The sequence below is a fragment of the Bordetella hinzii LMG 13501 genome, assembly GCF_001548475.1.
Classification (GTDB): Bacteria; Pseudomonadota; Gammaproteobacteria; order Burkholderiales; family Burkholderiaceae_B; genus Bordetella; species Bordetella hinzii.
In genome coordinates this window covers 1-42,546 of sequence record NZ_LRUJ01000041.1, presented here as the reverse complement: position 1 = coordinate 42,546, position 42,546 = coordinate 1, and the positions used below count along the sequence as shown (strand labels likewise).

59 protein-coding genes are annotated in these 42,546 nt (G+C 67.4%); 56 read left to right on the top strand and 3 right to left on the bottom strand.

Annotated features, from left to right (window positions below; translation table 11 throughout):
- The first annotated feature begins 44 nt into the window (after positions 1 to 44).
- The 11 genes from AXA74_RS20520 to AXA74_RS20475 all read left to right on the top strand — a co-directional run bounded on the left by AXA74_RS20520 (position 45) and on the right by AXA74_RS20475 (position 7,162).
- Entirely contained in the window at positions 45 to 428 is a 384-nt protein-coding gene (locus AXA74_RS20520) for a hypothetical protein (RefSeq protein ID WP_060833306.1), read from the top strand.
- 14 nt (positions 429 to 442) lie between these two features.
- A complete protein-coding gene (locus tag AXA74_RS20515) occupies positions 443 to 1,414 on the top strand; it encodes a hypothetical protein (protein WP_060833305.1) in 972 nt (323 codons plus the stop codon).
- Between the two features lie 78 nt (positions 1,415 to 1,492).
- Positions 1,493 to 1,624, top strand: coding sequence for a hypothetical protein (locus AXA74_RS24815; RefSeq protein ID WP_269471913.1), 132 nt, complete (start codon positions 1,493 to 1,495; stop codon positions 1,622 to 1,624).
- Positions 1,625 to 1,718: 94 nt separating this feature from the next.
- The gene (locus tag AXA74_RS20510) at positions 1,719 to 1,976 is read left to right on the top strand and encodes a hypothetical protein (protein WP_060833304.1); all 258 of its coding nucleotides are present in this window, start codon (positions 1,719 to 1,721) and stop codon (positions 1,974 to 1,976) included.
- Positions 1,973 to 2,386 (top strand): hypothetical protein, encoded by a 414-nt coding sequence (locus AXA74_RS20505; protein ID WP_060833303.1) that lies wholly within the window; start codon positions 1,973 to 1,975, stop codon positions 2,384 to 2,386. Before AXA74_RS20510 ends, AXA74_RS20505 begins: the two co-directional genes overlap by 4 nt.
- Positions 2,383 to 2,889, top strand: coding sequence for a hypothetical protein (locus AXA74_RS20500; RefSeq protein ID WP_060833302.1), 507 nt, complete (start codon positions 2,383 to 2,385; stop codon positions 2,887 to 2,889). The genes AXA74_RS20505 and AXA74_RS20500 overlap by 4 nt, the downstream gene beginning before the upstream one ends.
- Positions 2,886 to 5,012, top strand: a complete 2,127-nt coding sequence (locus tag AXA74_RS20495; protein WP_060833301.1) for a DNA cytosine methyltransferase — start codon at positions 2,886 to 2,888, stop codon at positions 5,010 to 5,012. The genes AXA74_RS20500 and AXA74_RS20495 overlap by 4 nt, the downstream gene beginning before the upstream one ends.
- 12 nt (positions 5,013 to 5,024) lie before the next feature.
- On the top strand, positions 5,025 to 5,534 hold the full coding sequence (locus AXA74_RS24010; RefSeq protein ID WP_081093947.1) for a DUF4406 domain-containing protein: 510 nt from the start codon (positions 5,025 to 5,027) through the stop codon (positions 5,532 to 5,534).
- Between the two features lie 2 nt (positions 5,535 to 5,536).
- On the top strand, positions 5,537 to 5,833 hold the full coding sequence (locus tag AXA74_RS24410) for a hypothetical protein (RefSeq protein ID WP_060833300.1): 297 nt from the start codon (positions 5,537 to 5,539) through the stop codon (positions 5,831 to 5,833).
- Positions 5,826 to 6,059, top strand: a complete 234-nt coding sequence (locus tag AXA74_RS20480) for a DUF4224 domain-containing protein (protein WP_060833299.1) — start codon at positions 5,826 to 5,828, stop codon at positions 6,057 to 6,059. Before AXA74_RS24410 ends, AXA74_RS20480 begins: the two co-directional genes overlap by 8 nt.
- The gene (locus tag AXA74_RS20475; protein WP_060833298.1) at positions 6,056 to 7,162 is read left to right on the top strand and encodes a site-specific integrase; all 1,107 of its coding nucleotides are present in this window, start codon (positions 6,056 to 6,058) and stop codon (positions 7,160 to 7,162) included. The genes AXA74_RS20480 and AXA74_RS20475 overlap by 4 nt, the downstream gene beginning before the upstream one ends.
- A 4-nt stretch (positions 7,163 to 7,166) precedes the next feature.
- Here AXA74_RS20475 and AXA74_RS24305 read toward each other — a convergent pair whose 3' ends face one another.
- Positions 7,167 to 7,547 carry a helix-turn-helix domain-containing protein gene (locus AXA74_RS24305; protein ID WP_126623558.1) on the bottom strand — a complete coding sequence of 127 codons (381 nt, stop codon included), beginning with the start codon at positions 7,545 to 7,547 and terminating at the stop codon, positions 7,167 to 7,169.
- Positions 7,548 to 7,655: 108 nt separating this feature from the next.
- Between AXA74_RS24305 and AXA74_RS24005 the strand changes: the two genes are divergently transcribed.
- Together AXA74_RS24005 and AXA74_RS20470 are read left to right on the top strand one after the other, a co-directional pair.
- Positions 7,656 to 7,955, top strand: a complete 300-nt coding sequence (locus AXA74_RS24005; protein WP_197723100.1) for a hypothetical protein — start codon at positions 7,656 to 7,658, stop codon at positions 7,953 to 7,955.
- Positions 7,952 to 8,146, top strand: a complete 195-nt coding sequence (locus AXA74_RS20470; protein WP_060833297.1) for a hypothetical protein — start codon at positions 7,952 to 7,954, stop codon at positions 8,144 to 8,146. The genes AXA74_RS24005 and AXA74_RS20470 overlap by 4 nt, the downstream gene beginning before the upstream one ends.
- Before the next feature lie 4 nt (positions 8,147 to 8,150).
- Here the strand turns inward: AXA74_RS20470 and AXA74_RS24300 are convergent, their stop codons facing one another.
- On the bottom strand, positions 8,151 to 8,324 hold the full coding sequence (locus AXA74_RS24300; RefSeq protein WP_155680899.1) for a hypothetical protein: 174 nt from the start codon (positions 8,322 to 8,324) through the stop codon (positions 8,151 to 8,153).
- Between the two features lie 179 nt (positions 8,325 to 8,503).
- Between AXA74_RS24300 and AXA74_RS20465 the strand changes: the two genes are divergently transcribed.
- The 30 genes from AXA74_RS20465 to AXA74_RS20320 all read left to right on the top strand — a co-directional run bounded on the left by AXA74_RS20465 (position 8,504) and on the right by AXA74_RS20320 (position 29,443).
- The gene (locus AXA74_RS20465; RefSeq protein WP_060833296.1) at positions 8,504 to 8,893 is read left to right on the top strand and encodes a hypothetical protein; all 390 of its coding nucleotides are present in this window, start codon (positions 8,504 to 8,506) and stop codon (positions 8,891 to 8,893) included.
- Positions 8,890 to 9,081: a hypothetical protein gene (locus tag AXA74_RS20460; RefSeq protein ID WP_060833295.1), complete on the top strand. Its 192-nt coding sequence runs from the start codon at positions 8,890 to 8,892 to the stop codon at positions 9,079 to 9,081. Before AXA74_RS20465 ends, AXA74_RS20460 begins: the two co-directional genes overlap by 4 nt.
- The gene (locus AXA74_RS20455; RefSeq protein WP_060833294.1) at positions 9,078 to 9,902 is read left to right on the top strand and encodes a DNA adenine methylase; all 825 of its coding nucleotides are present in this window, start codon (positions 9,078 to 9,080) and stop codon (positions 9,900 to 9,902) included. The genes AXA74_RS20460 and AXA74_RS20455 overlap by 4 nt, the downstream gene beginning before the upstream one ends.
- Positions 9,903 to 10,138: 236 nt before the next feature.
- Positions 10,139 to 12,604 carry a DUF5906 domain-containing protein gene (locus AXA74_RS20450; RefSeq protein ID WP_060833293.1) on the top strand — a complete coding sequence of 822 codons (2,466 nt, stop codon included), beginning with the start codon at positions 10,139 to 10,141 and terminating at the stop codon, positions 12,602 to 12,604.
- Between the two features lie 250 nt (positions 12,605 to 12,854).
- A complete protein-coding gene (locus AXA74_RS20445; RefSeq protein ID WP_060833292.1) occupies positions 12,855 to 13,505 on the top strand; it encodes a hypothetical protein in 651 nt (216 codons plus the stop codon).
- On the top strand, positions 13,505 to 15,643 hold the full coding sequence (locus tag AXA74_RS20440; protein WP_060833291.1) for a phage terminase large subunit family protein: 2,139 nt from the start codon (positions 13,505 to 13,507) through the stop codon (positions 15,641 to 15,643). The genes AXA74_RS20445 and AXA74_RS20440 overlap by 1 nt, the downstream gene beginning before the upstream one ends.
- Before the next feature lie 26 nt (positions 15,644 to 15,669).
- The gene (locus tag AXA74_RS20435) at positions 15,670 to 16,179 is read left to right on the top strand and encodes a hypothetical protein (RefSeq protein WP_060833290.1); all 510 of its coding nucleotides are present in this window, start codon (positions 15,670 to 15,672) and stop codon (positions 16,177 to 16,179) included.
- 1 nt (position 16,180) lies between these two features.
- Complete coding sequence (locus tag AXA74_RS20430; RefSeq protein ID WP_060833289.1) at positions 16,181 to 16,462, top strand: hypothetical protein; 282 nt, start codon at positions 16,181 to 16,183, stop codon at positions 16,460 to 16,462.
- The gene (locus AXA74_RS20425) at positions 16,459 to 16,785 is read left to right on the top strand and encodes a hypothetical protein (protein ID WP_060833288.1); all 327 of its coding nucleotides are present in this window, start codon (positions 16,459 to 16,461) and stop codon (positions 16,783 to 16,785) included. Before AXA74_RS20430 ends, AXA74_RS20425 begins: the two co-directional genes overlap by 4 nt.
- Complete coding sequence (locus AXA74_RS20420) at positions 16,782 to 17,063, top strand: hypothetical protein (protein ID WP_126623557.1); 282 nt, start codon at positions 16,782 to 16,784, stop codon at positions 17,061 to 17,063. Before AXA74_RS20425 ends, AXA74_RS20420 begins: the two co-directional genes overlap by 4 nt.
- Complete coding sequence (locus AXA74_RS20415) at positions 17,060 to 17,701, top strand: ASCH domain-containing protein (protein ID WP_060833286.1); 642 nt, start codon at positions 17,060 to 17,062, stop codon at positions 17,699 to 17,701. The genes AXA74_RS20420 and AXA74_RS20415 overlap by 4 nt, the downstream gene beginning before the upstream one ends.
- A 74-nt stretch (positions 17,702 to 17,775) precedes the next feature.
- Positions 17,776 to 18,003, top strand: coding sequence for a hypothetical protein (locus AXA74_RS20410; protein WP_126623556.1), 228 nt, complete (start codon positions 17,776 to 17,778; stop codon positions 18,001 to 18,003).
- 24 nt (positions 18,004 to 18,027) lie between these two features.
- Positions 18,028 to 18,288 carry a DUF3077 domain-containing protein gene (locus tag AXA74_RS20405; protein WP_060833284.1) on the top strand — a complete coding sequence of 87 codons (261 nt, stop codon included), beginning with the start codon at positions 18,028 to 18,030 and terminating at the stop codon, positions 18,286 to 18,288.
- Positions 18,289 to 18,378: 90 nt separating this feature from the next.
- A complete protein-coding gene (locus AXA74_RS20400) occupies positions 18,379 to 18,978 on the top strand; it encodes a hypothetical protein (protein WP_060833283.1) in 600 nt (199 codons plus the stop codon).
- Between the two features lie 6 nt (positions 18,979 to 18,984).
- Complete coding sequence (locus tag AXA74_RS20395) at positions 18,985 to 19,449, top strand: thermonuclease family protein (RefSeq protein WP_060833282.1); 465 nt, start codon at positions 18,985 to 18,987, stop codon at positions 19,447 to 19,449.
- Between the two features lie 40 nt (positions 19,450 to 19,489).
- Positions 19,490 to 19,720, top strand: coding sequence for a hypothetical protein (locus AXA74_RS20390; protein ID WP_060833281.1), 231 nt, complete (start codon positions 19,490 to 19,492; stop codon positions 19,718 to 19,720).
- Positions 19,717 to 21,204, top strand: coding sequence for a phage portal protein (locus tag AXA74_RS20385; protein WP_060833280.1), 1,488 nt, complete (start codon positions 19,717 to 19,719; stop codon positions 21,202 to 21,204). Before AXA74_RS20390 ends, AXA74_RS20385 begins: the two co-directional genes overlap by 4 nt.
- A 47-nt stretch (positions 21,205 to 21,251) precedes the next feature.
- Positions 21,252 to 22,388 (top strand): head maturation protease, ClpP-related, encoded by a 1,137-nt coding sequence (locus AXA74_RS20380; RefSeq protein WP_060833279.1) that lies wholly within the window; start codon positions 21,252 to 21,254, stop codon positions 22,386 to 22,388.
- 13 nt (positions 22,389 to 22,401) lie between these two features.
- Positions 22,402 to 23,412 (top strand): major capsid protein, encoded by a 1,011-nt coding sequence (locus tag AXA74_RS20375; protein ID WP_060833278.1) that lies wholly within the window; start codon positions 22,402 to 22,404, stop codon positions 23,410 to 23,412.
- 9 nt (positions 23,413 to 23,421) lie between these two features.
- A complete protein-coding gene (locus AXA74_RS20370; RefSeq protein WP_060833277.1) occupies positions 23,422 to 23,760 on the top strand; it encodes a phage holin family protein in 339 nt (112 codons plus the stop codon).
- The gene (locus AXA74_RS20365) at positions 23,757 to 24,209 is read left to right on the top strand and encodes a D-Ala-D-Ala carboxypeptidase family metallohydrolase (RefSeq protein WP_060833276.1); all 453 of its coding nucleotides are present in this window, start codon (positions 23,757 to 23,759) and stop codon (positions 24,207 to 24,209) included. The genes AXA74_RS20370 and AXA74_RS20365 overlap by 4 nt, the downstream gene beginning before the upstream one ends.
- The gene (locus AXA74_RS20360) at positions 24,209 to 24,754 is read left to right on the top strand and encodes a hypothetical protein (RefSeq protein ID WP_060833275.1); all 546 of its coding nucleotides are present in this window, start codon (positions 24,209 to 24,211) and stop codon (positions 24,752 to 24,754) included. The genes AXA74_RS20365 and AXA74_RS20360 overlap by 1 nt, the downstream gene beginning before the upstream one ends.
- 4 nt (positions 24,755 to 24,758) lie before the next feature.
- Entirely contained in the window at positions 24,759 to 25,061 is a 303-nt protein-coding gene (locus tag AXA74_RS20355) for a head-tail joining protein (RefSeq protein WP_060833274.1), read from the top strand.
- Positions 25,058 to 25,594, top strand: coding sequence for a phage tail protein (locus AXA74_RS20350; RefSeq protein WP_060833273.1), 537 nt, complete (start codon positions 25,058 to 25,060; stop codon positions 25,592 to 25,594). The genes AXA74_RS20355 and AXA74_RS20350 overlap by 4 nt, the downstream gene beginning before the upstream one ends.
- Positions 25,591 to 26,124 (top strand): hypothetical protein, encoded by a 534-nt coding sequence (locus AXA74_RS20345; RefSeq protein ID WP_060833272.1) that lies wholly within the window; start codon positions 25,591 to 25,593, stop codon positions 26,122 to 26,124. The genes AXA74_RS20350 and AXA74_RS20345 overlap by 4 nt, the downstream gene beginning before the upstream one ends.
- Complete coding sequence (locus AXA74_RS20340; protein WP_060833271.1) at positions 26,121 to 26,777, top strand: phage baseplate assembly protein V; 657 nt, start codon at positions 26,121 to 26,123, stop codon at positions 26,775 to 26,777. Before AXA74_RS20345 ends, AXA74_RS20340 begins: the two co-directional genes overlap by 4 nt.
- A gap of 68 nt (positions 26,778 to 26,845) precedes the next feature.
- Positions 26,846 to 28,360 carry a phage tail sheath subtilisin-like domain-containing protein gene (locus tag AXA74_RS20335; protein ID WP_060833270.1) on the top strand — a complete coding sequence of 505 codons (1,515 nt, stop codon included), beginning with the start codon at positions 26,846 to 26,848 and terminating at the stop codon, positions 28,358 to 28,360.
- A 35-nt stretch (positions 28,361 to 28,395) separates the two neighbouring features.
- Positions 28,396 to 28,902: a phage major tail tube protein gene (locus AXA74_RS20330; protein ID WP_060833269.1), complete on the top strand. Its 507-nt coding sequence runs from the start codon at positions 28,396 to 28,398 to the stop codon at positions 28,900 to 28,902.
- A gap of 11 nt (positions 28,903 to 28,913) precedes the next feature.
- A complete protein-coding gene (locus AXA74_RS20325) occupies positions 28,914 to 29,141 on the top strand; it encodes a hypothetical protein (protein ID WP_060833268.1) in 228 nt (75 codons plus the stop codon).
- Positions 29,138 to 29,443, top strand: coding sequence for a phage tail assembly protein (locus AXA74_RS20320; protein ID WP_060833267.1), 306 nt, complete (start codon positions 29,138 to 29,140; stop codon positions 29,441 to 29,443). The genes AXA74_RS20325 and AXA74_RS20320 overlap by 4 nt, the downstream gene beginning before the upstream one ends.
- A gap of 27 nt (positions 29,444 to 29,470) precedes the next feature.
- Here AXA74_RS20320 and AXA74_RS20315 read toward each other — a convergent pair whose 3' ends face one another.
- Positions 29,471 to 29,770, bottom strand: coding sequence for a hypothetical protein (locus AXA74_RS20315; protein WP_060833266.1), 300 nt, complete (start codon positions 29,768 to 29,770; stop codon positions 29,471 to 29,473).
- On the opposite strand from AXA74_RS20315, the gene AXA74_RS20310 reads away from it, so the two are divergent.
- The 13 genes from AXA74_RS20310 to AXA74_RS20250 all read left to right on the top strand — a co-directional run bounded on the left by AXA74_RS20310 (position 29,748) and on the right by AXA74_RS20250 (position 42,506).
- Positions 29,748 to 32,240 carry a phage tail tape measure protein gene (locus AXA74_RS20310; protein WP_126623555.1) on the top strand — a complete coding sequence of 831 codons (2,493 nt, stop codon included), beginning with the start codon at positions 29,748 to 29,750 and terminating at the stop codon, positions 32,238 to 32,240. The two genes, AXA74_RS20315 and AXA74_RS20310, sit on opposite strands and share 23 nt — an antisense overlap.
- On the top strand, positions 32,237 to 33,058 hold the full coding sequence (locus AXA74_RS20305; protein ID WP_060833264.1) for a phage tail protein: 822 nt from the start codon (positions 32,237 to 32,239) through the stop codon (positions 33,056 to 33,058). Before AXA74_RS20310 ends, AXA74_RS20305 begins: the two co-directional genes overlap by 4 nt.
- Entirely contained in the window at positions 33,058 to 33,267 is a 210-nt protein-coding gene (locus AXA74_RS20300; protein ID WP_081093949.1) for a tail protein X, read from the top strand. Before AXA74_RS20305 ends, AXA74_RS20300 begins: the two co-directional genes overlap by 1 nt.
- A 4-nt stretch (positions 33,268 to 33,271) precedes the next feature.
- Entirely contained in the window at positions 33,272 to 34,324 is a 1,053-nt protein-coding gene (locus tag AXA74_RS20295) for a contractile injection system protein, VgrG/Pvc8 family (protein WP_060833262.1), read from the top strand.
- 45 nt (positions 34,325 to 34,369) lie between these two features.
- Complete coding sequence (locus tag AXA74_RS20290; protein ID WP_060833309.1) at positions 34,370 to 34,714, top strand: GPW/gp25 family protein; 345 nt, start codon at positions 34,370 to 34,372, stop codon at positions 34,712 to 34,714.
- Entirely contained in the window at positions 34,711 to 35,607 is an 897-nt protein-coding gene (locus tag AXA74_RS20285) for a baseplate assembly protein (protein WP_060833261.1), read from the top strand. Before AXA74_RS20290 ends, AXA74_RS20285 begins: the two co-directional genes overlap by 4 nt.
- Complete coding sequence (locus AXA74_RS20280; RefSeq protein WP_060833260.1) at positions 35,604 to 36,758, top strand: phage tail protein I; 1,155 nt, start codon at positions 35,604 to 35,606, stop codon at positions 36,756 to 36,758. The genes AXA74_RS20285 and AXA74_RS20280 overlap by 4 nt, the downstream gene beginning before the upstream one ends.
- Positions 36,736 to 37,116 (top strand): phage tail-collar fiber domain-containing protein, encoded by a 381-nt coding sequence (locus AXA74_RS20275; protein ID WP_060833259.1) that lies wholly within the window; start codon positions 36,736 to 36,738, stop codon positions 37,114 to 37,116. The genes AXA74_RS20280 and AXA74_RS20275 overlap by 23 nt, the downstream gene beginning before the upstream one ends.
- A 15-nt stretch (positions 37,117 to 37,131) precedes the next feature.
- A complete protein-coding gene (locus AXA74_RS20270; RefSeq protein WP_060833258.1) occupies positions 37,132 to 39,723 on the top strand; it encodes a hypothetical protein in 2,592 nt (863 codons plus the stop codon).
- 77 nt (positions 39,724 to 39,800) lie between these two features.
- Complete coding sequence (locus AXA74_RS20265; protein ID WP_060833257.1) at positions 39,801 to 40,382, top strand: hypothetical protein; 582 nt, start codon at positions 39,801 to 39,803, stop codon at positions 40,380 to 40,382.
- Between the two features lie 8 nt (positions 40,383 to 40,390).
- Entirely contained in the window at positions 40,391 to 40,705 is a 315-nt protein-coding gene (locus tag AXA74_RS20260) for a hypothetical protein (RefSeq protein WP_232019800.1), read from the top strand.
- 5 nt (positions 40,706 to 40,710) lie between these two features.
- On the top strand, positions 40,711 to 41,040 hold the full coding sequence (avd, locus tag AXA74_RS20255) for a diversity-generating retroelement protein Avd (protein WP_232019801.1): 330 nt from the start codon (positions 40,711 to 40,713) through the stop codon (positions 41,038 to 41,040).
- 290 nt (positions 41,041 to 41,330) lie between these two features.
- Positions 41,331 to 42,506, top strand: a complete 1,176-nt coding sequence (locus AXA74_RS20250; protein ID WP_081093944.1) for a reverse transcriptase/maturase family protein — start codon at positions 41,331 to 41,333, stop codon at positions 42,504 to 42,506.
- The last annotated feature ends 40 nt before the right edge of the window (positions 42,507 to 42,546 follow it).

Sequence of the window (42,546 nt, the reverse complement as noted above, 5' to 3'; positions counted from 1 at the left end):
TACACCATCAGCGACGCCGGCATCGACACCGTCGAGGTGCCCGCATGAGCGCCGACCTGCTGGCCGAACTGCGCGCCGCCCACCAAATCATCCGCAACGCCCTGAGCCTCATGACGGCGGCGCAGAAGCACGCCTGGGGCGTGAAGAACGCCGCCGACAGCGTGGACGGCGAGGGCATCACCCGCGCCAATGAGCGCGCCGCGGCCATCGCCCGCGCCGAGGGGTCGCTGCCGCTGCCTCGCGCCTTCCCGGCGCCGCTGCTCTACCAGCACGACGACGGCCGCTACGGCCTGTCGTTCGGCCCGGCCCGCTTCGCCGTCGCCGCGCCCGCCTGGCATCGCGTGCCCCTCGACCTCATCGAATTCCCGCCGCGGGCCTGCCTGGCCCCGGCTTCCCCCTCGCCGGCCAGCCCGGCAACCCACCCCTGAAAGGAACCTTCGCCATGTCCATCATCGGCATCATCATCGGCAAGCAGAACTCCATCTGGCATCGCATCGACGCCGGTGGCGACGACCTCGTTATGTCGCCCGCCGACTTCGACGCCCACCCGATTTACGCCGGCATCGCCGACGACGAAATCGACGGGCAGCACATGGTGCGCGTGCCCGCGTTCTACTACCGCGCCGGCCCCGTGCGCAGCGGCCCGTATGCCGGCCGCCTCGCGCTGTGGGTGAGTCCCGAACCCGCCGAGGGCTTCGACCTGCACCCCGCGTTTCGCCACATGGGCGAACCGCTGCCGCAGTTCTGGATCGGCAAGTACCAGGGCACGCCCGACGGCGACTTCCTCGGCTCGAAGCCGGGCAGCGCGCCGCTCACCGCCGTCGACTTCCCGACCATGCAGCAGGCTGCCGGCCGCGATGGCCGCGGCTGGATGCTGTGGAGTATCTACCAGCTCGCCGCCGTGCAGATGCTGGCCCTGATCGAACACGCCACGGCCGACATGCAGGCGGTGATCGGCACGGGCTACGTCGACGGCGACGGCGTGCGCAGCGTCGACGATCCGCAGGTGGTGCAAGCCGCCTGGCGCGGCATCACGGGCCTGTGGGGCAACGTGTGGCAGATGGTCGACGGCTTGCGCACGTCGTCCGAGCGCGAGTACCGCATCTGGACGACCGACGGCTACCGCCAGTTCGTCGACACCGAGATCGAGGCCCCGAGCATCGGCTGGTTCCATCGCCGCAGCACCGAGCGCGACGAGGGCTTCGACCTCGGCGCGGTGTTCCTGCCCACCAGCGTGCGCAGCGAGCGGGACGAGTCGACCTACGGGGACTACTTCTGGGCGTCCAGCGACGCCGTCGCCTACCACGGCGGCAATTGGGCGTTCGGCGCGCACGCCGGCCTGTTCTCCCTGAACGTCGGCAACGCCGCGTCGAACTCGTACACGGCTGTCGGCGGCCGCCTCGCAAAGGTGTGACGGGTCATGCCCTCATGGGTCATGTGAGTTTGGGCGCGCCCGCCGAGCGGGCCGCCCTGTACTGAACAGGGAGCCGCCATGTCCGCCACACCCATCATCCCCGGCCGCGCGTATCGCGTGCGCGGCGCGGGCCTGGACGTCGCCGTGATCGCCGGCAACGGCTGCGACGCCATCGGAATCGCCTTGGAGATGCTGCCATGCTGGCCTTGATGCAGCGCTTCCGCGTGGCCTTCCACCTGCGCCGCGACCGCGCGCTGCGCCTGACGTGGCGCGCAAGCTGGCGCATTGCCGGGGAAATGCAGTAATGGCCGCCCAGCCCGCCGAGCCGACGCGGGAGCAGCTTCTGCACGCGCTGCGCGTGTCGGGCTGCACCCTCGACCTGGACGATGCCCTGTCGCGGCCGGCGCTGGCCGTCGCGCTGAAAAACACCGCGCGCGCCCTGGCGAAGCCGCGCCCGACCCGGCCCGCGCCATCGCTGGCCGACAAGCTGCGCAATCCGCCCAGGCCCGGCGGCGATTTCCGTATGCGCGCGGCGAACGACCGCGACGAGGGCGACACATGAAGAAGCGCCGCACGCCTCGCGCCATCCGCATCCCCGTCACGCGCGGCCTGCGCGACGAGTTTGCGATGGTGCTGCACACCTCGCTGTGGTGTCTCGACCGCGCGCCCACCGTCGGCGTGTTCGACAACCTCGCGGGCGTCTTCAACGTGGTGCAGCTTGCGCTCGAACACGACGCCCAGCACCAGCACGAAGCCCGGCTCATCACCGGCGGCGCTGCTGCGCTCAATCAGGTGATGCCGAAGGTGGCCGCCGGCCGCGCGCTGGCCGCCCACGAAACCGCGCCCATTCGCGTGGGCGTGAACACCATCGAGGCCCTGCTGGGCCGCCTCGACGCCACCGCCCTGTATCTCGCCATGCAGCGCCTGCGCGCCATGCGCCCGGCGGGCAACCAACAAGGAAAGGAACTATGACGAACGCCACCCCGACGCCGGCGGCGCAGGCGCCTGCCGCCTCGACGCCCTGGAACACCGGCCTGGTGCCGCTTTCTCGCGCGGCCTTCGACGTGCTGGCCGAGCGCCAGCGCCAGATCGAAACGGAAGGCTGGACGCCCGAGCATGACGACCGCCACGGCCCAGCCACCCTGGCCGTGGCCGCGGGCTACTACGCCCTGTGTACCGACGCCTTCCCGAACGCCGGCCAGCCGCCCCTCGGCTGGCCGTGGGATGCCTCATGGTGGAAGCCGAAAGACTTCCGCCGCGACCTGCAACGCGCCGGCGCGCTGATCCTGGCCGCGATGGAGTGCCACGACAGGCAGCACGGCGAGGCGCCCGTGGAGCGCCCGGTGCCGCACATGATCGACGCGGTGCGCGCCGTGCTGGCGCGCCACCTCGACCCGGTCGGTATCAGCAAGGCCGAAGCCATCGCCGAGATCATCGCCATCGTGGGCGACCCGCGCGAAGGAGGCGCCGCATGAAGGCCCGCGCCCCGCAACTTGCCTTGCCATTCCCTGGCGAACTCATCATCGACAACTTCGCCGGCGGTGGCGGCACCAGCACCGGACTAGAAGCAGCCTTCGGGCGCCCCGTGGACATTGCCATCAACCACGACCCCGAGGCGCTGGCGATGCACGCCCTGAACCATCCGTACACCAAACACCTGTGTGAAAGCGTGTGGGACGTTGACCCGATCGAGGTAACGGGCAATCAGCCCGTCGGCCTGGTGTGGCTGTCCCCGGATTGCAAGCATTTTTCCAAGGCCAAGGGCGGCACGCCGGTTTCCAAGGAAATTCGCGGCCTGGCCTGGGTGACGATGCGCTGGGCCGCGCTGTGCCGTCCGCGCGTCATCATGCTGGAAAACGTCGAGGAATTCCAAACGTGGGGGCCGCTCATTGTCGACCCCGACGGCACGATGTACCCCGACCCGCGCCGCAAGGGTAAAACCTTCGAGTCGTTCGTGCGACAACTGCGCCAGCATGGCTACACGGTAGATTGGCGCGAATTGCGGGCGTGCGACAACGGCGCGCCGACCATCCGCAAGAGGCTGTTCCTGGTCGCGCGCCGCGACGGCTTGCCGATCGTGTGGCCCGAGCAGACGCACGGCGAACCCGCCTCGCGCGAGGTGCTGGCCGGCACGCTGGCGCCATACCGTACCGCCGCCGAGTGCATCGACTTCGACCTGCCGGCGGCCAGCATTTTCGACCGCTCCAAGCCGCTGGCGGCGAATACCCAGCGGCGGGTCGCCAAAGGGCTATGGCGGCATGTTCTCGCCAGCCCCAAGCCCTTCATCGTGACGAACACGACCGGCCACGCCGCGCGCGCTGCCGACGAACCGCTGCCGACTGTCACTACGGGCGGGCATCACATGCTCGGCCAGCCGGTACTCGCGCCGTTCGTGGCCGGCGCCGGCGGCCCCGCGTACTCGGGCAAGCCCACGGCAGCTAACCAGCCGATGGGCACGCTCACCGCCGAGAACCACCGCGCCGTCGTGATGCCTGCGCTGATGCCGTTCATCACCGAACACGCGAACGCCAGCAATCAGCGCACCATGCCGGCCGACGATCCGCTGCGCACCATCTGCGCCCAGGTCAAGGGCGGTCATTTTTCGGTGGTCGGCGCCCACCTCATCACCATCGGATACGGCGAACGCGAGGGCCAGCAGCCCCGCGCGCAGGACATTGAGCAGCCCCTGGGAACCGTCGTCACCGCCAACAAGCACGCGGTGGTTGCCGCGCACCTGGCCCACCTGACGCACCACGGCGACCGCAGCGGCTCGACGCCGGCCGAGCCGCTGCCCACGGTGACGGGCGCGCACCGCGGCGAACAGGCGCTGATCGTTGCCAACCTGATCGACATGGGGCACGGCGAGACGTGCAGCACGGGCGCAAAGCGGTGGAGCAGCGGCGTGCGGTCGCTGGAAACGCCGCTCAATTCCGTGACGGCCAGCAGTTCGCCCAGTGCCTTGACCGCTGCTTTTTTCGAGCAGGCGAACGGCGGTTTCTACGATGGCGACGGCCGCGCCGCCGACGCGCCGCTGTCCACCATCACGGCCTCGGGCAGCAATCAGCGGATGGCGACGGCCTACTTGGTCAAGTATTACAGCAGCGGTGGGCAATGGCAGGACGCCAGAGAACCAATGCACACCCTGCCGACGAAGGGCCGCATGGGCCTGGTGCAGGCCGTGCAGGTTCCCGCCAATTGCCTGTCGCCGGAACACCGCGAGAAGGCGCGCAAGTGCGCTGCGCTGCTGCACGAACACCTCGCCGAGCAGTTCCCCGAGCCGGCCGACTTGGTGCTGATGGCCTACGGCGGAACATGGTGGGTGCTGGTCGACGTCACCCTGCGGATGCTGAAAGCGCGGGAACTCTATCGCGCCCAGTCCTTCCCGGACAGCTACATCACCCACGAAATCCCTGACCCGAAGTTGCTGTTCAGGAACGGCGTGCAGGTGCCGGGCGATCCGCGCCTGCTGCCCCGCGTCCCGCTGTCCATCACCGCGCAGATTCGCATGTGCGGCAACAGCGTCGCACCTGTCCAGGCCGAGGCCCTGGCGCTGGCGAACTTCCGGCATGAGGCTGCCTACATGGACAAGGTCGCATAGCGAGGGGGAACCATGAGAAAAATCTACATCAGCGGCCCCATGACGGGCCTGCCGAAGCTCAATTTCCCGGCGTTCAACGCCGAGGCCATGCGCCTGCGCGAATTGGGCTACGACGTCATCAATCCGGCCGAGATCAATCCCGACCCTAGCGCGCCCTGGCAGGACTGCCTACGTGCCGACCTGCGCGCGATGCTCGACTGCGACACCCTCGCGCTGCTGCCCGGCTGGGCGAAGTCGCAGGGCGCCCACCTGGAAGTGCATGTGGCGCACCGCGTCGGCATCGACATTGTCGAGGCGGCCGCCATCACCGCCGGCCCGGCGGATGACGACGAACAGCTTATTGCCCGCGCCCGCGAAGTCATCGTCGCCCAGGGGCGCGTCTCGACCAGCCTGCTACAGGCCCGCCTGCGCATCGGCTTTCTGCACGCCGAGGCGCTGCTGGGCGCGCTCGAACGGCGCGGCATCATCAGCCCGGCCGACAAGCACCTGCGCCGCACGGTGCCGGCCAGCGCGGGGGAATGACCATGTCCCTGGAAGACCTCGCTTTCCCCCGCGACCCGCGCTACGTGCCGCCAGCGCGGCCTGCCCCGCAATCGTCGGAAGCCGTGCTGCGGCTGCGTGCGTGCGCCAAGACCCAGGTGGCCGCCACGCGCGCGTGCCTGTCGCTGGTCGACGCGCTGATCGCCAAGCATGGCGACCAGCCGGTTTCCGGCGCCGACGCCGTGCGCTTGGCCGAAGCCCTGCAACGCCTGGAAGACAGCACCGCCGCGCTGGTGGCGGCCGCCCATGCAGGCCCATCAGCGAGGGCCGGGCATGATTGACGCGGATTCCCTGCTGCTCACGCGCACGCAGCTCGAAGAACTGACCGGCACTGTGCAGCCGGCGCGCATGATGGCCTGGCTGGATGCCCGGCATTGGGTCTACGAACCGCCGCCGCGCCGCGGCGAGATTCCGCGCGTGTCGCGCGCCTACTTCGAGGCCCGCATGTCGGGCCGCTCGACTATAGGCCGCCGTGTCGGCCCACGCCTGGATTTCATGACGCCATGAATCGAAAGCGCGACAGGCGCGACGGCCTGCCGTATCGGGTGTACGAACGGAAGGGCACGCGCACATACTCCATCGGCTACAAGCTGCCCGACAACACTTGGGCCTTCCGCCTTCGGTGCCCCGTTACCGACCGCGCCAAAATGTCCGAACTGCGGGCCGAGGCGATTCGCCGCGCCGGCGAGATCGGCCTGGGCCGGCCCGCCGAAGGCTCGGTGGACGCGCTGATCGACGCCTGGCTGGCCTGGCAGGAGAGCCTGCCCCTGGATAGCCCCGAACGCCGCGCCGACTCGACGATGGACGAGAACAAGCGCGAGATCAAGCGCCTGCGCGCCGCGTTCGGGCACATGGCCGTGGCCGACCTCATCAAGAAGGACGCCTACGACTACCTGGACGCCTGCGTGAAGGCGCGCCGGCCGGCCAAGGGCAACAAGGAAATTTCGCTCATGCGCCGCATCCTGGAACGCGGCGTGCGCATGGGCATGATCGTCACCAATCCGTTCGACGACGTCGAGCGCAACGCGACGACGACCTATGAACGCTTGGTGACGGATGCCGAGATCGACCTGGCCGTGCGCGTCGGCCGGAAACTGGGCGGCGCGGGCCTGATCGTGGCCCTGGCGCTGAAAACGGCCTGGCTATGCCTGCGCCGCTCGGTCGAGGTTCGCGCCTTCACGCGCGACCAGATTACCGACGAGGGCATCCAGTGGGTGGCGGCAAAGCGCCGGCGCGGCGCCGCGCCGCGCATCGGCATCATCGAGTGGAGCCCCGAACTGCGCGCCACGATCGACGAAGCCCTTGCCATCGAACGCTACAAGATGGCCGGAGACCTGTACGTGTTCGGGAACCTGCACGGCCAGCGATACACGAAGGGCGGCTGGAAGATCACCCTTTCCAGGCTGATGAAGGCGTGCGTCGAGCGCGCTGCCGCCGAGGGCATCCCCTTCAAGCCGTTCAGCTTGCAAGACTGCCGGCCCAAGGGCGTCACCGACAAGATGGAGCGCGGCGACGAGGATGTAGTGGACGCCACCCTGCACACGTCGGAACGGATGGTGCGGCAGACCTACGACCGCCGGCGCGTGCGGCGCGCGAAGCCGGCGCAGTAGGGCATCAGGATTCTTTCGTGACGCCTTCGATGAAGCCCGAAACCACCCTGTTCAGTGCCTTTTTGTCGCCTGCCGGCAACCGCTCATATTCAACCATGCGCGCGGAAAACGGCCAGTCGCCTTTCTCTGACGCAGGTTCGCGGTGCCTATCAACTTCTCCAGGCTTTAGGTATTTCGGCCCCTCTCCGGTGGCAAGCCACCACGTATGCACGCCAAAGAATGCCGCCGCCCTGATGGCATTCGACGCTTCAAGTTGTTTTGTCTTGCCGGTGAGCCAGGCGCTTACCGAGGGCTGCTTTATTCCGCAGGCCCGCGCGAGGTCTACCAGCTTGACCTCTGGCCTTTCGGCAAGCAATTCCGCGAATCGTTCGGCAAGGGTTGACATAGTTAGACAAGGCTAATTGAAAAGACTATAGACATGGCTTTGTTTTGGGGTATAGTTATGTCTTGATAGCTATGTCATGAACGAACCATCCATTCGGACTTCATCAGCATGAGCATGAACACCACCAATCCCGACCCGGCCGGCCGACAAGGTGCGCACGTCCCACGTCGCCGCGCTCTTAGCAAGCCGCCGCATCCCGATTCGGCGCTGATCGACCGACTGGGCGGCACGCAAGCCGCCGCTGCCTTCTTCGAGGTGAAAGGCGGGTCGGTTTCTGTATGGCGATACAAGGGGCTTCCCCGCGCCCGGATGATGTACCTGCGGGTTGTCCGGCCCGACCTGTTCGAGCCTGCCGAGCAGCAGGCAGCGGCACCGACTAGCGTCACGACGCAAGCGGCGGCGGCATGACGACGGCCGACCGGAACGCCGCGCCGCTGGTGCCCGACCTCGTCGAGCAATCCATACGCGACCAGGATGCCTTCGCCCAGGGCCTCGGCTTCCTGGTCGGCACGCTTCGGCACCTGCTGGCCGACCAGCTCGGCGATGAAGCCGAGACGGCCGCGGGGCCGCGCATCCAGATTGGGCCGCTCGATGTGTAAGGCATCAGTGCGCCATTCCACCGGCCGCCGCGCGTTCCTCGCGGCTGGTGTCGGCTTCCCGGCACAAGCGCCGGAACACCTCGGCCACCAGCACCTCGCTGGCGTCGGGCACCTGTCGGCACGCAATCAGGCGCGCTTCGTGGAGCAGGAATTCGGTTTCAGTCATCAGCGTGTCCATGTGGTTCCTCGTCGTGGCAAAGCCGGCATCGTCGCCGGCCACGCCCGGCCCGTCTATTCGTACATCCCGAGATGTGAACCCGCCCGAGGCCCGCGCCCCGGCCGGTATGGACAGTCTCTTTTTTTTGCCCAGCGGAAGCCATCCGAAGGCTTCCGAACTTTTCGGAAGGGGGTGACGCCGTGACGCCGCAGGCCCTGTTTTACGAATCGCTGACCGACGCGCTGCGCGCCATCATCGCCGCCGCCGGCGGCACCAAGGCCGTGGCCGGCCAGCTTTGGCCCGAGAAGACGCCCGACGCGGCGCACCGCTACCTGCTCGACTGCCTGAACGAGGCCCGTTCCGAAAAGCTGTCGCCCGAGCAAGTGCTGTGGCTGTTGACCCTGGGCCGCAAGGTCGGGTGCCACGCAGGGATGAACTTCTTGGCGCGCGAGGCCGGCTACGCCGATCCGGCGCCGATCGAGCCGGAAGACGAACGGGCGCGCCTGCAACGCGAGTATGTCGAGGCCGTGAAGGGCCTGAACCGCCTGGCCGACCGCATGGAGCGCCTGGGCCTGGGGGATGCGCGATGACCGATGAATTCGATCGCGCCAGCGAACGCGAACAGGCCGACCGCGAAGCTGCGCTGGCGAATGCCCGCGCCGCCGCGGGCGCGATGCCCAAGGGTGAACCCGGCGAGTGCGACGGCTGCGGTGAACACTTCGCCCGGCTGGTCGGTGGCCTGTGCGGCTTCTGCCGCGATGGAAGGAAGCGCGCATGACGCCGTCCCGCCCCATCGTCCGCTACCACGGCGGGAAATGGCGCCTCGCGCCTTGGATCGTCGGGCACCTGCCCGAGCATCGCGTGTACGTCGAGCCGTTCGGGGGGGGGGCATCGGTGCTGCTGCGTAAGCCCCGCTCATACGCCGAGGTCTACAACGACCTGGATGGCGAGATCGTCAACCTGTTCCAGGTCGCGCGCGACGCCGGCGAGCGCCTGGCCCGGGCGTGCGAACTGACGCCCTACGCGCGGGAAGAATTCGAGCGCAGCTACGAACCGTCCACCGACGCGCTGGAACAGGCCCGCCGCACGCTGGTGCGCAGCTACATGGGCTTCGGCCCGGCCGGCACCAGCGGGCAGGGTACGGGCTTCCGCTCCAACACCTCGCGTGCGTACAGCACGCCGGCGCATGACTGGCTGACCTATCCCGAGGGCCTGCGCGCCGCCATCCAGCGGCTGCGCGGCGTGGTGATCGAGAACCGCGAGGCGGCCGCGTGCATGGCCTCGCACGATTCCCCGCAGACCCTGCACTACGTCGACCCGCCCTATGTCCATGCCACGCGCGGCCTGCGCCGGCGGTCGCCTGCATACCGGCACGAAATGACGGACGACCAGCACGCGGCCCTGGCCGAGGTGCTGCATGGACTGCGCGGCATGGTGGTGGTGAGCGGCTACCGCTGCGACCTCTACGACCGGCTGTATGCCGACTGGTTGCGCATCGACAGGCCGGCCCATGCCGATGGCGCGCGCCCGCGCGTCGAATCCCTTTGGCTGTCGCCCAGCGCGGCCGCCGCTGGCCAGCGCGAGCAGGTGGCCGCATGACGCGCCGCGCCCACGCCCGCCTTTCTTTTTTCGCGTCCGCGCCGAGGGCGGAAATCCCCGCACCCCCGGAAGGGTGGCGGCCTGCGGCGAGGGTTGCACGGTCGGGGACGCAACGGCCTGCAAATGTTGTTTTTTTGCAACCAGGCGGGGCCCCTGGCGGATTTTCGGCCTCACGGGCCGCCAGACCCGCCGAATTCCGCTAGGCGACAGGGCAACGATATAGGCAACCACACACGATGAGTTGGAAGAATTACGACGATGTGCTTTCCCAGCTTCGGGCCGCCGGCCTGGACGTGGACACGTCGCGCTTCGAGGTCGGCACGACGCGGCCCATCCGCTGCCGCACCACCGACCAGCACGACAAGGAACGCCGGGGCTGGTACTGGTTGAACGAAATCTGGCTGGATGAGGCGGCGCCGGACGGCACGCCCATGCGTGAGTGCTACATCGTCGGCAGCTACGGCATCTATCGCGGCAACGACTCGGGCAAGCAGAAGATCAAGCTGTCGCGTCGCGGCCCGGCCATGTCGGCCGAGCAGGCCGCAGCCATGAAGGCCCGGCACGCCGAGAACGTGCGCCGCGCCAAGGCCATCCGAGAGGCCGAGCAGGAAGCCGCCGCCCAGGTCGCGGCGCGGGCCTGGGCCAAGTACCTGCCCGTCAGCCCGAAACCATCCGACTACCTGGCGCGCAAGGGCGTCGGCGGCTATGGCATCCGGTACTCGCCCTCGGGCAATGGCACGGTGGCCGTGCCCATGTGCGACGCCACGGGGAAGGTGTGGGGCCTGCAAATCATCCGCGGCCGCGATCGTGGGCGCGGGCGGATGGAGAAGGAATACTGGCCGCGCGGCTTGAGCAAGACCGGCCACTACCACATGATCGGGTCGCCGCGCGACGTCATCCTGCTGGGCGAGGGCTACGCGACCTGCGCGACGCTTCATGAAGACACGGGCTACCCGGTGGCGGTGGCCTTCGACGCCGGCAACCTGATGCCGGTGGCGCTGGCGCTGCACAAGGCGTATCCGCGCGCGTACATCCTGGCGTGCGCCGACGATGACTACCTGACCGAGGGCAATCCCGGTGTCGCGGCGGCCATGAACGCGGCCACCGCCGTGGGCGGCGGATGGGTACAGCCCGAATTCCCGGCTGACCGCGAGGGCAAGAAGCTCACCGACTTCAACGACCTGCACCATTTCCCCGCCGGCGGGGCGCATGTGGTGCGCGCGCAGATCGAGGCCGCACTGGAAGCCGCTGGCCGCCTCGCCGGGCCTACCAGCCGCCCCGCTTTGCGCCTGGTGCCCGGCACCGGCCCGGAACCCAACAAGGGGGAAGGGGAGCGGCAAGCCGAAGCCATCATGCTGCTGGACGACCTGGTGGAGCGGTTCATTCCGATCGACGACGGCACGGGCGACTACGTCTTCGACACCTGGACGAACAAGATTGCCAAGCGCACGCAGATGGTGACGTTGCTGCCCGCCGGCGTGCGCGCCGACGACATAAAGCGGCATCCGCTATGGATCGAGCGCGGCGCCTACTTCATCGACGAAATCGGCTTCGACCCTTCCGGGCAGGACGCCAGTGTGAAGCTGAACACCTGGCGCGGCTGGCCTCGCCAGCCGAAGGCAGGTAGCTGCGAATTGCTGCTCGAACTGCTGGCGTACCTGTGCAGCGGCGAGCCGAACCAGGACGAGGTCTACAACTGGCTGCTGCGCTGGATGGCCTACCCGCTCCAGAATCCGGGCGCGAAGATGTCGTCGGCCGTCATCATGCACGGCCCGCAAGGCACCGGGAAGTCGACCGTGTTCCAGGCCCTGGCCTGGATATACGGCGCGGGCACCACGCGCGACTATTCCACGGTGCTGAACCAGCGCGGCCTCGAAGACAAGTTCAATGCCGACTGGGCGGCCGATAGGCTCTACATCCTCGCCGAGGAAGTGGTGACGCGCGCGGAAATGTGGCACATCAAGAACGAGTTGAAGGAACTCGTCACGGGCGCGCGCATCCGGGTGAACCCGAAGCACACCGCCGCCTACACGCAGCGCAACCACATCAACATCGTGTACCTCTCGAACGAGGGCCAGCCGCTGCCGCTCGACAACGACGACCGCCGGCACCTGGTGGTCTACACGCCGCCGGCCCAGCCCGAGGCGTTCTACGACCAGGTGCAGCGTGAATTGCTGAACGGCGGGTACGAGGCGTTCTATGACCATCTGCTGAATCTCGACCTGTCGGACTTTCACCCGGCCAAGCGGCCGCCGATGACGCTGGCGAAGCAAAAGCTGATCGACCTGTCGCTGCCGTCGGAGGCCATCTTCGTGCGCGAATGGCAGGCCGGCCAGCTCGAAATCGACGAAGGCCGCGGGCCGCTGCCATTCTGCCCGTGTAGCGGGCGGCACCTCTACACCGCCTACAAAAAATGGTGCGCCCTGACGGGCGTATCGCGGCCACGCGATGAAACGCAGTTCATCGGCTACGTGGGTCGCCTGCCCGACTGGCAATCCGGCAAGGCCGTCGCCACCCTGGAAAACCTCAACAGCACCACCTACAAGAACCGCAAGATGGTCATCCCCAGCCCGCAGGCCATCGCCGAGGCCGAGGCGGCGGGCGCCGCCACCATCGACGACCTGGGCGGCACGAAGCCGCGCGGCAGGTGGCTGACCGAGTCTTTTTTCGCGTTCAGCAATGCGCTAGGGGGTGGCCTGTGACCTCACGCATATCACGCCGCTATCTCACGGCTAGATCGCTGCAAGGCCGCTATCTAACTAGTCTCACGCCTATCACGCCCTGCGCGCACACGCATGACGAAAACAGAATCCCCATTCGTGCGCATTCCTCGCGTGATGTACGTAACCCCGTTATAGGCGTGAGATTAGTTATATGGCCCATTTCAAAAGATTTTGAAGTGAGAAAGGGCGTTATATGGCGTGAGAAAGCCGCGTTCGAGGGGGATTTCGCATGACCCTGGAATCGAAAGCGGCCTTCGCGCGCCGCATCGGCGTCAACAAGTCCACCATCACCCGCGCCGCGCAGGCCGGCCGGCTGGTGCTGGACGGCGAAATGGTTGACGTCGAGCAAAGTCTGGCCCGCTGGCACGCCACCCAAGGCGGCCGCACCGACGTCGCCGCGCGGCACGCCGCCCAGCGCGGGCAGGCTATCCCTGCGCTGCCGACCCCCTGCGCTGCCCAGGAAAACGCTGTGGCGGGCCTGTACGGCCCCGGCGCAGGCATGGTTGCGGGCATGGTTGCAGCGCAACCCGACGCGCAACCCGAGGGTGCCGATACCGACGGCGGCATCGACCGCACCGCCTTCAAGGCAATGGCCCTGCGGTACGAAAACGAGGCCATCAAGCTGGAAATGGCGCTGCGCCGCCATCTGCGCTATCCCCTGGAAGACGTGCGCCGCGAGGCGCAGGCGCTGGGCATGACGCTGCGCGCCGGCGTGGAACGCCTGATAGACCAGACCGCACCGCGGCTGGCCGCCATGACCGGCACGGCCGAGCGGGAAGCCCTGCTGCGCGCCGAGGTCGCCGCACTGGGCAGGGCCTTCCGCGCCGAGTTCAAGCAGTCGCTGCGCCGCCTGCGCCAGCAGCGCAAGGGGACGAACTGATGGCGACCCTTGCCGACCTGCAAACCGAGCGCGAAAAGCTGCGCGCGCTCGCCGCGAAGTCCGAATACGAGGCGGCCTACGCCGAAACGGCTGGTCGCCGCGAGGTAATGCTGGCCGCCGCAGCCGTGCGCCGCACCGTCGACGCCGCCCTGGTCGACCTGCCGCGCCTGATGGCCCAGGCCATCGAGGGCGAGGCCGACGAGACGCGCACGCACTACCTGCTGGCCGACACCGCGCACATGGTGATGACGGACGTGGGCGACCGCGCGGCGCGGGCCTGCGAAGCATTGCCGCCCGCCGGCGACCGATTCCGCCGCGGCGCGCAGCCGCGCGACCTGCTCACCGTCAGCGAATGGGCGGACAGGCACCGCTGGCTGCGCTCGGGGACGAACGCGCCCGGCCGCTGGAACACCGCGCTGACGCCGTACCTGCGCGAGATCATGGACGCGCTGTCGGAACATAGCCCAGTGCGCACCGTGTCCTTTGCGAAGTCGTCGGGCGTGGGCGGTTCCGAGGTGCTGATGAACTGGATCGGCTACATCATGCACCACCTGCAAAACAAGGACATGCTGGTGGTGCTGCCGACGCTGGAACTGCGCGACCGCAGCTTCAACCCGCGCATGTCCAAGATGCTGGCCGAAACCGACGTGCTGGCCGGCATCACGTCGCGCGCCAGCCGCGACAAGGCGAACCGCGGGGACGTGGTCGAGTACGGCGCCCACGCCCGCATCATCCGCTCGGGCGCGAACAGCCCCGACTCGCTGCGCTCCGACCATATCCCCTACGTCGGTTGCGACGAGGTGAGCGCCTTCCCGTGGGACGTGGGCGGCGAGGGCGACCCCATGACGCTGATCGACAACCGGCAGCGCACGTACAGCCGCGCGAAGTCGTATTTCATCAGCACGCCCACGGTGGCCGGCCGCTGCCGCATCACGCTGCTGTTCTCGCGCGGCGACCAGCGCCGCTACCACGTCCCATGTCCGCATTGCGGCCAGCACCAGCACCTCGAATTCGACCGCACCGGCACCGCCGCGCACGGCCTGAAATGGCGCCTCGCGCCATCCGTCGACGAGGAAACCGGCGAGGTGCTGCGCCCGCGCGTGCTGTCGGCCTGGTACGTGTGCAAGCACTGCAAGAACGAAATCAGCGAGACGCACAAGACGGCCATGCTGGCCGGCGGGAAGTGGATCGCCGCGCGCCCGTCCATCAAGCGCCATCGCAGCTACCACATCAACGTTCTGTACGCGCCCGTGGGCCTGGGCGTGTCGTGGAAAGACGTGGCGCAGAAGTGGCTGGATTGCCAGGGCGACACGGCCGAAATGAAGGCGTTCGTGAACACCTACCTGGGCGAAGCCTGGGCCGAGCAGGGCGACAGCATCGAGGATATTTCGCTGATTTCCCGACTGGAAGACTACGACCCCGACACCATCCCCTTCCGCCTGCGCACCGCCGGCGTGGACGTGCAGAAAAACCGGCTGGAAGCCAGCTATGTGGGCTGGGGCGAGAAGGAAGAAGCCTGGCTCATCGACCACGTCATCATTCCTGGCGACACGGCGCAACCCGAGGTGTGGCAGGCGCTCGCGGAGTCCATGCGCGAACACCGTATCCAGCACGCCATCGTCGACGCCGGCTACAACACCAGCATGGTGCATAGCTTCTGCGCCGCGAACCGCTACGCCGTGGCCGGCAAGGGTATCGCCGGCCCGGCTCGGCCACTGGTCGAAGATGAGGTCAAGCGCCGCCAGCGGATGCGCAAGCGCCTGAAAAAGCAGCACGCCGTCGAACCTATCGGCGTTGACCAGGGCAAGGCGCTGGTGTACGCGCGCCTGAAACTGGACAAGAGTGGCCCCGGCTACATCCATTTCCCCGGCGAACCGGCCTTCGACGACGAGTATTTCGCGCAGCTTGCCGCCGAAAAACTGGTCACGAAAGTGCGCGGCACCCGCCCGTTCTCGGAATGGGTGCAGATCCGCGCGCGCAACGAGGCGCTGGACTGCCTTGTGTACGCCACCGCCGCCATGCGCCTGTCGCGCGTGAACCTGTCGGCGCCGCCACCGCCACCCCCCGACCCCAACACCACGCCCGCACCGCGGCGCCCGGCCCGCCGCCGTGTCGTCAGCAGCGCCCTATCCCGATGAATACCCGCCCAAGAAAGGACACCGCCATGTCAAATAACAAACTCGCCGCGAGCCAGCGCAACACCGTGCTGGACGACATTGTGGCCGTAATCGGCCTGCGCGCCACGGTGCTGCTGGCCGCCTGGTGGGGCGGTCGCAACATCGTCGTGCCCGACAGCAGGCCCGAGCGCAGCGTGATCGCCAGGGTAATCGGCGAAGAAGCCGCGCGCCGCTTGAGCGCCGCCTACCCGGCCGAGCAAATCTTCATCCCGCGCCTGAACTGGTTCGAGGAAGTGCGCAAGGCCCGGCAGGTCTACAACCTGCGCGCCCGCGGCTTCGCTTTCGACGAGATCGCGCAGCTCATGGTGCTGACCAAGCGCGAAGTCGAAGACATGGCCGAGGTCGGCCGCTTCGCCGCCGAGGCCGTGGCGATGGAGCGGGCCGACCGGCGCGGCCCGCAATTGTTCGACCTGGAACTGCCGCAGGTGCGCGGCGGTCGCGGCGGCCAGCCGAGCAAGCGCGCCAGCCGCGCCGCCAAGAACGGCGGGGGGGCATGACATGCGCGCCACCCGGAACGACCTGCCGCCCAGCATCGCCACCACGGCCGACCTGTTGCGGGCCGTCATTGCCTGCGCGGGCCGCGGTACGGTGCAGGAAGCCGGCCTCGGGGCCGTCATCGTGCGCGTGCCTTTCTACCGCGTGCGCCGCATCCGCGCCGCCCTGGGCACTCGCCTGCCCGCCACCATCCGGCTGGACGTGCGCCGCCTGACGCTGCGCCAGCACTTCACCCTGTGGGGCGCGTGCGCGCTGCCCGCCCCGAACCTTGGAGATAAACCATGAGCGCAACCCCTGAAAACGTGCTGTCGGTGGCCGAAGTGCAGGCCATCATCAAGACGGGCACCGAACGGTCGGCAACCTACGACGATTTCGTGCGGCAGGTCGAAGTCGCCGTGCTGGACAAGCTGCGGCGCCACGACATCGAAGAAACGATCGAGAAGGCGTACCTGGACTTCACCGCCATGCGCGACGGCCGCGCCGAGTTCGCGGGCGACCCCTGGCCCGAGCGCGACGCCTTCAAGGCTCACATGCGTCGCTTCGCCTACGCGCGCTACCACGAACTGATCGGCCAGGTGCTGCGCGCAACAGGGCGGGTGCAGCCATGAGCATGACGGCAGGGGCCGACCTCGGCCCGACCCGCACGCAGGTCGCCCGAATCGCCGCGGCCATTGTTCAGGAAATCGTTGAATGGACGGCGCAGACGCCGGAAGAGCGAGCGCGCCGGTGGCGGGCCGATTTCAGCGAAAGCATGGAAGCCATAGGCATCCGCGGCCACTTCGTTGACGACACCGACGAATTCATCATCACCGAAATGCCGCGCCCGGTGGAACACATCACCATATCCCAGCGCATCGCTATCGAATTCCCCGGAGACACCGAATGAGGGAACGCCCGATTCTCTTTCAGTCCGAAATGGTGCGCGCTCTCGTCGAGGGCCAGAAGACGCAAACCCGCCGCGCCATGCGCGACCAGATCGTTGCGCCCGGCATCGTGCGCATGGCTGGCCCTGGCTACTGCGAGATCGTGAACGAACACGGGGTGAGCATCCCCGGTTTCCGCTGCCCCTACGGCGCGCCCGGTGATCGCCTTTGGGTGCGCGAGACGTGGCAACACGCGAACCATCCGCTGGGGCCGTATCAGCCCGGCGTGCCTGTCTTCTATCGGGCCGACTACTTGGACGATCCGCACGGGCCTGATGGCGAGCGTTCGCCCGAGGGGAAATACCGCACATGGCGCCCGAGCATCCACATGCCGCGCGCTGCCGCTCGCATCGAGCTGGAAATCACGGGCGTGCGCGTCGAGCGTCTGCAAGAAATCAGCGTGGAAGACGCGATGGCGGAAGGTGTCGCCCTGGTGCGGCCCGACCTCGCCGGCGTCCCACCCTGCCTCGAATGGCGCTATGCCTACGAGGATTTATGGAACGAGATCAACGGCCGCGGCGCGTGGGACATGAACCCCTGGGTATGGGCCGTCGATTTTCGCGTCATCAACGCCGACGGCCAGGGCGAGGTTCGGCCATGACGGCGTGCGAGAACATGGCTTCCTTGGGGCATGGCTTCTACATCGTCCGAACGCAGGCCGGGTTCAGGAAGGCGGTGAAGCGGTTCATCGCCCAGCGGGGCCATGCCGACCTGTGCATGCGCGACGTCTGCGGATTTCCGAAGTCCTATCCGGCGCTGGTGTCGTTCGACGTCTGCTACCGGGGCTACGACTACGTCAGCGCCAACTGCCTGCCCCTGTGGAAACTGGGCGCCGTACTGGACGGCCCCGGCCCGCCCGAAGGGGCTTGTGCTGTCAGCGAAATCCGGCAGGCTTCCAGATAGAGCAAATCTATAAGGAAGCTACAGATGAAAGACGTATATACCAGTGAAGTTCCGTTTCTGGCCTGCGGGACGGCCGGCCACCTGTTCGCCGTTCGCGCCGGCGTCCCCAACGACGAAGCCTTAGCCTACGCCGCCGACTTTCTCGGTGCCGCCCGCGACCTGATGCTGGTGGCCGGGGAGGTCGACAGCGACACGGCAGCGACCGCCGCGCTTTGGCTTGTCGAGATGGCCGTGGCGGCCCTGGCCGCCGCCGGCGTGCAGGGTTCGGAGGTGCGCCGCGAGTAGCTTCCGCGAGGCCATTTAAATACCAGCAACCGGCACCGGCTGGGCCGGCTGCTGGGTAAAATATCACCCTACCAGCCTGGAGAGAAAAATATGCTCAAGAGCACGCAAATGAAAATAGCAAAAATCCTCGGAATATTCGTGTTGGCCCCGATGGTGGCGCTTGTCCTCGTTGCCCTCTTCGGCCCGGAACCCGGCCCCGAGTACCCGGAAGGTGCGACGGCGGAACAGAAAGCCCAAATTCTCAAACTGCACCAGGTGAAGAAACTTAGCCCATCCTATGTCGCGGTCGATGAGGATATGGGCGGCGAGCGGCTGGTTTTCAAGTACCAGCCGAAGGCCGTCATGACGGAATCTTCGTGGGTGGATGGGTTCTTTCATGCCGCCAAGAGAACCATGCAGAGGCTGGACGAAACCGTGCCCGCAAACGCTTATAAGACGCTGGTGTTCGACGTACAGATGCCGACGGTAGATAACATGGGGAACAGCGGTACGGCCAGGGGAATGCTCGTTTGGTTCGATTGGGGAAAGATCAAGGCCGCCAACTGGGACAACATGACCAGCTACGCGCTCGGCGACCTGATACAGGACGTCGGGTTTCAGCGTCTTGGCAAATCGGCCGCACGCGAGTTCTGCAAAGACGGCGACCACGCCCGCGCCGCCGGGAAGTTCTGCGGCGCCGCGGCCAGGTAGGCGAAGATGGCCGCCTTGCCCATTCTGCTGGCGTGCTTGGTGGTCGGCGTCACGGACGGCGATACCATCAAGGCGCGCTGCGGCGACCCTGGCGCCTATGAGCAGGTGACGGTGCGGCTGAATGCCATCGACGCGCCGGAACGCAAGCAGGCTTATGGACAGCGGTCGCGCGAGGCACTGTCCGGGCTGTGCTTCGAGCAGCAGGCCCGTCTGCGGCCGTCCGGCAAAGACCGATACGGCCGCGTCGTCGCTAACGTCGAGTGCCGGGAACAGGACGCCGGCCGCTTCATGGTCGGCGGCGGCTGGGCCTGGGTATACGACAGGTACGCCAAGGGCTACGAATACCTGTATCCAGTGCAGGCCGAAGCCCGTGCCGCGCGCCGCGGCCTGTGGGCCGACAAAGACCCGGTGCCGCCGTGGCTGTACCGCAAGGCCCGCAAGAACCCCACCGCAGGAAGCCTAGCGCCATAGTCGACAGACTGGGCAGCATCCAGATAAGGGTGCTGCCTGCATGGCCTATACCGCTCAAGACCTCGCTGCCATCGACAGCGCCATCGTCGCGCTGACCCTGGGCGAGCGTGTCACTGAAATCCGTTTCACCGATCGCCTGGTCAAATACCAGGAAGTGACGGCGGACGAACTGCGCAAGTTGCGCGCCGAGATCGTGCGCCAGCTCGGCCCGCAGCGCGTGCCGCTGTCGGGCCGCACCTGGGCCTGCACGCAGGGCGGGAAGGGCCTATGAGGCTGACCCCCCATAGCGCCCGCGCTGAACATGACAGGCCCGGACTGTTCGCGCGCCTGTTCCGGCTCCCAGGCCGCAGCCGTACCCCGCGCGCCAGCACGCACGAAGCCGCCGGCCTCGGGCGACGCCTGCGCACCTGGTTGCCCTGGGATACCTCGCCGCGCCGCGAACACCTGCGCCTGGGCCTGCTGCGGGCCCGGTCGCGCGACGCCTACCGCAACAACGCCATCGCCCGCGCCGCCATCGACCGCATGGTGGCGGACTTCATCGGCACGGGCGTGTCGGCCAAGCCGCTGGCCGATTCCGAAAGCCTGCGGATGCGCCTGATCGACGAGTGGGAAGCATGGTCGGACGTGTGCGACGCCGACGGGCAGACGGATTTCTACGGCCTGCAAACGCTGGCGATGCACGCCATGCTCGAATCGGGCGAGGTGCTGGCGCTGCTGGAAACGGACGACGCAAACGGCGTGCCGCTCAAGATTCGGCTGCTCGAATCCGACCATCTGCCGTTCAAGAACGAACGCCTGCCCAACGGCAACCGCATCGTCGACGGCATCGAACTCGATGCCCGCGGCCGCCGCGTGGCCTACTGGCTGCACCCGAACCACCCCGGCGACGCTGACATTTCCAACAACGATCCGGTGCGCGTGCCCGCGCATCGGGTGCTGCACTTGTTCGAGGCCACCCGTCCGGGTCAATTGCGCGGCGTTCCCATCCTGGCCTCGGTGCTGGTGCGCCTGAAAGACCTCGACGAGTTCGACGACGCGCAGCTTGTCCGGCAGAAGATCGCCAACCTGTTCGTCGGCTTCATCAAGCGCCCCGCGCCCGAGCCGGGCAGCGAACCCATCGGCCCGGACGGCCAGCCGCTGCCGGCCGACCCGGCCGAGCAGCCGGCGCTGTCGTTCGAGCCTGGCGTGTTGCAAGAACTCGGCGAAGGCGAGGACGTGGAGTTTTCCGAGCCGCCCGGCACGCCCGATGGCTACAAGGAATTCACGCGCGCGCAACTGCATATCGTCGCCGCCGCCCTGTCCGTCCCGTACCCCCTGCTCACCGGGGACTACACCGGCATCAATGACCGCGTCGTGCGGGTCGCCATCAACTGCTACAAGCGCCGCGCGATGGCGCTGATCCGCAACACGCTGGTGCCGAAGTTCTGCGCGCCCATCCGCGCGGCCTGGGTGGATGCCGCCATTCTTGGCGGCGTGCTGCCGACGAACAAGGCCCGGAACATGAAGCTGACGCGGTGGACGCCGCACGGCTGGGCCTACATCCAGCCGGTGCAGGACATTGAGGCGGACGTGCTGGCAATCAACAACAAGCTGAAAAGCCGCAGCGAGGCGCTACTGGAACGCGGCTACGACGCCGAACTGGTCGACCGCGAGATCGCGGCCGACAACAAGCGCGAGGCCGACCTGGGCCTGCCGCCGTCGCCCACGCCTGGCGCCCGCACCGCCCAAACCCCGCCGCAGGAAACCGTGGAGTAGGCCGCGCACCATGAGCGCAGCTTCCTCAACACCCAGGGAACCCAGTTATGAAGAAATGGTACGAGATCAAGGCGATGGCGGCCAACGGCAAGCCAGCCGCCGAAGGCGAGCCGGTCGCGCAGTACGTGATTTCGATTCACGGCGACATCGGCGACTGGGGCGTGACGGCCAGCGATTTCATCGCGGCCTTCAACGCCATCCCTGCCGACGCCAAGATCATCCTGTCGGTGCATTCCGACGGCGGCGAAGTGTTCGAGTCGTTCGCCATCTACCACGTCCTGGCCCGCGCCCGTGATCGCATCACGGCCCGCGTCGAGGGCATTGCCGCGTCGGCCGCCAGCATGGTCATCATGGCGGCGGGCACGATCGAAATGCCGGCCAACGCCTACCTGATGATCCACAACCCGTTCGTGTGGGCCGCTGGCGATTATGCCGAACTGCGCGCTACCGCCGACCTGATGGAGAAGCTGAAGGACAGCTACGTATCCATCTACGCCGAACGCTCGGGCAAGACTCCCGCCGAAATCGAGGCCATCATGGCTGCCGAAACCTGGCTGAACGGCACCGATGCCGTCGCCGCCGGCTTCGCCGACACCGTGCTGCCCGCGCTGCCGGCGATGGCCCACCTGTCCGAGCGCGCCCGCGCCCGCTTCGCCAAGGCACCGCAGGCGCTGGCCGGCGGCGACCCCGCACCGGCACCGGAACCTGCACCGACGCCAACCCCCGCACCGACTTCCGAGCCTGCGCCGAACCCCGAACCCGCCCCGAATCCCTCGCCCGACCCGGCGCCTTCGCCGCGGGCCGCCGATCCGATGCCGGCCGATGAGGTAGCCACCGCGTGCGTCGACGCCGGCATGGCGCCGCTGGCCGCCGCGCTGATCCGCGCCAAGGCTGGCCGCGAGGCCGTGGCGAAGCGTTTGGACGAGGCCCGCGAAATCACCGCCCTGGCCCAGGCTGCCGGCCGTCCTGCCGATGCCGGCGACCTGATTCTGGCAGGCGTGTCGGTGGACGTGGCCCGCGCCACGCTGACCGCCGCCCGCGCCCAGGGCGCGCCCACCATCAACCCGCACGCACCCGCAGACAACCCGCCGCGAACCCAGGACGACCCGAAGGCCGAACTGGGCAAGCGCCTCGATTTCACCACCATCTACGCCCGCCGTCAGGCGGTAGGCAAAGCCGCTTGAAAGGAGCCATGACATGAACCTCGGTATTTTCGATTCCGACAAATTCAGCCTGCAAGAACTGACCGCCGCTATCAACGAAGCGCCGGCCCTGCCGTCGCGCCTCGCCAAACTGGGCCTGTTCCAGGAAGACGGCATCACCACCACCAGCCTGGTGGTGGAAAAGGACGTGGACACGCTGACCCTCATCCCGAACCAGTCGCGCACCACGACCAGCCCCAACGCCACGGGCGGCAGCACGCGCTCGGTGGTGGTGTTCCCGACGACCCACCTGCCCACGCAAGACACCATCACGCCGGACGACGTGCAGAACCTGCGAGCCTTCGGCACGGCCTCGGACGAGGAAACCATGTTCGCCTTCGTGCAGAAGCGCTTGGCGAAGATGCGTCGGCGCCTGGATGCCACGATCGAGTACCAGCGCGTCGGCGCCATCAAGGGCACCATCGTCGATTCCGACGGCACCACCGTCATCAGCAACCTGTTCACGCAGTTCGGCCTCACGCAGCAGACCCACACCCTGACGCTGGGCACCGCCACCACCGACGTGCGCGCCGAGGTGCTGGCGGCGAAGGACAAGATGGAAAACGCGATGGGCAACGAACCGTACAGCGGCGTGCGCGTGCTGTGCGGCAAGACCTTCTTCCGCGCCCTGATCGCCCATGCGAACGTCAAGAAAGCCTACGAACTGTTCGAGTCCGGCGTGTTCCTGCGCAACGATCCGCGCTACGGCTTCGAGTTCGCCGGCTGCACCTGGGAAGAATGGCGCGGCGGCATCGGCGGCACCCCGTTCATCGCCGACGGCGAAGCCTACCTGTTCCCGGAGGGCGTCGACGAAATGTTCATCACGCGCTTCGCGCCGGCGAACTACAACGAAACGGCCAACACCATCGGCCTGCCGAACTACGCCAAGCAGGAAGCCAAGCCCCTGGGCAAGGGCATCCTGGTCGAGGCGCAATCCAACCCCATCAGCATCTGCACCCGCCCGCGCGCCGTCATCAAGCTGACCATCACCCCCTCGGGCGAATAAGGCCGGCCGATGATCGAAAAAGACCCTACGACCTGGAGCCTGGGCACCTGGGCGCTGGCGACCGGCATGGCCGCCGCCGGCGGCCTGGTGAACTGGTACACGAAAGTGAAAAGCGGACACACCCGAGCCTTCAACATCGTCGAACTGATCGGCGAGGTTTTCACTGCCGGGTTCGTGGGCGTCTCGGTCTTCATGCTGCTGTCGGCGCTGGAACAGCCCGCCGGCGTGTGTGCTGCGGCCGCCGGCATCGGCGGCCACATGGCCGCCCGGCTGCTGTTCGTGGTTGAGCGCGCCATCGAGGCGCGCATCGAACGCGCGGGCGCGCCCTGCGCCAAGGATGAAAAATGAAACTCACCCCGCACTTCACCCTCGAAGAACTGGTCGCCAGCCAGACCGCCGCCCGCCGGGGAATCGACAACACCCCAGGCCCGGACGCCCTGAAAAACCTGGGCATCCTGGCCGCCGGGCTGGAACGCGCCCGCGCGCTGCTGGGTGCGCCCATGCTTATCAGCAGCGGCTACCGCTGTCCGGCACTGAACACCGCCGTGGGTGGCGCCAGGAACTCGGCGCACAAGTCCGGCCTGGCTGCCGATTTCATCGCGCCGGGCTACGGCACGCCGATCCAGGTGTGCCGCCTGCTGGAAGCACACGCCGATGAAATCGGATTCGACCAACTGATCCAGGAAGGCACCTGGGTGCATATCGGCTTTCCGGCCCCGAACACTGCCCCGCGCCGCGAGGTGTTGACGGCGAACTTCGGCGCGGGCGGCACCACCTACTCGAAGGGGCTGTCGTAATGGACTGGAAAAGCGTTGTATCGAAAGTCGCGCCGTGGATAGGCACGGCGCTGGGCGGCCCGCTCGGCGGCATGGCCGCCTCGGCCATCGCTAGCGTGTTCGGCCTGTCGGAGAACACCGAAGACGCCATCAAGGCGGCTATCACCGGCGCCTCGCCCGAGCAGCTTCTGGAACTGAAGAAGGCCGACCAGGACTTCGCGCTGCGGATGCAGGAGCTGGGCTTCAAGAACATCGAAACCCTGGAAAAGATCGCCGCCGATGACCGCGATTCGGCCCGCAAGGCGAACGTTGCCGGTGGCGTGCATGGCTACCTGTTCGCCATGTCCGTGCTGCTGCTCATCATCACCTTGGGCAGCGAGGTCTACGTGCTGTTCGTGGGCTATCCGACTACGGTGCCGGATATTGTGGTGGGCCGCATCCTGGGCCTGCTCGACGCCATCGCCATGACCGTCATGGCCTACTGGTACGGCACCACCGCGGGCAGCTCGCGCAAGACCGACATGCTGGCCGCCTCGCCCACGTCCGGCCAGGCGAAAAAGCCCTGACGTCATGCCAGACTTCGCCGCCCTGGCCGCGCGCATGGACGCGGCCATTATCGTCCACCTGTCCGATCCCGCCACCCTGGACGGCGAGGCGGTGCGCGGCATGTTTTCGGCGCCCTGGATTCAGCCGCGCCTCGGCTCCATGCACACGGGGGTGGTTGAGCCGGTGCTGGTGGTGCGCGACGACGTGGCCGCCGAGGCCACCGAGGGCAGCATCGTCGAGGCCACCGGGCGCACCTTCGAGGTGGTGAACATCGAGCCGGACGGCACGGGCCTGACGGCGCTAGTGTTGCGCGAGGTGCAACCATGATCGACATCAATGCCAGCCTGTCGCAAGCCGATGTTGAGCGCCTGGTGGGCATGTTCGGCCTGTCCAGGGATGCCGTCCGACGTGCCGCCCGGCGCGCCGTGGCGAAGGCCGCGCGCTGGACGCAAGGCCAAGCCAGCCGTGCCATGTCGGCGGAACTCAAGATTCAGCAGCGGGTGCTACGCGCGCGCCTGCGGCTGTATCGCCGCGGCGAAGGGCTGGAGCAAAAAGTGTGGCTGGGCCTGAACGCCTTGGCCGCCGCCCGCCTGGGAACGCCGAAGCGCCGCGCAGGCGGCACGCAGGTCGGCCAGCACTTCTTCAAAGACGCTTTCCCTATCCGCCGTTATGGCGGCGGCGTGTACCGGCGCCTCGGCCCCGACCGCTTCCCCCTGGAACTGGCGAAGTTGGAAATCGACGAAGCCGGCGCCGCCGCCCTGCGCGAAGCCGCCCAGCGGGCCGACGAACGCCTGATGCAAATCATGCAACAGGAACTGCGCTACGAATTGAGCAAGGTATTCAAGGGAGGCATCCGATGACGCAACCGGAAGCCCCGCAAACCACGCTCATCGGCCTGGTGGACGCGCTGGTGGCGAAGCTACACGACAAGCTGCCCGACCTGCCTGTGGTGTCGGCCGACCGGCCACCCAAGCAGCAGCGCAGCCTGCGCGTGCCTGCGGTGTACATCGAAATCGACAGCTTCGACCCGATGGCGGAGGCGGGCGATTCGCGGCTGGAAGTCGATGCGCGCTTCCAGGCGCGATGCCTGTTCGATCCGAACCATCCGCGCGGCGAACTGATGCTGCGCGCCCTGGCCGCGCGCGTGGCCGTGGCCTTGCATGAGATTCGGCGGCCGGTGCCGGGGCACGGACACATTCGCCTGCTCAACGCAGGCGACGACGCCTTCCGGCCCGAGATCGACGGCTATCTGTGCTGGGTGGTCGAGTTCAGCATCAGCATCGCCCTGGGCGAACTGGAACCCGAGGGCGTGACGCCGACAGAAATCCACCTGGGCCAGCATCCGGCCATCGGCGAGAACCACGCCGATGACTACGAACGGATCGCATGAGCGACCTAGCCGACCTGGAACGCCGCTTGGCCGACCTGGAGCGCCGGCTGTCGAACATCGTGCGCGTCGGTCAGGTGGTCGAGGCCGACTACGCTGCGGGCAAGGTGCGCGTGGAATGCGACGACTTCACGACGGACTGGATACCCTGGAAGACCCGCCGCGCCGGCGGCGACGTGGATTGGTGGGCGCCGGAGGTCGGCGAGCAGGTCGAGGTGATTTCGCCCTCGGGCCTCACCGAAGGGGCATACGCCGACACGGCGTTGTACTCCGACCAGCATCCCGAACCCGAGAACAGCCCCGACAGGCACACCGTTCGTTATCGGAATGGCGACTTCATCACGCACGACCGCAGCGACGGATCGTTGCGCATCAAGCTGGCCGGCGCGGTCAATGTCGAGGCCGGCGGGCCTGCGATGGTCAAGACGCCCAGCGCCACGGTCGACGCGCCGGAGACGCGCTTCACCGGCAACGCCACCATCGACAAGATGCTGACCGTGAAAGGCGGCATGGCTGTCTCGGGCGGCAGCGGTGGCGCCACCATGCAGATCGACGGCGACCTGAACATGAAGGGTAAGGTGAGCGTCGAAGGCGACGTGAGCGCCACCGGCACCATCATGGACGGCGGCGGCAACAGCAACCACCACACGCACTAACCCCGCCGCAGGAAGTCTAGGCGCTCGAAATTCAGGATGTGGGTATCTCCAACCGAAGGAGCATACCCATGCCCGACCAATTTTTGCACGGCGTCGAAGTAGTCGAACTCGACTATGGCGCGCGCCCGATTTCCACCGTCCGTTCCAGCGTCATCGGCCTGATCGGCACGGCGCCCGACGCGCAGCAACAGGCGGCCGCCTCGCTGACGCTGGGCACGGCTGCGTCGAACACCGCGCTGACCTACACCGCTGTCGCGCCCGGCGCGGCGGGCAACGACATTTCCATCAAGTACCGCGACCCCGGCGCGAACTCGGCCGCCCTGACGGTTGCGGTGCAGGGCAAGGCCATCACCGTTTCGCTGGCGACCAGCGAGGCCGGCGCCATCACGGCTACCGCCGCGCAGGTGATGGCCGCCATCACCGCGTCCGCCGCCGCCTCGGCGCTGGTGTCGGTGGCCGCCGCTGGCACGTCGACCGGCGCGGGCGTGGTCGCGGCCGGCTCGGTGCAGTACCTGTCCGGCGGCCTCGACGAAGCCTTCCCCCTGAACGTGCCGGTGCTGATTGCGGGCAGCCGCCTGGAGGCGGCGACGCTGGGCGCCTCGGGCACGCTGCCGGCCGCCATCGACGCCATTTTCGACCAGGCCGGCGCGATGGTGGTGGTGGTGCGCGTCGAAGAAGACGACGATCCCGCGCAGACGAAAAGCAACATCATCGGCGGCGTCAGCCCTGTGGGGCAATACCTCGGCGTGCAGGCGTTCCTGGGCGCCGAAAGCATCGTCAAGGTGCAGCCGAAAATTCTGATCGCACCCGGCTACACCAACGACCAGGCCGTGGTGTCCGAAATGCTGGGCATTGCCGACCGCCTGCGCGCCGTCATCATCGCCGACGGCCCGAACAGCACCGACCAGGACGCCATCAGCTACCGCGAGAAGTTCGGCTCGGCGCGTGTCTACATCGTAGACCCCTGGGTGAAGGTGTGGGACACCGAGGCGAACGCCGACGCGCTGCAACCGTCGTCGGCCCGCGTGGCCGGGATGCTGGCCCGCTCGGACAACGATCGCGGTTACTGGTGGTCGCCGTCCAACACGGAAATGTACGGCATCAGCGGCACCGCCCGCGCCGTCGATTTCGTTCTGGGCGACCCGAACGCGCGCGCGAACTACCTGAACGAAAACGAGGTCGCCACCATCATCCAGCAGGACGGTTATCGCCTGTGGGGCAATCGCACCTGCTCGTCCGATCCGAAATGGGCCTTCCTGTCGGTGCGCCGCACGGCCGACATGATCAACGAAAGCCTGCTGCGCGCCCACCTGTGGGCCGTCGACCGCAACATCACGAAGACCTACGTGGAAGATGTGCTGGAGGGCGTGAACGCCTACCTGCGCCACCTCACGGCCATCGGCGCCATCCTCGGCGGCAGCGCCTGGGCTGATCCGGCGCTGAACACGCCCGACCAAGTCAGCCAGGGCATCGTGTATTTCGACTTCGACTTCACGCCGCCGTACCCGGCCGAACACATCGTGTTCCGTTCCCGCCTGGTCAACGACTACATCGAAGAAGTGTTCGGCCCGGTCACGGCCTGAGCCGCGCCTGACAACGACAGATAAAGGAACAGACCATGATCGCAGACATTTTGTACGACATGAACCTTTTCGTGGACGGCCGTGGCTATGCCGGCCGCGTGAAGGAATTCAAGCCGCCCGTCATCAAGCCCAAGCTGCTGGAATACCGCGCCGGCGGCATGGCCTCGACCATCGACGTGCCGATGGGCAGCTTCGAGAAGCTGGAAGCCGAGGCCACCCTGTACTCGTTCGACCGTGACGTGATGAACACCATGCGCATCCTGCCGGGCGAACAGTTCGCCTACACCGGCCGCGCGGCGATGGTGTCGGACGACGGCACGAAGAAGCCCGTGGTGGTGACGATGCGCGGCCTGCTCACGTCCGTCGACCCGGACACCTGGAAGCCGGGCGAAGAAATGCCGCTCAAGATCAACATGAGCCTGCGCTACTACAAGCTCGAAATCGACGGTGCCGTGGTCTACGAGATCGACCCGGTGAACTACAAGGCCGTCATCAACGGGGTCGACCAGCTCGAAACCACCCGTCAACACCTCGCCATCTAAAGGAACCGCACATGAAAACCTATCGTGCCATTAAGCCCTTTCCGCACGGCAACAGCTACGTCGCTGCCGGCGCGCCGGTTCGCCTGACCGACAAGCAGGCCACCTTCCTGCGCAGCGGCGGTTACATCGAGGAATCCGACCCCGTGCCGGACGCGCCCACGCTGGCCGATCCGCCCGAAGCGCCGGCCGCCGAGGCCGCGCCCGCTGAACCCGCGGCGAAGAAGGGGGGCAAGCAATGACGGCCGCGAAACAGGACGCCCTCGACCTGGGCGCCGCCCGCGTCGAGATCAAGCTGGATTTCCCCGTGGAAATGGATGGCGTGCAGGTCGGCGTGCTGCGGATGCGCCGCGCGAAGGTGCGCGACCAACTGACCGCCCAGCGGCAGGCGAATAACGACCCGGCCAAGACCGAAGTGTTTCTGTTCGCGCTGCTGTGCGAGATCGCCCCGGCGAGCCTCGACGACATGGACATCTGCGACTACGAGAAGCTGCGCGAGACGTATGCGGGTTTTCGTGCGGGCTTGTCTCCGAAGGAACCTTGAGGCAAGCCGTCGTCAACCTAGCCAGCTTTACCGGCTGGGCGCTCGGGGAGATTCAGGAAATGGAAATGGGCGACTTCTTCGAGTGGGTAGCCGCGCTACCCCGCCCATCACCGCCCCGATGATCGCCAGGGCGCCCATCACCAGCAGCAGTACCCCGTAGAGCGCCAGGACGAACAGCGGCCCGGCCACCACCACCAGGAGCGCAGCGGATTCAGGGCTGAATCCGGCCACCACCAGCCCGCCGAACAGGCAGGCGACAACCGCCAGCCCGCCCCAGGCGGGCAACTGATCGAGGAAGGCCAGTTTGAGCAATTTGTACGCAGGCATATTGATCGGCGCGTCGGTGTCGAGTCAATTTACCAGCACGACCAAGGTTGTCAACCGTCAGCTACAGATGATCGGCGACGAAGCCGCGAAGCTGTCGCAGCGGCGGTCGAAGCTGAATCTGCTGGGCAATGCCGAGGCCGACCTGGAAAAGGCCCGCGCCCGCGCCGCAGCCGCGGCCCGGACGGTGGCCGACCTACGCCGGGAATTGAACGCCGGCCCGCCTCGAAAGGACTGGGCGCGCGACTTCGAGGCGGCCCGCGCAGCCGCCGAGAAGGCGGCGGCCGGCGTGGAGAAAGCCCGGCTCCAGGTTTCCCGCGCCGATGCCGCCTTCCGAGCGGCCGGCGGTTCGGCAGGCGGATACGCCGCCAACATGAAGCAGGTCGGCGCCGAGATCGACCGCGTGCAGGCCAAGCAGGCCAAGCTCAACGAGTACCTGAAGGCCAAGAACGAAATGGGGGAGTGGGCCGGTTCGGCTCGCACCTCGTTCATTGGCGCAGGCATTGCCGTGGCGGCCGCCACGCGCGCCTTCGTCACGCCGGCGATGGAATTCGAGTCGGCCATGCTCGGCGTCGCCAAGCAGGTCGACGGCGCGCGTGACTCGAACGGTCAGCTCACGCAAGTGTATTACGACATGCGGCGCGAGATTCAGATGCTCGGCCGCGAAATGCCGATGGCGACCAACGAGATTGCCGACATGGTGACGGCCGGCGCCCGCATGGGCATCGCGAAGGACGAACTAATCGGCTTCACGAAGACCGCCGGGATGATGGCGGAAGCCTTTGAAATGCCCGCCGGCGCGCTGGCCGACAGCATGGGCAAGATCGCCCAGCTTTACAAAATCCCGATCCCCGCCATCGGGAACCTGGCCGACAGCATCAACTACCTGGACGACAACGCCATCAGCAAGGGCGGCGACATCATCGACTTCCTGACCCGAACGGGTGGCGTCGCCAGCGCCGTGAAGGTGACGGGGCAGGAAATGGCCGCGCTCGGCTCGACGCTGCTGACCCTGGGCGAGCGCACCGAGACGGCCGGCACCGCGACGAACGCCATTTTCCAGAAGCTCGCCGCCGCCGAAAGCGGCACCAAGAAGTTCAAGGCGGCGTTGTCGTCGGTGGGCCTGAATGCCAAGCAGGTGCAGCAGGGGATGCAGCGGGATTCCATCGGCACGCTGATGAAGGTCATGGAGGCCGTCGGCAAGCTGCCCGCCGAGAAGCAACTGGGCGTCATGGTCAACCTGGTCGGACTGGAACATTCCGACACGCTGGCGAAGCTGGCGAACAACACCGGCGAGTTCCGCCGGCAGCTCGAACTGGCGAACGGCGAGGCGGCCAAGGGCAGCATGGCGAAGGAGTACGCCGCCCGCCTGGGCACCTTCGGCGCGACCTGGGAGAAGTTCAAGAACCAGATCGGCGAACTGGCTACGAACATCGGAACCGTCGCGCTGCCCGTGCTGACGTCCATGTTCGTCACGCTGGGCGGCTTCATCGGCCCGATGGCCGACTTCGCGGCCAACAATCAGGAAGTCATCAAGACGTTGATCGGCATGGCCGCCGGGTTCATCGCTTGGAAAACCACCATCGCGCCCGTCGTCGGCCTGATCCGCAACATCGGCACGGTGTGGAAAGTCGTCAGCCTCGCTATGGCCGCGAATCCCGTGGGCCTGATTCTGATGGGCGTGGCCGTCGCGGCCGGTGCCATCATGGCGAACTGGGGGACGATCGGCCCCTGGCTATCCAGAATGTGGGAATCTGTCTCTGCCGCCGCTTCGACTGCATGGAACAGTGTCGTGTCGGTGTGGAACACCGCCGCCAGCTTCTTCGGCGGGATATGGGATAGCGTGCGCACTGCGTTCCAGGGCGGCATCGGCAGCGTGGTCGCGCTGATCGTGAACTGGTCGCCGATGGGCCTGCTGTATCAGGGAATCACGGCTGCGCTGGGGTCGCTGGGCATTGAACTGCCCGCCAAGTTCACCGACCTTGGGAAGATGCTGGTGTCGGGCTTGGTGGGCGGTATCACGAACATGGGCAGCGCCGTCAAAGGCGCTATCTCGGGACTGGCCGACAACACCATCGGCTGGTTCCGCGACAAGCTGGGCATCCGGTCGCCCTCGCGCGTGTTCATCGGCCTGGGCCAGATGGTCGGCGAGGGTGCGGCGCAGGGCATCGGCAGCATGGGGCAGTCGGTGGCGCGCGCCAGCGGCGCGCTGGGGCTGGCGGCCAGCATGGCGTTCCAGCCGGCCATTGCGGCCGGCCCCATGCCGGCAGCAGCGGCCGGCATGGCCGCGCCCGGCTCGGTCGCCGCATCGGCGGCTGCGCAGGCCGCAGGCCCGTCGATTACTCAAACCTTCACTTTTCACATTACGCAACAGCCGGGCGAGAACGCCGAGGCGCTGGCGCGCCGCGTCGCCGACATGGTGCGCCGCGCCGACCAGGGCGCCCGCCGCGCCGGGCTGGGAGACTGGGCATGATCGGCTTCGATATTGACGTCAGCGGCATGGCGAAGCGCGCCAGCGACGCCTTGACGGGCAACAGCCTGGTCAAGATGGTTAAGGGCTTCGTCGACCAGCCGACCGCCGCGCTGGGTGGCATCGCCGACCGATACGGTTTCACGGCCGCCGGCAAGGCGCTCAAGACCGGGCGGCTGGACGACCTGGTTTCAGCCGTCGGCGAGGACGCCGTGGGCCTGCTGGCGCAGGAGGGCGCGCGCCAACTGAACAAGGCCATCGACGCCGCTGCGGGCAAGTTCATGGAACTGTTCCAGGCGCTCGACGGCAGCGACCCGCCGCCGGCCGGCGAGGTGCTGCTGATCCTGGGCGACTTCGCCTTCATGGTAGGTACCGCTGCGCATCAGACGCTCAAGCGCACGAACGATTACCGATGGGCCAAGCAGGATCGGCTGCTGCGCACGCCGGCCAAGCAGTTCATCGGCCCCGGCGACGACCGCATCGACCTGGACGGCTACCTGCTGCCGCACTACACGGGCGGCGCCGACTCCATCACGGCGCTGCGCCGCCGCGCGGCGCTCGGCGAACCCCAGGAACTGATCGACCATTTCGGGATGGTGTACGGCCGTTACGTGGTCGAGAACATCCAGGAAACCGGCACCGAAATGGACATATACGGCCAGCCCCGCCGCGTCGATTTCAGCGTGTCGATTTCGGCCTACGGCGAAGACGCCGCGCCGCTGGCCAGCGCCGCCGCCGCGGTGTCGGTGGCGGCAAACGGCGACACGCCGCTGACCCCGGAAGGCGGCACGGCGACGATTGACAACGGATGGACTGCGTGATGGCGCAAACCTATCTCACCCGTCAAGGCGAAACCCTCGACGCCATCGCGTACCGCATCTACGGCACAGAACAGGCCGTACATGCCATTCTGGCCGCGAACCCGCAGGTGACGTACCAGCCGCCGGAACTTCCCTCGGGCCTGACGCTGGTGCTGCCCGGCCTTCCCGCCAGCGCGGGGCAGGTGCAGACCGTGCGGCTATGGGCATAGCGCGATGAAGCCGGCCTACCGCATCATGCACGGCAGCGCGGACATAACCGCGCTCATCGCCGACCGACTCAAGTCGCTGCGCATCACCGACCAGGCCGGCGTCACGTCCGACCAGTTCGACCTGTCGCTGGACAATCGCAGCAGCGCCATCGTCATCCCCGAAACTGGCGCCGTGTTGTCGGTGGCGCTGGGCTACGAAGGCCAGCCGCTGATCGACATGGGAAAGTACACGATCGACGAGGTGGAATCGACGGGCCTGCCGCGCGTGCTGTCCCTGCATGGCAAGGCGGCCGACATGAAAGCCAGCTTCAAGAGCCAGAAGAAGCGCAACTGGGACAAGATGACGCTGGGCAAGATCGTCGAGACGGTGGCCGGCGAACACGGGCTGACGGCCAAGGTGGCCGACCGCTTCAGGAACATCCCGACCGACCACGTCGACCAGGTCTACGAGTCCGACCTGAACCTGCTGACGCGCCTGGCCGAGCAGTACGGCGCCGTGATGAAGCCGGCCGGCGGCTATCTGCTGTTCGTCGAGCGCGGCGCGGGTGTGACGGCCGACGGCAAGCCGCTGCCCACCATGCCCATCACCGTCGCCGATGTAATCGGTGAAGACGGCTGGCGCACATCCATCCACGAACGCCAGTTCTACGCCCGCGTGGGCGCACACTGGGGCAACCGCCGCGCCGCGAAGACGCAATACGTGTACGCCGGCAGCGGCGACCCGGTCATGTACGTGCGCCACCCGTACAAGTCGGAGCGCGACGCGCTGGCCGCCGCCGAGGCCAAGCTGCGCCAGCTACAGCGTGGTCGCACCAGCCTGGCGCTGCGCCTGCACGGAAGGCCGGCCCTGTGCGCGGAAATGCCCCTGTGGCTGGACGGCTTTGACGCGCTCACCGATGGGGAATGGATCGTGACGCGCGCCGAGCATACGCTGGACGATGGTGGGCTGGTGACGACCGCGGAAGCCCAGCGCCGCGACGATTTCAAGGCCGAAGACGAAGACCGCCAGCAGGGCAGCGGCGACGGCGAGGGCAGCCCCGACCCCGACGACGAATAACCCCGCCGCAGGAACGCGCGGCGGTGCCGGCCCAACATGGTCGGCATGAGCGGAACCAATGCAATCACCGGCAAGTCGCTCGGCGGCCTGGAACACCTCAAGCAGTCGATCCGCGACATTCTGACGACGCCCCTGGGCAGTCGCGTCATGCGTCGTCAGTACGGTTCGCGCCTGTTCGACCTGCTGGACGCGCCCACGAATCGGCGCATCATGGCCGCCATCTACGCCGCCACCGCCGGCGCGCTGCGCCAGTGGGAGCCGCGCTTTCAGCTTCAGCGTGTCGCTGTCGACGCCGTTACCGTGGGGCGCATCGCGCTCACCGTGTATGGCACCTACGTCTACAACGGCGAGGCCGGCCCGCTGTCCATGACGGTCGAGGTGACGAAGTGACCATCGACCTGTCGCTGCTGCCGCCGCCGTCCGTCGTCGAGCCGCTCGACTTCGAGACGGTGTTGGCGACCATCAAGGCCGACGTGCTTGCCATCGCGCCCGAACTGGCCGATGTGCTGGCCCTGGAGTCCGAGCCGGCCACGAAGCTGTGCGAGGTCTTCGCCTACCGTGAATTGCTGCTGCGCGCACGCATCAACAACGCCGCGCGGGCGACCATGCTGGCGCACGCTGAAGAAGGCGACCTCGACAACCTGGCCGCGCTGTTCGGCGTGCAGCGCCTGCCAGGCGAGAAAGACGCCCGCCTGCGCCAGCGCACGCAGCTATCGCTTGAGGGCTATTCCACCGCCGGCCCCACGCTGTCCTACGTGTATCACGCGCTGTCCGCCTCGACCGATGTGCGCGACGTGTGGGTGGACAGCCCCGTGCCGGGTACGGTGCGCACCGTGGTGCTGGCCGAGGAATCGGAAGAAAACCCCCGCGGCGTGCCGGGCCAGGCGCTGCTCGATGCCGTGCAGGCCAACATCAGCGCCGACGACAAGCGCCCGCTGTGCGACACCGCGCTGACGGTGGCCGCGCAGGTGCTGGACTACGAGGTGGCCGCCTCGCTGGTGTTTCAGTCGGGCCTCGGCCCTGGCGAACAGGTGTTGCTCGCCGCCGCGAAAGATGCGGCCCTGGCCTATGCGCAAGAGCAGTTCCGCCTCGGCTACGACATTACCGTGTCGGGCCTCAAGGCCGCGCTGCGCCAGCCCGGCGTGTCGCGCGTGAACATTATTTCGCCGCCGATGCCGGACACCGAAGACGTCGAGCAGCAGGACATTCTGATCGCGGTGGAAAACGACCAGGCCGCGCGGTGCGTGGCCGTGACGGTGACGCCCGGGGGGATCGGCGCATGAGCTTGCTGCCCTTCAATGCCACCGCCGCCGAACGCGCCATTGCAGCAGCCACGCCGCTGGCGCTGCCTACGCCCATCGCCGACCTGTGGAACCCCGACACCTGCCCGGCCGCCGCGCTGCCGTGGCTTGCCTGGGCGCTGCACGTCGACAACTGGGACGACGCGGCCACCGAAGCCCAGCAGCGCGACGCCATCCGCATGTCGGTGGCGCTGCACCGTAAGAAGGGCACGCCCTGGGCGGTCAAGCGGGCGCTGTCCACCCTGGGTCTGGAAGTCGACCTGATCGACCAGCACGAACAGCAGGCCATGTACGCGGTCTACAACCCGCCGCGCCTGGATGGCACCTGGAAGCTGGACGGATCGAAGAAAATCATGCCGCTGGGCGCCGTGACTGGCATTCCCCAGGTGCAGCACTGGGCGCAGTTCATCGTGCGCCTGAACCTGGCCGACGTGCAGGACGCGGCCATTTTGCGCAAGCTGCGCGCCCTCATCAACGAATGGAAGCCGGCGCGTTCCTGGCCGCTGTTCGTGTACTGGCTGCGCATCTACTTCACCGTCACCCTCGGCGTCGGGTCGCGCTTCGTCATGCAGAAGCGCATCCATGCACCTGTCTGGAACGGCCTAACCATCACCACCCGGCCCGGCGCGGTGTGGAAGCTGGGCCGCGACGGCGCGACCGCCCGGCTAGGGCATTTCGCGCTCGACGGGTCGGTGCAGGTCGGCAAGCTGTACGGCGCCGTGGCCGGCCCGAAGCTCAAATCGGTGCGCGTCGCCAGCCGCGCCGCGCTGGCGAAGTTCGTTCCCATTGACACGCGCCCGCGCCAGCGCCTCGGGCTGTCGCGCACGGTGCGCACGCCCGACCCGGTGACGCTGCACAAGCGGCCGCGCCGCCTGGATGGCACCTGGACAGTCGGCACGCCCACGAAGCTGGGCCGTTTCCGGCTGGACGGCACGCCGCTGGCGCACAACCCCATGACCGAGGCGCCGCGCCTCGGGCACTTCAAGCTGCGCAACCCCGCCCACGATGTACCCGATCCCGCCTATGCCGGCCGCGTGAAGCTGGACGGCACTTGGCGCGTGGGCGGCCCGGCGCAGCCGTCTTCCCGCATCGTCTCGACAAGGATTTCCGATGGCATCGACGGTCATATCTAACGGCTGGCGCCAGCGCCTCGCCAAATTCCACGCCGACGGCACGCCGCTGGCGAAGTTCGCGTTTATGGCCTTCGGAGACGGCGGCCACAACCCTGACGACACGCCGAAGGCCCCCGACGCCGATGCGCCGGGCCTGTATCACGAAGTGCTGCGCAAGCCCTTGCACGACGTCGGCCAGCCCACGCCGTACACCGTCGAGTGCGAGGGCCGCATCGAGCCGGGGGAACTGGTCGGCGTCAAGGTTTCCGAGGCCATGCTGCTGGACGAGGAAGGCCGCGTCGTCGCCATCAAGACCTTCGCCCCGAAGGTGCGCGAAGCCGACGAACTCTACCAGGTGTTCATCGAACCCCTCTTTTAATCATCAGGTGACAAAATGCCCGAAAACACGACCCCCCCGGCCCTGCCGCATCCGCAAATCACCCCGCTGCCGAACACCGAACCGGACGCGGTGCCCGACCTCTGGAACACCCGCTACCAGCAGATCGACGAGAACTTCGCCGCGCTGAACGAACGCAGCGCCGGCGTCGAATCCGAGCTGGCGGCGGCCAAGGGTGATTTCCCCAGCTTCGCCGACCGCTTCGAGCATGTCACGCAGCAGGTGGTCGACCTCGGCGGCGAGGTCGAAGGAATCCAGGGCACCACGGCCCCGATGCTGTCGCGCGCCGTGCGCCTGGACTGGGACTACTCGGGCAACAACATCAGCCTGGAAATGTGGGCCGGCGACTACACGCTGCGCGAGTACGCCCCGGTGGCCGTCGTGTCGGCGGTGGCCGGCGACGACTCCATCGACGTGGACGACGCCAGCAAGTTCACGCCCGGCCAGAACTATGTCGTGTTCGACGGCGTGCACGCCGAGCAGGTGCATGTCGATGCCGTGCTGACCAGCACGCGCGTGCGCGTGTCCGGGCCGCTGACCTATGCCTATGGCGGCGAAGGCGCGTTCCTCGCGCGCACGTCGTTCACGGTCGACGACGGCGCCGCGCAGGCCAAGGCCGGCGACGCCTACTTCTCGAAGCCTATCAACCTGGGCTTCGACAACGTCAAGCGCGCCGTGGTGATCCGTCGCACCGTTTCGGCTGCGGCGGTGTACGTCGACTTCCTGATCGGCGACCAGTGGGTGAGCGCGCCGCTGGCGTGGACGCGCACCGGCGGCAAGGTGCCGGCCGGCTATGTGGACTGCGAATACGAACTGAATGTGGACGGCGACACCGCGCTGCGCGTCACCGTCTCGGGCGGCCCGGTCGAGATCGCGCACATCGTCGGCCTGGGCACCACCACGGGCCTGCGCGGCACGCACACGCCGCCGCTCAAGCCCATCATGTTCAACCCCATCGACGGCGACGAAAACCTGACCGACCGCCCGACGCTGGCCCTCACGGGCTATTCCTCGCCCACCGGCACCGCGGTCGGCGCCGTGCAGTTCCAGATTTCCGCCACGGCCGACTTCGCCGAAATCCTGGTCGATTCCGGCACGCAGGTCGGTGGCCTGTCCTGGCGCGAAGTCGGCCTGCGCCTGGAAACCAGCAGCACCTACTACGCCCGCGGCCGTGCGCGCGACGCGGAAGGCGCCTGGTCGCCCTGGGCCGATCCGGTTCAGTTCAGCACCGCCGATTCGTTCGTCTACGTGCAAGCGCCGACGAACACCGCCCCGGCCAACGACCTGATGGACGTGGCCGACACGCCCACGCTGCAATCCAGCGCCTTCGACGTGTACGCCGGCGAGGATACCCAGGCGGCCGCCCAGTGGCAGATTCGCGCGGCCACGGGCACCTACGACACCCCGGTGCTGGACAGTGGCGAGGACACGGAGAATCTGACCTCGTTTGCCGTCCCGGCCGGCGTGCTGCAATCGGCGAACACGCAGTATTTCTTCCGCGTGCGCCACAAGGGTGCGACGATCGGCTGGTCGGACTGGTCGGTGGAGACGCGATTCACCACCAAGAAGACCTTCGGCACGGTCATCGGCATCGCCCTGGTATCGACCGGCGCCACCTCGGGCCAGTGGGCGCGCATCGACGAGGACGGCAATGCCAAGGCCGCCGACGCCGCCTTCTTTGCTGCGCATCCGACCTACGCCGGCATCGTCGACCAGACGATCGACAGCCAGGCGATGGTCAAGGTGCCGGCCTTCTACATCAAGACCGGCCTGGTGGACTCGGGCGCGTACATCGGCAAGAAGGCCATCTGGGTGTCGGACAAGCAAGAGGCTGGCTTTGAGCTGCACCCGGCATTCAAGGATGCGGGCGTGGCGCTGGAACAAGTCTGGATCGGCAAGTACCAGGGGTCGAACGCCACGGGCAACAAGCTGGCTTCGGTGGCGGCCGCCACGCCGCTGGTGTCCATCGACTTCCCGACGATGAAGAGCCGCGCCAACGCGCGCAACACCGGCGGCGTCACGGGCTTTTCCCTGTGGAACATCTACCACCTGTCCGCCATCCAGATGCTGGCCCTGATCGAGATGGGCAACCCCGACGCCCAGACGCTGATCGGCCAGGGCAACGTGAACAGCAGCGCCGCGCTGAACACCAGCCACGCGACCGTCGCGCAAGCGACCTGGCGCGGCATCGTCGGCCTGTGGGGCAACGTGTGGCAGATGGTCGACGGCCTGGGCTGCACCGCCGCCGGGAAGTGGCGCATCTGGGATAAGAACGGGAACAAGACCTACGTCGCCACGAACCAGACGGTGCCGCTGGTTCCCGAAGGGGAATACTACTGGCCCGTCACCATGTCGGCGGACGCCGGCGCCAACTACGACCTGTCCCATGTGTTCGCTGCCGCGACCGTGGACGCCTCGCAGAGCAACGGCACGTATGCCGACTCGTTCCACTACCGCGGCGGCGAGACGGTGGCCTACCACGGCGGCGATTGGGCGAACGGCGCGCACGCCGGCCTGTTCTACCTGAACGTCCACAACGCCGCGTCGTACTCGAGCACGTCTGTCGGCGGCCGCCTCGCAAAGGTGTGACGGGTCATGCCCTCATGTGTCATGTCACTGGGCGCGCCCGCCGAGCGGGCCGCCCGAACCCCTGAAAGGAGATTCTGATGGAAATTCAAAATGGCGCCCTGGTGGTGGATGTGGACGGCTCCACCATGACCGTGCCGCTGCCCGAGGTGCCCGTGGCGGCCACCGTGAAGGCGTGGCGCGTGCCCGAGGCGTACCGTCCCGGCAACCTGTTCATCGCCGTGACGCTGCCCGGACAGCCCGAGGACGTGCCGGCGTGCAACCCGGCCGACGCGGTGCTGCTTGGCGTGCTGACCCTCGAACCCACCGAGGCCGCGACGCTGGCCGCCGCCAAGGCCGCGAAGCTGGCCGAGGTGAACGAGGCGTGCGAGCGCGACGGCGCCGCGCTGCTGGCCGGCTACCCCGAGTCCGAAATCAAGACGTGGCCGCAGCAGGCCACCGAGGCGGCCGCCCATGTGGCCGACCCCGATGCCGATACGCCGATGCTCGACGCCATCGCCCAGGCCCGCGGCCTGACGGTGGACGACTTGGCGGGCCGGGTGCTGACGAAGGAAACCATGTACAAGGCCGCCGCCGGCGGCCTGCTCGGCAAGCGGCAAAGCCTCGAAGACCTGATCGACGTGGCAGCGACGCTCGAAGACGTGGCGGCCATCACCTGGTAGGCGCGGCGGTGAAACGCTACGCCACGCGGCTGGCGCTGCTGGCCGGCTCGATGCTGATGATGGCGGCCGGCAACCTCATTGCCCTGGTCGCCGCCCTTGTCGGCAGCGACCGCGCATGGCGCGTAGCCGTGTCGAATGACCAAACGCTGAACGCCGCCCTGGCGGGCAGCGAAGACGAAACCATCAGCAGCCGCGCCGGCAAGGCGGCGCGGGCCGGTAGGAAGTGGGGGTGTGTGCTGTGCAAGGTGCTGGACAGGTTCGACCCGCAGCATTGTCAGAAGAACATCGAGGAAGACGAGGGGGAGGGAACGAGGCCCACCTGAAGCTATTGACCAAGCTGGAAGAACTGGACGCCTATACCCATGTGGTGCTGCGCCAGTTTCCGAAGGCCGAACGCTTCTTGCTGTGCGCCGAGATTCGCGGAGCGATGAACAAGATACTGCGATTGACGATTGTGGCCTGGAAGCGCCGGCAGAAAGCCGGCGCGCTGTTCGACCTCGATGTGGAAGTGGAAATTCTGCGGGGCATGGTGCGCAAGGCGCATCTGGTCGAGTGCATTACCCTGCGCCGGCGCGACGTGTGGATGCGGCACGTCGACGAGATCGGCCGCATGGTGGGCGCCTGGATCAAGCACGAAGGAGCGGCCATGTCACCGTAAAGCCGCCCGCTTCTATGGGCGAAGGCTTGATTACGGCGGCAATTGGGCGAACGGCGCGCACGCCGGCCTGTTCTACCTGAACGTCAACAACGCCGCGTCGAACTCGAACACGAATATCGGCGGCCGCCTCGCAAACGACTATCGCCAGAAGGTGCCCGGCCCACGGGCAGGCACCCAGCGCACATCCTTTGGGGCCTTCGTCCTGACCATGCAGTCGAAGATCAACAGGGTGCCGCGGCCCGTACCTGGGAAACCGGGGAGCGTGGCGGCCCCGACCACTACCGGACACTATGCCACGCACTGTAAACGGCCTGTGGGCCACCATCATTTCGTTCGAGAACCTGTACCACGCCTTCCAAGACACCCGCCTGGGTAAGCGGTATCAGCACGAAGTCATGCAGTACGCCACCCGCCTGGAAGAAAACCTCACCAACATCCAGAATCACCTGATATGGAAGTCGTGGACACCTGGCCCGCAGCGCGAGTTCATCGTGCGCGAGCCGAAGATGCGCATGATCCAGGCGCCGCCGTTCGCCGACCGCGTCGTGCATCACGCCCTGGTGCGGGTGGTCGGGCCAATCTTCGATCGTAGATTCATCACCGATTCCTACGCCTGCCGCGAGGGCAAGGGCGCCCAGCGGGCTGTCATGCGCACCCAGCACTTCCTGCGCGTGGCAAGGCGAAACTGGGGCGATGGCGTGTACGTGCTGAAAGCGGACATCAGCAAGTATTTCGCCAGCATCCAGCACCGCGTTCTCATGGACGAGGTGGGTCGCGTCATCGCCGACCGGGACGTGATATGGCTGTGGCAGCAGATTCTCGGCGGCTACGGGCACGAGGCCGGCGTGGGCCTGCCGGTGGGCGCGCTGACAAGCCAGCTCGGCGCGAACATCGTCCTGAACCGGCTTGACCACACTGCCAAGGATGACATGGGCATACGCTTCTACACGCGCTACATGGACGACTTCGTGGCAATCCTGCCGGATAAGGCCGCCGCCCAGCGCGTGCTGCGCGCCCTCGGCGAGGTGGTGAACAGCCTGGGCCTGTCGCTGAACCCGAAGACGGCGATTCACCCCTGGCAGCGTGGCATCGACTACTGCGGCTATCGCATCTGGCCGACGCACATCCTGCCGCGCAAGCGGAACATCAAGCGCGCCCGCGCGGATTTCCGCGACCTCACCAGCCGGTACTACCACGGCGAGGTCGACCTGGCGCAGGTGCGCGAACGGGTCATGTCGTTCCTGGCCTACGCGAAGCATTGCAACGCCCACCGGACGGTCGAGGGTGTGCTGGCCGACCTGGTGCTGGTGCCGGGCCTGCGGGACGTCGCCGAACGGCTGGCGGCCAGCGGCCGCGCGCCGGCCAGCGGCCCGCACGCAGCCCCGGAAATGGATACTTCTGTCGCTTTTTGGCCGCAGGATATTCCAAATTTGGAATTTGGAAGGCGGAAAAAGCAAAAAGGTTAGCGCCCAATGTTCGCTAACCTTTTGATTTTGCTTCAAATTC

Excerpts from the sequence above, each read along its gene's own strand:
- AXA74_RS20520 (WP_060833306.1), top strand. The coding sequence starts at position 45 with ATGAGCGCCGACCTGCTGGCCGAACTGCGCGCCGCCCACCAAATCATC.
- AXA74_RS20515 (WP_060833305.1), top strand. The coding sequence starts at position 443 with ATGTCCATCATCGGCATCATCATCGGCAAGCAGAACTCCATCTGGCAT.
- AXA74_RS24815 (WP_269471913.1), top strand. The coding sequence starts at position 1,493 with ATGTCCGCCACACCCATCATCCCCGGCCGCGCGTATCGCGTGCGCGGC.
- AXA74_RS20510 (WP_060833304.1), top strand. The coding sequence starts at position 1,719 with ATGGCCGCCCAGCCCGCCGAGCCGACGCGGGAGCAGCTTCTGCACGCG.
- AXA74_RS20505 (WP_060833303.1), top strand. The coding sequence starts at position 1,973 with ATGAAGAAGCGCCGCACGCCTCGCGCCATCCGCATCCCCGTCACGCGC.
- AXA74_RS20500 (WP_060833302.1), top strand. The coding sequence starts at position 2,383 with ATGACGAACGCCACCCCGACGCCGGCGGCGCAGGCGCCTGCCGCCTCG.
- AXA74_RS20495 (WP_060833301.1), top strand. The coding sequence starts at position 2,886 with ATGAAGGCCCGCGCCCCGCAACTTGCCTTGCCATTCCCTGGCGAACTC.
- AXA74_RS24010 (WP_081093947.1), top strand. The coding sequence starts at position 5,025 with ATGAGAAAAATCTACATCAGCGGCCCCATGACGGGCCTGCCGAAGCTC.
- AXA74_RS24410 (WP_060833300.1), top strand. The coding sequence starts at position 5,537 with ATGTCCCTGGAAGACCTCGCTTTCCCCCGCGACCCGCGCTACGTGCCG.
- AXA74_RS20480 (WP_060833299.1), top strand. The coding sequence starts at position 5,826 with ATGATTGACGCGGATTCCCTGCTGCTCACGCGCACGCAGCTCGAAGAA.
- AXA74_RS20475 (WP_060833298.1), top strand. The coding sequence starts at position 6,056 with ATGAATCGAAAGCGCGACAGGCGCGACGGCCTGCCGTATCGGGTGTAC.
- AXA74_RS24305 (WP_126623558.1), bottom strand. The coding sequence starts at position 7,547 with ATGTCAACCCTTGCCGAACGATTCGCGGAATTGCTTGCCGAAAGGCCA.
- AXA74_RS24005 (WP_197723100.1), top strand. The coding sequence starts at position 7,656 with ATGAGCATGAACACCACCAATCCCGACCCGGCCGGCCGACAAGGTGCG.
- AXA74_RS20470 (WP_060833297.1), top strand. The coding sequence starts at position 7,952 with ATGACGACGGCCGACCGGAACGCCGCGCCGCTGGTGCCCGACCTCGTC.
- AXA74_RS24300 (WP_155680899.1), bottom strand. The coding sequence starts at position 8,324 with ATGGACACGCTGATGACTGAAACCGAATTCCTGCTCCACGAAGCGCGC.
- AXA74_RS20460 (WP_060833295.1), top strand. The coding sequence starts at position 8,890 with ATGACCGATGAATTCGATCGCGCCAGCGAACGCGAACAGGCCGACCGC.
- AXA74_RS20455 (WP_060833294.1), top strand. The coding sequence starts at position 9,078 with ATGACGCCGTCCCGCCCCATCGTCCGCTACCACGGCGGGAAATGGCGC.
- AXA74_RS20450 (WP_060833293.1), top strand. The coding sequence starts at position 10,139 with ATGAGTTGGAAGAATTACGACGATGTGCTTTCCCAGCTTCGGGCCGCC.
- AXA74_RS20445 (WP_060833292.1), top strand. The coding sequence starts at position 12,855 with ATGACCCTGGAATCGAAAGCGGCCTTCGCGCGCCGCATCGGCGTCAAC.
- AXA74_RS20440 (WP_060833291.1), top strand. The coding sequence starts at position 13,505 with ATGGCGACCCTTGCCGACCTGCAAACCGAGCGCGAAAAGCTGCGCGCG.
- AXA74_RS20435 (WP_060833290.1), top strand. The coding sequence starts at position 15,670 with ATGTCAAATAACAAACTCGCCGCGAGCCAGCGCAACACCGTGCTGGAC.
- AXA74_RS20430 (WP_060833289.1), top strand. The coding sequence starts at position 16,181 with ATGCGCGCCACCCGGAACGACCTGCCGCCCAGCATCGCCACCACGGCC.
- AXA74_RS20425 (WP_060833288.1), top strand. The coding sequence starts at position 16,459 with ATGAGCGCAACCCCTGAAAACGTGCTGTCGGTGGCCGAAGTGCAGGCC.
- AXA74_RS20420 (WP_126623557.1), top strand. The coding sequence starts at position 16,782 with ATGAGCATGACGGCAGGGGCCGACCTCGGCCCGACCCGCACGCAGGTC.
- AXA74_RS20415 (WP_060833286.1), top strand. The coding sequence starts at position 17,060 with ATGAGGGAACGCCCGATTCTCTTTCAGTCCGAAATGGTGCGCGCTCTC.
- AXA74_RS20405 (WP_060833284.1), top strand. The coding sequence starts at position 18,028 with ATGAAAGACGTATATACCAGTGAAGTTCCGTTTCTGGCCTGCGGGACG.
- AXA74_RS20400 (WP_060833283.1), top strand. The coding sequence starts at position 18,379 with ATGCTCAAGAGCACGCAAATGAAAATAGCAAAAATCCTCGGAATATTC.
- AXA74_RS20395 (WP_060833282.1), top strand. The coding sequence starts at position 18,985 with ATGGCCGCCTTGCCCATTCTGCTGGCGTGCTTGGTGGTCGGCGTCACG.
- AXA74_RS20390 (WP_060833281.1), top strand. The coding sequence starts at position 19,490 with ATGGCCTATACCGCTCAAGACCTCGCTGCCATCGACAGCGCCATCGTC.
- AXA74_RS20385 (WP_060833280.1), top strand. The coding sequence starts at position 19,717 with ATGAGGCTGACCCCCCATAGCGCCCGCGCTGAACATGACAGGCCCGGA.
- AXA74_RS20380 (WP_060833279.1), top strand. The coding sequence starts at position 21,252 with ATGAAGAAATGGTACGAGATCAAGGCGATGGCGGCCAACGGCAAGCCA.
- AXA74_RS20375 (WP_060833278.1), top strand. The coding sequence starts at position 22,402 with ATGAACCTCGGTATTTTCGATTCCGACAAATTCAGCCTGCAAGAACTG.
- AXA74_RS20370 (WP_060833277.1), top strand. The coding sequence starts at position 23,422 with ATGATCGAAAAAGACCCTACGACCTGGAGCCTGGGCACCTGGGCGCTG.
- AXA74_RS20365 (WP_060833276.1), top strand. The coding sequence starts at position 23,757 with ATGAAACTCACCCCGCACTTCACCCTCGAAGAACTGGTCGCCAGCCAG.
- AXA74_RS20360 (WP_060833275.1), top strand. The coding sequence starts at position 24,209 with ATGGACTGGAAAAGCGTTGTATCGAAAGTCGCGCCGTGGATAGGCACG.
- AXA74_RS20355 (WP_060833274.1), top strand. The coding sequence starts at position 24,759 with ATGCCAGACTTCGCCGCCCTGGCCGCGCGCATGGACGCGGCCATTATC.
- AXA74_RS20350 (WP_060833273.1), top strand. The coding sequence starts at position 25,058 with ATGATCGACATCAATGCCAGCCTGTCGCAAGCCGATGTTGAGCGCCTG.
- AXA74_RS20345 (WP_060833272.1), top strand. The coding sequence starts at position 25,591 with ATGACGCAACCGGAAGCCCCGCAAACCACGCTCATCGGCCTGGTGGAC.
- AXA74_RS20340 (WP_060833271.1), top strand. The coding sequence starts at position 26,121 with ATGAGCGACCTAGCCGACCTGGAACGCCGCTTGGCCGACCTGGAGCGC.
- AXA74_RS20335 (WP_060833270.1), top strand. The coding sequence starts at position 26,846 with ATGCCCGACCAATTTTTGCACGGCGTCGAAGTAGTCGAACTCGACTAT.
- AXA74_RS20330 (WP_060833269.1), top strand. The coding sequence starts at position 28,396 with ATGATCGCAGACATTTTGTACGACATGAACCTTTTCGTGGACGGCCGT.
- AXA74_RS20325 (WP_060833268.1), top strand. The coding sequence starts at position 28,914 with ATGAAAACCTATCGTGCCATTAAGCCCTTTCCGCACGGCAACAGCTAC.
- AXA74_RS20320 (WP_060833267.1), top strand. The coding sequence starts at position 29,138 with ATGACGGCCGCGAAACAGGACGCCCTCGACCTGGGCGCCGCCCGCGTC.
- AXA74_RS20315 (WP_060833266.1), bottom strand. The coding sequence starts at position 29,770 with ATGCCTGCGTACAAATTGCTCAAACTGGCCTTCCTCGATCAGTTGCCC.
- AXA74_RS20305 (WP_060833264.1), top strand. The coding sequence starts at position 32,237 with ATGATCGGCTTCGATATTGACGTCAGCGGCATGGCGAAGCGCGCCAGC.
- AXA74_RS20300 (WP_081093949.1), top strand. The coding sequence starts at position 33,058 with ATGGCGCAAACCTATCTCACCCGTCAAGGCGAAACCCTCGACGCCATC.
- AXA74_RS20295 (WP_060833262.1), top strand. The coding sequence starts at position 33,272 with ATGAAGCCGGCCTACCGCATCATGCACGGCAGCGCGGACATAACCGCG.
- AXA74_RS20290 (WP_060833309.1), top strand. The coding sequence starts at position 34,370 with ATGAGCGGAACCAATGCAATCACCGGCAAGTCGCTCGGCGGCCTGGAA.
- AXA74_RS20280 (WP_060833260.1), top strand. The coding sequence starts at position 35,604 with ATGAGCTTGCTGCCCTTCAATGCCACCGCCGCCGAACGCGCCATTGCA.
- AXA74_RS20275 (WP_060833259.1), top strand. The coding sequence starts at position 36,736 with ATGGCATCGACGGTCATATCTAACGGCTGGCGCCAGCGCCTCGCCAAA.
- AXA74_RS20270 (WP_060833258.1), top strand. The coding sequence starts at position 37,132 with ATGCCCGAAAACACGACCCCCCCGGCCCTGCCGCATCCGCAAATCACC.
- AXA74_RS20265 (WP_060833257.1), top strand. The coding sequence starts at position 39,801 with ATGGAAATTCAAAATGGCGCCCTGGTGGTGGATGTGGACGGCTCCACC.
- AXA74_RS20250 (WP_081093944.1), top strand. The coding sequence starts at position 41,331 with ATGCCACGCACTGTAAACGGCCTGTGGGCCACCATCATTTCGTTCGAG.